A 56,038-nucleotide genomic window follows, 5' to 3' on the forward strand; every position below is an offset into this window, starting at 1 on the left:
CCGCTTCGCGCAGCGTGGTCCACGCGGGCGGCGCCTGCCAGCCGAACTCCGCGACGAACCGGGGTGCCGAGTCGCGGTAGTTGACGTAGTCCTCGCGGTTCCACACCTCCCACGAGTGGAACGTGCCGTGCCCGGTGTCGTTGGGCGGGTGCTCCCACGAGCCCGACCAGGGGCTCCCGGCCTGGTAGGGGCGGGACGGGTCGAGTTCGGCGACGATCCGCGGCAGCGTCTCCAGGTAGTACCGCTCGCCCCAGGTGAGGTCGCCGCCCTCCTCCTCGTCCCAGCGCATCGCGCCGTGCAACCACAGGTTCTCGTTGTTGCCGCTCCAGGTGATCAGGCTGGGGTGCGGGGCGAGGCGGGTCACGTTCTCCCGGGCCTCGGCGACGACCTCCGAGTACAGCGGCTCCTCCTCGGGATAGCAGGCGCAGGCGAACAGGAAGTCCTGCCAGACCATCAGGCCCAGTTCGTCGCAGGTGTCGTAGAAGGCGCGGTCCTCGTACAGACCGCCGCCCCAGACGCGGATCAGGTTGACGCCGGCGTCGGCGGCCTCCCGCAGCCGGTGCTCGTAGCGCTGCCGGGTCATCCGGGACGGGAAGATGTCGTCGGGGATCCAGTTGACACCCTTGATCAGCACCGGCTCGCCGTTGACCTCGATCAGGAAGCGGGAGCCGGCCGTGTCCGGGCCGCTGTCGATGGCCACGCTGCGGAAGCCGGTGCGCCGCTGCCACGAGTCCAGGAGCACGTCTCCGGCGAGCAGTTCGACGGTGAGGTCGTACAGGACGGGCTGTCCGTAATTGATCGGAGCCCACGGTCGTACGCCCGCCATGGTCCTGTCGAGATGCCACCGCGACTCGCCGGGCGGCATCTCACCGCGCGCCACCTCGCGGCCGTCGAGGGAAACCCGCACGGTGAGCGGTGTGTCGTGGAGGCGCTCGGCCTCGATGGTCAGGTCGAGGTGCCCCTCGGTGCCGGTCCAGGTCGCGAGGGGGCGGACCGTGGCGAGGCGGGCGACGCTCCAGGCCTCCAGGCGGACCGGCCGCCAGATGCCGGCGGTGACCAGCGTCGGGCCCCAGTCCCAGCCGAAGCCGCACGCCATCTTGCGGATGAAGTTGAACGGCTCGGGATAGGCGTTGGCGCGCGGACCGAGCAGGTCGCGGACGCGTTCCGCCTCGGTGTAGGCCGAGGTGAAACGCACGGTGAGCGGCTGTGGGGTGCCGTCGAGCAGGGCCGTGACGTCGTAGCGATAGCTGCGGTGCATGTTGCGGGTCGTGCCGAGGGTGGCGCCGCCGAGTTCAACGGCCGCCACCGTGTCGAGGCCGTCGAAGACCAGGTCGACGCGCTCGTGCGCCGGTCCGGTCCAGGCGATCTCCCGGGTGTAGTGCCAGTCGGTGCGACCGACCCAGGCGACCGCCTTCTCGTTGTCGTCCTGGAACGGGTCCGGCAGCCGGCCGTCGTTGATCAGGTCGACGTGGACACAACCCGGGACCACCGCCGGAATGGCGATGTCGTCCGTCTTCTGGCGCAGTTCCCAGGCGCCGCCGAGGTCTTCGAGGTGCAGCATGGTGACGTCCTTCGTCATTTGGTGGCTCCGGCGGTGATGCCGTTGTAGATGAAGCGCTGCAGCAGCAGGAAGATCACGACGGTCGGCAGGAGGACGATCATCGTGCAGGCGGCGATCGTCTCCCACTGCGCTCCGTAGGGGCCCTTGAAGCGGAACAGCGCGGTGGAGATGACGGTGAGATCGGGCGATCGCAGATAGAGGAAGGGGATGTAGAACTCGTTGTAGATCGCGATGCCCTTGATGATCACCACGGTGGCGATGGCCGGTTTCATCAGCGGCAGGATGATCCGGCGGTAGATGGTGAACCGGTTCGCGCCGTCGATCATCGCGGCCTGGTCCAGGCTCTGCGGGATCGACTGCATGAACTGGATGAAGATGTAGATGGACACGATGTCGGTGCCCAGGAACAGGACGATCGCCGACCACTGGGTGTTGACCAGGCCCATCGACTTGACGATCTGATAGGTGGCGACCTGCGTGGTGACGCCGGGGACGAGCGCGGCGACCAGGAACAGGCCGAGGACCAGGCGTTTGAAGGGAAAGGCGAAACGGCTTATCGCGTACGCGGCCAGGGTGCCCACCGCAACCGTGCCGGTCAGGGACACGACCAGGATGATCGTGGTGTTGACGAACCCGCGCAGCATGTTCCCGCCGGTCCAGGCGGTGGCGAAGTTGTCGAGGTTGAACCAGTTCCGCGGCGGGGTGAGCGGGCCGGTGGCGTTGTACTCGGCCGACGTCTTGAGGGCGGCGAAGAGGACGACGACGAGCGGGATGAGGACCACGAGCGAGGCCAGCACGAGGGAGGCGTACTTCGCGGTGCGAGCGACCTGGGTCATGACAGGGTCACCTCTTCGTCGGGCAGGACCCGGCGCTGGATCCAGGTGAGCAGCAGGACGATCAGCAGCAGCACGACCGCCATGGCCGAGGCCAGGCCGATCTGCCGGAATTGAAAGGCTGTCTGGTACGCCTGGATGACGAACGTGCCGGTGCCGTTCGCGCCGCCGGTCATGATGAACGGGATCTCGAAGACCGCGAGGCTGCCGGAGATCGCCAGGATGAAGGACAGGCTGATGATGCGCCGGATGCCGGGGGCGATGATGTGCCGGAACTGGTGCCACCGGTTCGCGCCGTCGATGTCGGCCGCCTCGTAGATCTCGCCGGGTATCGACTGGATCGCGCCGAGGAACAGCACGAAGTTGAGCCCGGTGAACCGCCACACCGATGTGCCGGCGAGGGAGAGGTTCGCGATGTCCGGGTCGCCCAGCCAGTACCGGGTGTGCTCGCCGAGCCCGAACGCCCGCAGCATCGTGTCCAGGGTGCCGTCGGGCTGGAACAGGTAGAGGAAGACGAAGCCGACCGCGACGCCGTTGAGCAGGTACGGGAAGAACAGGATGCCCTTGAACAGGTTCTTGAAGCGGACGTTGAACGAGAGCACGACGGCGAAGTAGAGGGCGATCGCGATCTGCGCGAACGACGCTGCGAAGTAGTAGAGGCTGACCACGAAGACGCGCCAGTACCGTTCGTCGGTGAAGACCCGCACGTAGTTGTCGAGGCCGGCCGGGTCCATGGTGACGTCGAGGCCGTCCCACTTGTGGAAGCTGTAGAACAGCATGTTGGCGACCGGCACATAGGTGAACGTGATCAGCAGGATCAGCGCGGGCGCCAGGTACCACCACGGGCTCTGCCACAGCCGGCGCCGGGTGCGCCGGCCGGTCGCCCGGGCCGCCGTGACGGCGGTCCGGGTGCCGGGGACGACGCGAGTGGTCATTTCATGACCTGCGACTGGGCCGCGCTCCACCGCTTGTTCAGCTCGGCGAAGTAGGTGTCCTTGTCGCCCTCGGCCGCACCGCGGGCGATGTCGACGAGCTTCTGCCGGTAGATCTCGCCCTTCAGGTCGATCTCCGACTCCTTGATGATCTCGTCTTCCTTGCCGGGGTTGGCTGTCGCCGCCGGTACCTCCATCAGCTCGACGCCGGTGGCGGTGAAGGCCTGCAGGCCCGCGGGCAGCGGCTGGCTGATCGCCGGCGGGATGGCCTGCTGGCCGGTGGCGAAGCCGGACTCGTTGACGAACCAGTCGAGGAACGCCTTCGCTGTCGCCTTGTTCGGCGAGTTCTTGCTGACGGCGGCGAGCTTGTCGCCGTCGATGGCGGCGTGGAACTTGCCGCCGGTCTGGTACGGGAACGGCCAGAAGCCGATGTCCTCGGGGTTGGCGCCGGCGGCCTTGGCGGCGTCCTGCATCTGCGGGACGGCCCAGGAGCCGAGCAGCATGGTCGCGACCTTGCCGGTGGCGATCATCGGCTTGGAGCTTTCCCAGTTGGTCGTCAGCGGGTCGTTCTCGCTGAGTTTCCGGTTCACGATGTCGTAGAGCAGGCCGTCGGTGACGTACTGGATCTTGCCGGGCTGCCAGGGGCCGGTGTCTGCCGGGAAGGCGTCGTTGATCGCCGGGTCGGCCAGGACGGCACGGTGGTTGTTCCACTCGCTCAGCGGCCAGGCGTCCTTGTAGTTGGTGTAGTACGGGGTGGCATCGGTCTTGCCGGCGATGGCTTCGAGCCCGGCGAGGAACTCCTCGGGTGTCTTCGGCGGTGCGGTGACACCGGCCTGTGCCCAGATCCGCTTGTTGATGACGAAGCCCTTGGCGATGCCGCCCAGCGACAGCCCGTACACGTTGCCCTCGTAGGTGGCCGGGCCGGTGAACCGGTATTTCGCCGACAGGTCGGCGCCGGTGCCGAGCGGCTCGAAGAACTGGCTGTACTGGTCGAGGGCGACGGTGCCGGGGATCAGCAGCACGTCGCCGTAGTCACCGCCGCTGAGCTGGGTGGTGACGTCGTTGTCGTAGTTCGTCACGCCCTCGAAGGTGACCTCGGTGCCGGGGTGCCCGGCCTCGAAGGCGGCGGCGTACTCCTTGAACGTGGTGTCGACCAGGTCGGTGCGGTTGGTCAGGACGGTGATGGAGCCCTTGACGTCGCCGGAGAGGTCGCCGGTGTCCTCGTTGCCGGCGCCGCCGGTGCAGCCGGACGTCAGGGCGAGCGCGGCGGCAGCGCCGATGCCGATGAGGTGCCTTCTATTGATCATGCCGGGATCCGTCCGCTGAGGGGAATCGGGGCGGGTGCGTCACCGCCCGGTGGAGCGCCCAGCATGAGACGGCCGTTACAGCCGTGTCAAGGTTAGATTACTAATTTATTTTTGACCCGGAGCCTTGCCGTCGAAGCTCACCGTGGCGTCTCCTTGGTTCCGGCCGGGACAGGTAAGTTAGCGGCGGCCCATCGGCACACGAACCGGAGACACCCCGCTATGGCTCGTCGAGAAGCACCCGCAGCCGGACCGGGAAGTCGCGCTCTGATCGTCGACGTCGTCCGGTCCTCAGTGGCCATCAGCCGGGTCGAGCTCGCCGAGCTGACCGGGCTCACCCAGCCGTCGATCTCCAACATCGTCCGCGACCTGATCGCCGACGGCATCATCCACGAGATCGGCTCGACCGACTCCGTGCTGGGCCGGCGCCGCAAGCTCATCGCGATCAGCCCGGCCAACCGGTTCGGCGTCGGCTTCAACCTCGGGCCGGACACGGTCACCTGCGTGGCGATCGACCTGACCGGCGGGGTGGTCGGGCGCGAGGTGGTGCCGCGGCTGCCCGGCGAGGTGTGGGGGGCCGATCGGCTGGCCGAGCGGTTCGAGGACTTCACCGGTGGGCTGGCGCTGCCGCGCGACCGCATCGAGGGTCTGGCGATCGTGACACCCTTCTCGCAGGCCGAAGATCACGCTGCCGGTGAGGTGCGGGCCGAGCTGGAGAAGCGGCTGGGTGCGCCGGTGCTGATGGAGAACGACGCGGCGGCCGCGGCGCTCGGCGAGTTCTGGAGCCGGCGGGTGTCGCGGGAGCAGGCGTTCGGGTGCATCTACCTGTCCACCGGGATCGGTGCCGGGTTCGTGTTCGGCGGTGCGCTGTACCGCGGGGCGAGCTTCGGTGCCGGGGAACTCGGTCACGTGTCGATCGACTACGCGGGGCGGCCCTGCCCGTGCGGCAACCTCGGGTGCGTGGAGCAGTACTCGTCGATGCGTGCGGTGGTGGTGGCCGCCCGCGAGCATGCTGACCTGCGGGGACGGCTGCCGCTGGACGGCAGCGAGTCGAGTGCGTACGACGCCGTTGCCCGGGCCGCGGTCAACGGCGACTCGGAGGCGTACCGGGTGCTGGACCAGGCCGCCGAGCGACTGAGCGTGGCCGCGACGTCCATGGTGAACCTGCTGGATCTCGGCCGGCTCGTGCTCACCGGGCCGGGCGTCGCACGGGCCGGATCGATCTTCGCCCGCCGGTTGCGCGCTCATCTCGGCCGGACCGCGCACTCCCGGCAGCGGCACAGCGTGTCCGTGGAGCTCTCGGCCCAGCCCCGGGACGCGGCCGGCATCGGCGCCGCCGCACTGGTGGTTCAGGCGTCCGTCGCCCCCGGCCACACTCCGGGCCAGACCGTCTGACTCCAGCGGTCGCAACATCGAGGGCCGCTCGATCACCGCTCGAAACTTAAATTATTAATGCACCTATTGACACGTCCGTAATAGGTCCCCGAAGCTGACGTCACGAAAGCCGTACCCCCCGAAGGAGGACCGCCTCCCATGAAGATCCCCATCCGCGTGCTGACCGCCTCCGTCCTGATCGCGGGCGCCGCCGTCGCCGTCGTCACCCCGGCACAGGCGTTCCCCGCGACGCCCAAACAGACCGTGATCAACTACCTGAAGGCGATCACCGGGAAGAACATCGTCAGCGGCCAGCACAACAAGGAACCCGCCTCCGCCCCCGGCCAGTACACCCAGCAGGTCCGCGACATCACCGGCCAGTACCCCGGCCTGTGGGGCGGCGACATGATGTTCAACGCCGCCGACGTCAACAACCGCCAGCGGGTCGTCGACCAGGCCAAGACCGAATGGGCCAACGGCTCGCTCGTCGCCCTGACCTGGCACGCCTGCTCCCCCACCGTCGGCGCCACCTGCAACTTCGACGGCGGCGTGAAGACCAGCATCAGCAACACCCAGTTCCAGCAGATCGTCACCGGCGGCACCAGCCTCAACACCACCTGGCGCAGCCGGATGGCTGCCGTCGTCCCCTACCTCAGGCAGCTGCGGGACGCCGGTGTCCCGGTGCTCTGGCGTCCGTTCCACGAGATGAACGAGACCTGGAACTGGTGGGGCGGACGGCCCGGCGCGAACGGCGGCGCGAAGATCTACCAGCAGATGAGGGACTACTTCGACAGCCAGGGCCTGACCAACCTGATCTGGGTGTGGAACGTCCAGGACAACCCGGCCGGCGGCTGGTCGAACTACTACCCCGGCAGCAACTACGTCGACGTGGTGTCCCTCGACGCCTGGTACAAGAACCACCCGTCGAGCGGCGACTACCAGCAGATCCAGTCGATCGCCGCGGGCAAGCCCATCGCCATCGCCGAGATGGGCAAGGTGCCCACGGCGGCGCTGCTCGACAGCCAGCCCCGGTGGGCGTACTTCATGATCTGGTCCGAACAGCTGCGCGGCAGCAACAGCAACACGGAGATCCAGAACGCGTACTTCCTGCCCCGGGTCCTCAACCAGGGCGAGGTCAGGTTCTAGTCAATCCCGGTCAGTCACGCGCCGCTCGTCACCGCGACGGGCGGCGCGTGCCTGTGTAAACAGAGAAACCGGTGACCTTGGGCGGTGGAGTCAGAACTCGCCGCGACCATCGGCGTCAGCCGGACACCGGTGCGCGAGGCGCTGCGCCGCCTGCACGCCGAGGGCCTGGTCGACTGGGCGGCCAACCGGGGTGCGACCATGCCGGCCTGGAGTGACCAGGACCTCGAGGAGATCTTCGAGCTGCGGGCACTGCTTGAGACGCCGCTGGTCAATCGGACCTTCCGCCGGTACGACGACGCGGCGATGGCGCGCAGTATGTCGCATCATCGGGAGTTGATCGCCGCGTTCGAGGCGGGGGATCGGGCCTGGGCCGGGTCGGTGATGCGGGCGCACATTCTGGCTGCCCGGTCGACGCTGGGTGCCGCCTGAGGTGGACGGGCCTGGCCGGCGTTCCCGGCCAGGCCCGATCGCTGTCTCACGCCGGCTTCAGAGTGGCGAGCTACTTCATGTTGGCGATGACGAACGGGCCGTGGCCGCGCAGGTAGTTGTTCCAGCCGCCGGTGACCGGGGCGCCCGGGGACAGCAGGTTGGTGGTGTCGGTGCCGACGTCGAGTTTCCAGGCGGTCCAGGAGATGCCGTTGGCCTTCATCCAGTCGATCCACGCCTGTGCCTCGGACTGGCAGACGACGCCGTCGAGGCCGCCGTCAGCGTGGCTGGCACCCCACTCGGTGACGAACAGTGCCAGGCCGGCCCGGATCGCGGTGTCGGCCTTGGCGCGCAGCGAGGCGCCGTGCGTGCAGGAGTAGAAGTGCAGCGTGTACATCAGGTTCGTGCCGGACAGCGGGCTGCTCGCGGCCACGTCGACGTCCTGTGACCAGGTGGGTGTGCCCAGCACGATGATGTTGTCCGGGTCGTTCTGGCGGATCGCGGTCACGACGGCCTGGTGGTAGGGCTTGATGACGTTGGCCCAGCTGACCTGCAGCGGCTCGTTGTAGGGCTCCCAGATGACGTTCGGCAGGTGGCCGTACCGGCGGGCCAGGTCGGTGAAGAACGCGACCGACTGCGAGCGGTGGTTCTCCGCCACGTGGTCGTGCCAGTCGACGATCACGTACACCCCGGCGGTGACCGCGTTGTTGATGATCGTCTCGACCTGGCCGCGGGCCTTTGCCGGGTTGCTCAGGTAGGCGCCTTCCGGCTCCACGCCCATGGCGGCCCTGACGACCTGAAGGTTCCAGTTGTCGCGCATCCAGGTCAGGGCCGAGAGGTTCTCCGCGTACGGCTGGGTCTCCCAGTTCAGCCACATGCTGCTGATGCCGCGCAGCTGGATCCGGTTGCCGTTCTTGTCGCACATGGCGACGCCGCACACCCGCAGCTGCCCGTGCTGTGCCACCGGAGTTCCGCCGGGGGCGGACGGCGAGGTGGACGGCGAAGTGGACGGGGAGGACGACGGCGAGGTGGACGGCGACGGCCGGGTGCTGGTCGGTGAGGTGGTCGGGGTGCCGCCACCACCGCAGGAGGCGCCGTCGATCGTGCAGCCGGTGGGGGTGCCGCTGCCGTTGACGATGAATCCGAAGGAGGTCGAGGCGCCGGCGGCGAGGGAGCCGTTCCAGGCGACGTTGGTGAACGTGTACCGGTTTCCGGATGCCGTCGACTGCGCATTCCAGGAATTGCTGACCGTTGAGCCCGACGGCAGGTCGAACTGCACCCGCCACGACGTCATCGCGGCCGAGGTGTTGTTCGTGACGGTGAATTTGCCCTCGTAACCGCCGTTCCAGCTGTTGGCGACGGTGAATTGGGCGGCGGCCGCACTCGCTGGTAAGGCGGTGAGGATCAGCGCGGCGATGAGCGCGCCGGCGACCGAGAGCACCGTGGTGATCTTGAGTCTTTTCATGAGGGTCCGCTTCGCTGTGGGGATGAGGGGAAGGGGATGCAGCGCCTGCATAGACGTGCGTCGAACGATATTCGGGAGCGCTCCCACGGTCAAACCGGGGCGAGAAGGGAACCACAACCTGGAAAGGTTCCACGCCATTTGAAAAGTGCCGGGAAATGGTTACGCCGCTGCGGCCCACTACCACGTCGTCAGGAGCAGGTGGTTCACCACGAGTGCCACCACCGCCTGCGCGACGAGCCATGCGCGGCGATCGGCGGGCGGGATCAGGGCCGCGCCGGCCATCAGCCAGACGGCGAAGGGCAGCCAGATCCGTTCGACCTCGGCTTTGCTGTAGCCGGACAGGTCGGCGGCGACGATCGCGGCCGCGGCGGCGAGGGTCAGCACCCAGGAGACGTTCGCGGCGCGTGGCTGCCGGGGAGAGACGGTGCTGAGGACCGCGCGGCGGAGGTGCACGGCGGCGGCGGGACCGGCGGCGACGGTCATCAGCGCGAGGTTCGCCCAGGCCCAGAAGGCGTACGCGCGGTCGGCGGCGATGCCCTGGTAATAGCGTTCGATGACGAGGTGGTAGCCGGTGAGCCAGGAGAATCCGGCGGTCGTGAACGCGGCCACCACCGGCGCGGCCCCCGCGAACGCCCATCCGGCGGTGCGCCGGTGCCGGCCCAGCAGGACGACAGCCAGCGCGATCGGGGCCATCAGGACGAGCCCGTAGGACAGGTAGCAGCCGAAGGCCAGCAGGGCTCCGCCGGCGAGCGCACCGATGGCACGCCCGCGGGTGACGCCGTACGCCAGCATGGTGATGCCGGTGGCGGTCACCCCGGCGAACAGCCCGTCGGCCGACACCCCCGCCCAGACGGCACCGGGGAACAGCACGGCGAAGGGCAGCACGGTGCGGGCCGTCTCGTCGGTGCCGAGCAGGCGTACGGTGTGCGGCACGGCGACCGCGACGAGCGCCGCCGTCAGGATGCAGAGGACACCGGCCCAGCCGCCGCCGCTGAGCCCGGCCCGGTCCAGCCAGACGAACACGAGCAGCGCGCCCGGCGGGTGACCGGACACATGCGTGGTCCAGGAGTCCGGCTGGAAGTCGAGGATCCGCGTGGTGAAGGTGCCCAGCATGGCGGGGATGTCGGTGACGCCGGGAACCTCGTGCAGGTATTCGTGGTCGGTGGTCAGCCGGCCGGCGACGCCGCGCTGCCAGCCGTCGATCAGGGCGAGCGACAGCGTCCAGGCCACGGCGGTGGCGTAGGAGAGGGCGAGCAGCGGGCGCCAGGACAGCCGGGCCGCCAACGCGGGTCCCCGCTGACAGACCAGCACGGCCACCAGCAGGGCCGATGGGGTGCCGGGACCGATGTGGGGCAGCCAGTGCGCGAACAGGGGTGCCGCGCTGGCGTGCACCGGACGTCCCAGCAGGTGCAGGATCCCGCCGGTGACGGCGGCGACCGCGAGCAAGCAGCAGGCGGCACCGGCGGCGATCAGATCGGCGCGAGCCAGACGGTGCCGGACCCGGACTCTCATCCGCGCAGCGGTGCGGAGGCGAACTCGGTGACCCCGTCGGCGAGGCCCACCGCGGCCTTGAACCCGAGTTCGGTCTCGGCCCGCCGCGGCGAGGCGACCACATGGCGTACGTCGCCGAGCCGGAACTCGCCGGTCACCACCGGGGACGGGCCCCCGGCCGCGCGGGCGAGTTCGGCGGCCATCTCCCCGACGGTGGCGGGACGGCCGGAGGCGATGTTGTACGCCCGCCAGCCGGTACGCGTACCCGTCGCCACCAGCGCGGCGAGGTTGGCCGCCGCCACGTCACGGACGTGCACGAAGTCGCGGCGCTGGCCGCCGTCCTCGAACACCCGCGGTGCCCGCCCGGCCTCCAGCGCCGACCGGAAGATCGCCGCGACCCCGCTGTACGGGGTGTCCCGCGGCATGCCCGGCCCGTACACGTTGTGATAGCGCAACGCCACCACTGTCGCGCCGGTCTGCCGAGCCCAGGCGGCGGTGAGGTGTTCCTGGGCGACCTTGGTGGCGGCGTACACGCTGCGCGGATCCAGTGCGGCGTCCTCACCCACGAGCCCCGGCCGTACGGCGGCACCGCAGATCGGGCAGGCCGGTTCGAAGCGGCCGGCGGCCAGGTCGGCGACGGTTCGCGCGGCGGGGCGTACCGGGCCGTGCTCGGGACAGGCGTAGGCGCCCTCGCCGTAGACGACCATCGAGCCGGCGAGGACCAGCCGGCCGACGCCCGCGCGGGCCATCTCGGCGAGCAGGACCGCGGTGCCGAGGTCGTTGCAGCGCACGTACTCCGGCAGGTCGTCGAGGTCGACACCGAGCCCGACCATGGCGGCCTGATGGATCACCACGTCGACACCGCTCAGCGCGCCGGCGACGGCGGTCCGGTCGGTGAGGTCGGCCCGGTTCAGCGGTGCCCCGGCCAGGTGGTCCGGCAGTGGTGTGCGGTGGGCGCCGGGATGCCCGGAGTCGAGGATGGTCACGTGGTGGCTCGCGCCGAGCAGGGCGGTCACGACATGGGTTCCGATGAAACCGGCTCCGCCGGTCACGAGTACGTGGGTCACGGCGCCGACCGTAGGACCGAACCACGGCTTGCGGCGCCGGTCGCGGTGAGCCGTCAGCGGTTCGTAAGGTTTGCCGGGTCACGTCACCGTTCCGTAAGGGTTCGTCATCGGCGGGTAAGGATTTGCGGGCCGATTCGCGGCTAGCGTCCGGCGCCATGACCGATGTGGTTCTTCCCTGCCGGAACGAGGCTGCGGCCCTGCCGGATCTCCTGGCCCGGATGCCGGCCGGCTACCGGCCCCTCGTGGTGGACAACGGTTCGACCGACGGCTCCGCCGAGGTGGCGCGGGCGTACGGCGCCGAGGTGATCAGCGTGGCCGAACCCGGGTACGGCGCGGCCGTGCACGCCGGTGTGGTCGCGGCGAACCCGGCCGACGGCGTCGTCTGCGTGATGGACGCCGACGGCTCCTTCGACCCGGCGCAGCTGCCCCGGGTGGCCGCTCCGGTCCTGGCCGGTACGGCGCAGCTGGGCACCGGTCGGCGCCGCCCGGCGGTGCGCGGAGCGTGGCCGCTGCACGCCCGGATCGCCAACGCCGTGCTGGCCCGCCGGTTGCGGCGCTCGAGCGGCCTGCCGGTGTACGACATCGGGCCGATCCGGGCCGTCCGCCGCGACGACCTGCTGACCCTGGAACTGCGGGACCGCCGGTTCGGTTACCCGCTGGAACTGCTGATCGCGGCCGGGCGGGCCGGCTGGCGGGTGGTGGAGGTCGACGTCGACTACCACCCGCGGGCGGCGGGCACCCGCTCGAAGGTGACCGGCACCGTGCTCGGCACCGTCCGCGCGGTCCGCGACATGAGCGCGGTGCTGGCCCGGTGAGCGCCCCGCAGATCCTGGTGCTGGCGAAGGCACCGGTCCCCGGCCGGGTCAAGACGCGGCTCTGCCCACCCTGTACTCCGGAGCAGGCGGCACGGGTCGCCGCCGCCGCGCTGGCCGACACCCTGGACACCGTGACCAGGACCGCCGCCGGTTCCCGTGTCCTGGTCGTCGACGGTGATCACCCCGCCCCGCCCGGCTGGGTGTCGCTCCCCCAGCGAGGCGGGCCGCTCAGCGACCGGCTCGCCGACGCCTTCGCGGACACCGGAACAACGGGCGCCGCCACGGTCCTGATCGGCATGGACACTCCGCAGCTCACCGCCGGTCTCCTCGACACGATTCTGGAGCTTTTGCGTACGGCGGACGGGCCGGACGCGGTCCTCGGCCCGGCCGTCGACGGCGGCTGGTGGGCGCTCGGCCTGCGCGACGCCCGCCATGCCACGGTCCTGCGTACGGTCCCGACGTCCCTGACCACTACCGGACAGCAGACCCTGACCGCGCTACGCCGTCGCGGCTTGCGGGTCGGCCTGCTGCCCCGGCTGCGTGACGTGGACACCGCGGCCGACGCCCGTACGGTGGCCGCGGCGTGCCCGCCGGAGAGCCGGTTCGCCGCCGCCGTCGCCGCCGAGGTGCCGTCGATCGCGGCGGTGGCCCGATGAACGCCGTCGCGGTGTTCGACACCGCCATCAGCCGGGCCGCGGCGGGAGTCCCGGCCGCGTTCACGGCCCGTCACCCCAGCGGCGGTGTGCTCCGGTTCGACCCGGCCGCCTGGTGCCGGGACACGATCGCCGGGGACGCCGGGCTGCTCGAACGCTGCACCGGACCGACCCTCGACGTCGGCTGCGGTCCCGGCCGGCTCACCGGTGCGCTGATCGGCGCCGGACGGCCGGCGCTCGGCATCGACGTCAGCGCCGCCGCGGTGCGCCTGGCACACAGCCGTGGCGCGGTCGCGCTGCAACGCGACGTCTTCGGCCCGGTGCCCGGCACCGGCCGCTGGCAGCACCTGCTGCTGGCCGACGGCAACATCGGCATCGGCGGTAACCCGCGCCGGTTGCTGGCCCGCTGCGGCGCGCTGCTGGGAGCCGGCGGCCGGCTGCACGCGGAGCTGGCGCCGCCCGGCACCCCCGCCTGGTCCGGTATCGCCACGGTGCACGCTCCGGGCGGCGCGGGCAGTCCGCTGCGCTGGGCGTGTGTCCCCCTCGACGACCTGCCCGCCCTGGCCGCGGCCACCGCGTTGCGCATCGTCGACACCTGGGCGGAGGCCGGCCGGTGGTTCGCCACCCTGACCGCCCGGTGACCGGCGGCCGGACGCTGCCGCGGCGGCTCGCCCGCTGGTGGTCGGTGCCGCTGCCGGTGCCCCCGGCGGCAGCGCGCCGCGGGCCGTGGCGACCCGGCGCGTTCCCGTCGGCGGTCCGCTCGGCCCGGCTGACCAGCCTGCTCGGTGTCGCGCTCGGTGTCGCGTTCGCCGTCTGCTTCTTCACCGGGCTGCTCAGCCATCTCATCCAGCATCCGCCGGCCTGGTTCGGGTGGCCGTCGCGCCCGGTGGGGCTCTACCGGTTCACCCAGGGTCTGCACGTGGCCACCGGCCTGGCCTCGGTGCCGCTGCTCGGCGCCAAGCTCTGGTCGGTGTACCCGCGTCTGTTCACTTGGCCGCCGGTCCGGTCGCTCGCCCACGCGGCCGAACGTGGGAGCGTCGCGGTGCTGGTCGCGGCCGCACTGTTCCAGGTCGTGGGCGGTGTCCTGAACATCTCCCGCTGGTATGCGCCGATGCCGTTCTTCTTCACCGCGGGGCACTACTGGGTGGCGTGGCTGGCCATCGGTGCGCTGGTGATGCACGTCGGCGTACAGCTGCCTGTTGTTCGTGCCGGTCTCCTGCGCCCGGCGCCGCAGCCGCGTCAGGACACGCTGAGCCGGCGGGGGTTGCTCGGTGGGGTCGCTGCCGCGGCCGGGCTGATCACCCTGACCACTGTGGGTCAGACTGTTCGGCCGCTTTCTGGCCTTGCGGTGCTGGCGCCGCGCCGCCCGGATGTGGGCCCTCAGGGTTTGCCGGTCAACAAGACCGCGAGCAAGGCAGGGGTACGGGCCATGGCGCTGGACTCGTCCTATCGGCTCGTCGTCATCGGGCCTGGCCGGCGCGCTGACCTGGAGCTGGGTGCGCTTCATGCCCTCGCGCAGCACACCGTGGAGCTGCCGATCGCCTGTGTGGAGGGGTGGAGCGCTACCGGGTGGTGGACCGGTGTGCGGCTGAGTGACCTGGTGGCGCTGGTGGGTGTCGACCCCGGCCGGGCGGCGGTGGAGGTGGAGTCGCTGGAGGCGGCCGGCCGGTATCGCACGTCGGCTGTCGCGCCGGCGCACGTGCGTGATCCGCTGACGCTGGTGGCGCTGCGGCTCAACGATGCGCCTCTGCACGTGGACCACGGGTATCCGGCGCGGCTGATCGCGCCGAACCGGCCGGGTGTGTTGCAGACCAAATGGCTGAGCCGAATCACCGTACGGGAGTCCCGGTGAGTATCCGGGCGGTTCTTGTCGTCGTAGGCGTACTCCTGATGGGTTATGCCGCAGCCGGCGCGCTGACCGATCCTGATCTCGCACCGGCGGGTGTGCTGCTGTTCCTGGCCGGCGCCATGGCCGTGCACGACGTCGTCTGGATGGCGGCCGTCCTGGCCGCCGGAGTCGTGATCACCCGGCTGGTCCCCCGCCGGCACCGGCTGGTGGCGCGTGCCGCCGCGATCAGTGCCGCAGCTGTCACGTTCGTGGCGTTCCCGCTCGTTCTCGGCGCCGGCCGGCCCGCGGACAACCCGTCGGTGCTGCCGCTGCCCTACGGCCGCAACCTCGCCGCCGTCCTGCTCGTCCTCGCCGCGGTGGCCGTGCTGACCTCCTGGTCGGCGGCCCGCCGTAAGGGTTCTGAAAGATCCGCCGAGGGTGGAGCCGGACCCTCGGCTCGGTAGCGTGGGCGGATGGGACATCGGGTGCTGGTGGTCGACGACGACCCGACGGTCAGTGACGTCGTGCGGCGTTATCTGGAGCAGGCGGGATGTGAGGTCCGGCTGGCCGCCGACGGTGCCGACGGTCTCGCCGCGGTCGCCGCCCAGCGGCCCGACCTGGTGGTGCTCGACCTGATGATGCCTGGCATCGACGGTCTCGAGGTGTGCCGGCGGCTGCGCAGGCAGCTCCCCGACCTGCCGGTCGTCATGCTCACCGCCCTCGGCGAGGAGGCCGACCGTGTGCTCGGGCTGGAGGTCGGCGCCGACGACTACGTGACCAAGCCGTTCTCCCCGAGGGAGCTCGTGCTGCGGATCCGCTCGGTGCTGCGCCGCACCGCGCCCGCCGCCCACCCCTCCGCGCCCTCCGCCCAGGCGCGGCTGACCGACGCGGAGCTGGCCGTCGACACCGCGCGGCGCATCGCCGAGCTGGGCGGTGCGACGCTGTCGCTGACGGTCCGGGAGTTCGATCTGCTGGTCTTCCTGATGCGCCACCCCGGGCAGGTGTGGTCGCGCGGCGATCTGCTGGACAAGGTGTGGGGATGGCAGTTCGGTGACCAGTCGACGGTGACCGTCCACGTCCGGCGGCTGCGCGAGAAGATCGAGAAAGACCCGGCCGCGCCGCAGCGCATCCGCACCGTCTGGGGCGTGGGATATCGGTACGACCCGCTCGACGAGACGGCCGGACGGTGAAGGACACCCTGCTCATCGGGCTCTACGCGCTTGTCGCCGGCGGTGTTGTCGGCCTGGCCGGTGCGGGCGCGCTACGGCTGCTGCGTGGCCGCTCGATCCTGGTCCACGTCCTGGTGCTGCTCGTTGTCACCGTGCTCGCGGTGGTCGCCGGCGTCGCCACTGTCGCACAGGCCATGTTCCTGTCCGCGCACGATCTGTGGGTCGTCCTGGTCACGGTGAGCGCGTCCGCCGCGATCAGCCTCGCCGTCGGTGCGGTCTTCGGCAGCCGTCTGGCGGCCTCGGCGGTGTGGGCGCAGGCAGCGCGGGAGCGCGAGCGGCGGCTGGAGGCCGGGCGGCGTGAGCTGGTCGCCTGGGTGTCGCACGATCTGCGTACCCCGCTGGCCGGGCTGCGGGCGATGGCCGAGGCGCTGGAGGACCGCATCATCCACGACCCGGCCACCGTCGACGAATACCACCGGCGCATCCGGGTGGAGACCGACCGGATGACCCAGCTCGTCGACGACCTGTTCGAGCTGTCCCGGATCAACGCCGGAGCCCTGCGGCTGGTGCCGACAAGCGTGCCGTTGCGCGAGGTGGTGTCCGACGCGATCGCCGGTGTCGCGCCACTGGCCGCCCGCCGCCGGATCCACCTGGTCGCCACGGACAGCGGCTGGCCCATCGTCCGCGCCGGGGAGCGGGAACTCGCCCGGATCGTCAGCAACCTGTTGATCAACTCGGTGCGGTACACGCCTGAGGACGGGACCGTGCACATCGCCGCGGGTCATGAGCGCGATGATGTGTGGCTGTCGGTTTCGGACACCTGCGGTGGCATCCCGGAGAAGGACCTGGGCCGGGTCTTCGACGTGGCGTTCCGCGGCGAGCGCGCCCGCACCCCGGGAAACGCCGATGCGGGCGGTGGTGGCGGGCTGGGGCTGGCCATCGTGCGTGGCCTCGTCGAGGCGCACGGTGGGCGGGTCGATGTGCGCAATATCGGTCGCGGTTGCCAGTTCGAGGTACGCCTACCCGCCGCCTGACTCTTCCGCGGCCGGGCGTGCGGGTTCTCTCGCACACCCGGCCGTCAGGTCGTCACAGGGTGATTACGAGGGTGGAGATGCTGCGGGCGGGCACGTTCACCGTCGCCTGTCCCCCGTTGACACTGACCGGCTGACTCGCCGCGTTCGCGTTCACCGAGGTGACGTAGTGCTCGGCCCTGGCGACGTTCTGCGGTGCCTGGACCACGGCGTTGGTGACCGCGCTGGTGGAGCGGTTGAGCAGGACCAGGGTGACCTTTCCGCCGCCCTGGTAGGCGGTGACCTCCAGCGGTGCGGCCTTGGAGCTCTTGGTCAGGGCGACACGCTGGTAGCCGGGGCGGACGTACTTGGAGTACTGGGAGAAGGCGTACCCGCGCTTGAGCGGAGCGCCGGCGGTGGTGCCGAAGGCCGACTCGCCGTCACCGATGAAGGAGTAGTAGCGCTTGCCGTACCACCAGATGTAGGCGCTCCAGTTGGACTCCATCGACTTGTGGACCGTACGCATGATGTCGTCGAGGGTTTCGTTCCAGACCGTCTGGTTGGCGGGGTTGCCCCAGATGTTGGAGCCGCTGCCGTCGGCCTCGTGGAAGTTCCATTCGGTCATCCACACCGGCTTGTTGTACTGGTCGGCCAGGCTGTAGGGCTTGAGCCGGCCGGAGTCCTCCGTGCCGTAAAGGTGGCCGCCGATGTAACCGATGTTGTTGCGGGCGGTCGCGTCGTTGAGCGTCGGGTCGGAGAAGTTGTAGTTCAGGTTCACCGCCTCGGCGACCATCAGCCTGGTGTTCTGCACCTTGGCGCCCTGGTCCCGGACGAAGTTGCGCAACTCGGTGCCGTTCCAGTCCATCGAGTCGTAGTCCGGGTGCCAGTCGGGCTCGTTCTGCACCGAGGTGACGTCGATCGGCACACCCTGGCCCCGCATGTACTGCACGTAGCTGTTGAGGTGACCGGCATAGTCGTCGTAGTAGTCGGTCTTCAACTTGCCGCCGTTGGTCCGGCTGTTGTTGGTCTTCCACGCCGCCGGCGCGGTCCACGGCGACGCGAGGATCTTCACGCCCGAGCCGTACGATTTAGCGGTCTTGAGGGCGTTGACCTGCGTCCCCCACTCGCCGGAGACCGGTGAGACGCCGGTGCGCACGATCGACAGGCCAAGCTGGTTGGCGCCGAGGCCGACAAGCGTCTGCGTCTCGGCCGTCGACCAGGCGCCGCCCCAGATCGACACGGCGGCGCCGAACCCGTCGACTGTCTGGTATTTGGTGGCGCTGTTCACGGTGATGTCCGCGGGCCCAGCGGGGCCGGTGCTCGGTGACGTGCTGGGCGAGGCGCTCGGCGACGTGCTCGGCGAGGCGCTCGGTGACGTGCTCGGCGAGGCGCTCGGTGACGTGCTCGGCGTCGTTCCGCCGGTGCAGGTGACACCGTTGACCGCGAAGGTCGCCGGGGCGGGGTTGCTGCCGGGGGACGAGCCGTTGAAGCCGAACGAGACGGTGCTGTTTGTTGCGACCGCGCCGTTGTAGCTGACGTTCTTGGCGGTGACCGCCGCGCCGCTCTGGGTCACTGTCGCGTTCCAGGCCTGGGTGACGTTCTGGCCGGCGCTGTAGGACCAGGTCAGCGTCCAGGCGGTGAGCGGATCGCCGAGGTTGGTGACGGCGACGTCGGCGCCGAAGCCGCCCTGCCACTGCGACGTCACGGTGTACTTGACCGCGCAGCCCGCGGCGGCGGCGGCCGGCAACGCGACGGCTACGGCGGCCGAGCCCAGTAGCGCGGTGCCGGTCAGCACGGCGAGGCCTTTCCATTTACGCATAGGGTTCTCCTGACGGGGGATATCGGCCGGCTCGGTCGGGGGGATCGACAATTCATGAGCGTTAACGGCCGCTTCGGCGCATGTTACGGGAGCGCTCCCACGCATTCAAGATTAGCCATCGAGAACCGCGCCCTCACCCCTTCTGATCTCTGGCCGACTATTTGTAGGACCGTGCGTTACATTTTCCGCGTACCTTTTTCGATAATTGCGGAAGAGGACGGCGTCACCCGCTAGCCTGGATCGATGCATGCCGAAATCGTTGTGGACGGCAGTCCCAGGGATGAGTCCTCACTACGGGAATGGTTGCGCCATGAGCCCGAGATCCGCCATCAGCTGGCGGACGCTCCCCGGCCGGCCGGGGAGGGCACTCTGGGCACCACCGCCGACCTCGTGGTGCAGGTCGCCGCCACCGCCGGCGGTGCGACGGCCGTGTGGGCAGCGCTGGCCCGGTCGTTGTCGGTGTGGCTCACCCAACGGCATTCCGACGTCTCCCTGACTGTCACCGGAACGGATGGTCGCAAGGTGACGATCAACGCGAAGCGAGTCGTGGACGCGGAGAAGTTGGTGCGACAGGTGCTCGACACCGTGCCGGAAACGCCGGAGGACTGACGGAGTGCGATTGCCCGACCCGGCGCGGTCGCGGGCGATCCTGGTCGGCGCAGGCTATTACCACAGCGACCACGTCGCCGACGTTCCCTCGGTGCGCGCCAATCTAGCGGACCTGGCGGCGGCGCTGACCGATCCCGGATTGGGCGGGCTGGCTCCGGAACGCTGCACGGTTCTCGCCGATCCGGGCCTGCGGGACGCGTATCGCGCTCTGCGCAACGCCGCTCTCGACTGCGATGACACCCTGGTCGTCTACTTCGCCGGGCACGGCTTCACCGGTGACCACAACGAGCTGTTCCTGGGCGTGACCGACACTGATCCCGCCGAGCTTGATGTGAGCGCGCTTCGGATCGGAGCACTGCGTGACCTCCTGTTACGCAGTCCGGCCCGGGCCAAGGTGGTGATTCTCGACTGCTGCTTCGCCGGCCGCGCCTTCATCGACCACATGGCCGAGCAGACGGACGTGATCCTGGGCCAGGTGGACGTGGCGGGTACCTACACCTTGGCGTCGGCTCGGGCGAATGAGCTGGCCATCGCCGCGCCGGGAGCAACGCACACAGCCTTCACCGGGGAACTGCTCGGCCTGCTCCAGAAGGGGGTGGCCGGCGGCCCCGAGCTGCTGACGTTCGAGTTGTTGTTCCCGCTGCTGTACCGGGCGCTGTACCGGCAAGGCCTTCCGCTGCCCGACCAGCGCAACACGGGGACGATCAGCGGTCTGGCACTGAGCCGTAATCCCGCCGCCCGGCCTACCACAGCCGGCATACCGCGACCCGCGGAGCCGAACATTGAGCCCTCGCCGGCCGGCGATCCCGAACTCCTGCCGACGGACCGGCATGACCCGTCCGCCGACTCGGGCCTGAACAAAGCAGCGACGGCCGACACACTGCCGCCCACTTCGCTACCGACTCGGGGACGACGGGGCGCTCGCCGACGACTGCTGGCGGCGACCGGAGCGGCTGCCGCAGTTCTTGTGCTGGTGAACCTTGTTCCTTCGCTACTGCGCTCGCAGGATGATCACGACGGAGGAGCCCGCTCCCCCTCATCCTCCGCCTCCGTGGCGACCTCGCCGACCACTCCCGCCGCCAGGCGGGCGAAGCCGACCGTCAATGCGGGCACCGGCACACTGGCCAAGCTGAGGGTGATCACCCTGATTCCCGGTGACGGCCCCAAGGTCAAAAAAGGCCAGACCATCATGGTCAACTACGCCATGGTCGCGTACGCCAGTGGCGATCCGATCGAATCGTCCTGGGACAGCGGTGAGGCGTTCCAGAGTTCGATCGGCACCGGACATCTCATCAAGGGCTGGGATCAGGGAGTTGTCGGCGTTCCGGTCGGCAGCCGTATCCAGCTCGACATCCCAGCCGACTTGGCCTTCGGCGAGGAACAGGGCGATGTGCGGACGGTCATCGATATCATCTCGGCCGTTTGAGCACCGGGCCTCATAGCCGAATGTTTCCGAGCTCATTTCGACAAATACGGTGACCTGCGTTTCCGCAGGTCACCGTATCGTCGCCGGGATGTCAGAAGTGTCTAGGTCCGGGAGCGGGCCTCGTCGCCGGTGGGGACGCGCCACAGCCGGACCTTGTTGTCCGCGCCGGCGGTGATCAGGCGTTTGCTGTTCGGGGTGATTCGCAGCGCCCAGACCGCCCCGTCGTGCCCGGTCAGCGGCGAGCCTTGGGGGCTTCCGGTTTCCGCGTCCCACACCCGTACGGATCCGTCGTCGCTGCCGGTGGCCAGCAGCTTCGCGTCGGCGTCGAAGCGCATGGCACGTACCGGGCCGGTGTGACCGGTGAGTGGCGCGGTGGCCGGCTCGCGGGTCGCGGTGTTCCACAGCTGGACGGTGTTGTCGCCTCCGGAGGAGGTGGCCAGGAGCTTCTTGCGGGGGCTGAACGTGAGGGCGTACACGGGACCGGCACTGCTGGTCAGCGGCTCGCCGGCGGGTTCGCCGGTGGCCGGGTTCCACAGCCGGACCACGTTGCCGCCGCCGGAGGCCGCCAGGAGCTTGCCGTCCGGGCTGAAGCTCAGCGCATGCACCGGGCCGGGGCTGACGGTCAGCGCCTCCCCGATGGGCCGGCCAGTGCTGGTCTTCCACAGCCGCACGGTGTTGTCGTCGCCGGCACCGGCGGTCGCGAGGCGCTTGCCGTCCTGGCTGAACACGACCGAACGCACCGCACCGGGATGGCCGGTCATGGTGCGCACCAATTCCCCGGTGCCCGAGTCCCACAGCCGAACCGTGCCGTCGTCGCCGGCGGTGGCCATCAGCTGGTCGGCGGAGCTGAAGGCCACCGACCGCACCGGCCCGGCGTGGCCGGTCAGCGGCGGCCGGGACAGCTCTCCGGCAGTGGCATCCCACAGCAATACCTGGCCGTCGCCGGCCACAGCCAGCAGCTTGCCGTCAGAGCTGAACGCGATCGAGTTGATGGGCCCGGTGTCGGCGGCGAGCGACGGCCCGCCCCGGCGCCCGGTGGAGGTGTTCCACTGCCGCACTGTCCCGCCGCTCACGGTGGCGAACACCTTGCCGTCCGGGCGCAGGGCGATGAATCCGGCCGCGCCGGGTACAGCGCTCCGGGATCCCGCGCCGAGGGCTTCACCGGTCGTGTCCGCGGTCCGGCTGTCGTGCGCGACGAGCTTCGCGTTCAGGGTCAGCGCGGGTTGCGGGGCCTGCACTGTGGCGATGGCGGTGAGTCCGAGCAGCCCGACCATGGCCACGCCGACGGCCCATCCGGCACGCCGCCGGTGGCCGTCGACCGTACAGTCACTGGAAGTGTCTTTACGATCTCTCTTGGTAGTCACGCCCGCACCGTAGCGAGCCTGCGCGTGCGTGTTCGACCTGTTCGCCCCAGTTCATCCGGCTGGGTTGCCCCTCGGCCGCGGTAGCCATCGCGTGAGGTTGCGTGAGAGCTGGTTGTTGCCCCGGCGGGTGTGGAAGCGCACGGTCGCGTTGCGTGCGCGCCTACTGAGCAGCCGCTCCCCGGATGCCGAGGATGGCATCCGGGGAGCGGCGGTCGGTCAGTTGGACATGAGGCGGAACGCGGGTGCGTTGTCGATATGGCGCGGGGACAGGAAGTTCGCCCCGGCGCGGGTGGTCCCGTTGTTCGGGTACCAGCGCAGCTCACCGGTGTTGTAAACCGCGAGGATGTCAGCCCGGCCGTCAGCGTCGATGTCACCGGTGCTCATCAACCGGAACGCCGGCGCGTCGAAGATCTTGCGCCCGGACAGGAAACTGATCGAAGCGAACGAGCCACCGTTGTTCGGGTACCAGAACGTCTCACCCGACGTCGTCACCCCGACAATGTCCGGCTGACCGTCGGCGTCCATGTCACCCATGCTCAGCAACCGCAGACCCGGGGCGTTGAAGATCGGCCGCGCCGACAGGAACTTGGTCTCACCCCGGGTGGTCCCGTTGTTCGGGTACCAGACCGCCGCACCACTGTCGAGCACCGCAACGATGTCAGCCCCACCGTTGGAATCAACATCCGCGACACTCATCAACCGGAAGCCGGGCGCGTTGAAGATGAACCGCGCCGACAGGAAACTCGCCTGGTCGAAACCGCCACCGTTGCTCGGGTACCACATCGCCCGGCCGTCGTCGTACACCGAAACGATGTCAGCCCGGCCATCAGCGTCGATGTCACCGGTACCCATCAACCGGAACGCCGGCGCATTGAAGATCGGCCGCGCCGACAGGAACTTGTTCTCGCCGCGAGTGGTGCCGTTGTTCGGGTACCACATCGCCCGGCCGTCGTCGTAGACCGCGACGGTGTCCGCCCGCCCGTCGCCGTTGATGTCCGGCGTGGACGAGCCGGTGCCATCGCCGCCACCGTCGACGATGTTGTCGTAGCGGATCGGCGTGTAGGTGTTGGCGTACCCCGATGGCCAGGTGCTTTCGATGGTGTCCCGGTTGGTGTTGTCCACCACCGTCTGCTCGTACACCACGGGCGAGGTCCGTGCCGCGTCCGCCCATCTCACGAACAGCGCCATGTGCTGGTCGTCGAAGTTGGCGGGGTGGCGCCACAGTGCGTCGCCGGGCTTGAGCTCGTTCCTGCTGATCTGGTGTGTCCGGTTGGGTGCGTCACCGGTGGTGAACCAGTTTCCGGCGCCGCCGAGACCCCATGCCATGGCGGCGAATCCCGAGCAGTCGGTGCGGTAGTCGCCGTACTGGTTCTGGTAGCACCGGCCCTGGTTGTACGGGACCTCGACGTTCAGCCAGCTCCGGGCCCGGGTCATCACCTGTCCGCGGTTGAGGGTCAGGTCCGAGCCGTTGTTGGCGCACGGCACCGGTGTGGTGCCCACGGCGGCCAGCGCCACGGAGGCCGTGGGAGCGGCGGCTGCCGGGGTCGCTGTGCCGCCGGCCAGCACCATCAGGGGCAGAAGAAGTCCGGCAGCCAGTTTGAGGCGCCGTGTGAGACGAATGCGCATGAAGTGTTGCCTCCCCGGTTTGTGGTGGCGGTGGTTACCGCCAAGGGAAGGGTGCGGAAGATCGTTTACGGTCGGCTGGAGGCCCGATTCCCGTAGCGCTCCCGTACTACTGTCACCGGCCATGAAGGACGGGGAGCGGGGGCACCTCGGGCATCTGCTGCGAGATCAGCGGGTGCGTCGCGGGCTTACCCAGGGGGAACTGGCGGGCCTGGCGGGCGTCAGCGTCGGCGCGGTACGTGATCTCGAGCAGGGGCGTACGCGCCGGCCCCGGGCCGGATCGGTGCGGGCTCTCGCCGACGTTCTGCATCTCGCGCGGGGTGACCGGGCACGGCTTGAGCAGTTCGCTCACGACGAGCCACCCCAGCCTCCCGTACCGGCCGGCCCGGTGCGCATCTCGATCCTCGGTCCGCTGAGCGTGACCCGGGACGTGACGCCGGTCCGGGTCGGCGCGGGACGCCATCGCGCCGTGCTGGCCAGGCTGGCGCTGACACCGGGACGGCCGGTGGGCCGGGAGGAGCTGATCTCCCTGCTGTGGGGTGACGCCGCGCCGCCGGCCGCCGCCAATGTGGTGCAGACCCACGTGAGCCGCCTGCGCCGTCTGCTGGCACCGAAACCGGGCGCCGAGGCGACCGGCACGGTGACGCTGGAACCGGGCGGATACGTGCTGCACGCCGACGGTGAGCGGCTCGACCTGCTGGCCTACCGCGCTCGGCTGGCCCGGGCAGCGGTGTCCACCGTGCCGCCGCAACGATCGTTCGACCTGCTCGCCGACGCCCTGGACATGTGGCTCGGTGACTGCGCCGCGGACGACGTACCGGAACTGGCGAACGACCCGCTGGTCACCGCGCTCGGCGAGGAACGTGTGGAGGTCGCCATCCGGCTGGCCCGGCTGGGCGAGATCCTGCGCCATGAGCGGCAGGTGCTCCCGCTGCTGCGCCGGCTGGCCCGGAGCAACCCCTGGAACGAGGCACTGCACGCCCGCCTGGTCGTGGCGCTCGCCGCGTCGGGTCAGCAGGCCGCGGCGATCGACGCGTTCGACGGCATCCGGCGCCGGTTGTCGGAGGAACTGGGTGTCGACCCGAGCGCGGAGCTGGCGGAGGCCCGGCAGGCGGTCCTCGCCCGCAGGTGGGAACCGCGTGAACGCATCACGGCCGGTGCGACGTCGTACCGGGCGCCGTCGCCGCCGCCGGACTTCTGCGGCCGGTCCGCCGAACTTCGCGTGCTGGAGCGGGCGCTGCGGTACCCGGCGGACCGGCCTCAGCCGGCCGCGGTGTGCGTGGTGTCGGGGATGGCGGGCGTGGGCAAGACCAGCCTGGCGCTGCGGGCGTCGTGGGCGTTGCGCCGGGACTTCCCGGACGGCCAGATCTACATCGACCTGCGTGGCGCAGACGAGCAGCCGATCGGTGTGGCCCGCGCGCTGGCCCGCCTGTTGCTGGCGCTGGGTGTCGAGGAACGCTCGATTCCCGGTGACTGTGACGAGGCCGCCGCCCTCTACCGCAGAGTGCTCGACGACCGGCGGGTGCTGGTGGTGCTCGACAACGCGCACCATGCGGCCCAGGTGCGGCCGTTGCTGCCGGGACCGGGCGGTAGCGCGGTCCTCATCACCAGCCGCAACCGCTGCTCCGAGCTGGACGGCGCGCTGCACGTGGACCTCGCGGTGCTGAGTACGGCAGAGGCGCTGGAGCTGCTGAGCGCCGTTGCAGGAGCGGAGCGCATCCGCGCCGAGCCCGACCACGCCAAGGCGCTCGTCGGCGTCTGCGGCAGGCTGCCCGTGGCACTGCGCGTCATCGGCCGGCGGTTGGCGGTCCGCCCCGGGTGGACGCTGGCCGGGCTGCTTGACCGGCTCGCCGACGAGCAGTCCCGGCTGGAGCAGTTCAGCAGCGGTGAGCTGGTGGTGATGGCCGGCTTCGAGCTCAGCTGCCGGGAGCTGGCGCCGCTGCCCGCGGCGGTGTTCCGGGCGGGCGCGCTCATCCCCGGTGAGATCGTCTCGGCCGCCGCGGTCGCCGCTGTCCTGAAGGCGGACGAGGACGTGGTCCGCCACGCGCTGGACACGCTCGTCGAGGGGAACCTGCTCCAGATCTGCGGAGACGCCCAGTACAGCTATCACGACCTGCTGCGCCTGTACGCCCTGCGCTCCGGCGAGGCCCGGCACGGCACCGGCGGCCGGTCGGTCGCGCTCGGGCGGCTGTACGGCTGGTACCTGGCCCGGACCGCCGCGGCGATGCGACTGGTGTACCCGGACATGGTGCGCCTCCCGGTCGACGTGGACGTGGACGCCGCCGGATTTCCCGATGTCGACGCGGCGATGACCTGGCTGAACGAGGAGATCGGTGGTCTGCTCGCTGCCGTCGGTGCGGCCGCGGCCGGCGAGCACCGGCGGCGGTCATGGCAGCTGGCGGATCAGCTGCGCGGCTATTTCTTCGTCCGTGGCGACGTCCTGGACTGGCTGGCCACCGGACGGACCGGCCTGGCCGCGGCGGAGGCGGCCGGTGACCTGCGCGCTCAGGCCGCCATGCATCAGACCATCGGACAGGCGCACTGGGCGGCCGGGAAACATCGTCTGGCCGCGGAGGCGTACCAGCGGGGTCTGCGGTCCGCGCGGGACGACGGCTGGGTGATCGGCGAGGCTTACCTGTCGCACAACCTCGGGTTGGTGCGCGCCGAGTCGGGCGACATGGACGAGGCGGACCTGCTGTACCGGCGCGCGCTCGACCTCGGCGACGGCCCGGGCTTCGGCCACATCCGTGCGGTGACGCTCAACGACCTCGGGGTGATGTGCTCCGAGCAGGGAAGACTCACCGAAGCCGCCGGCTATCTGACAGAGGCGGCACGGATGAACGAGGCCGCCGCCCGCCGTGCCTCCGTGATGACCAACCGGAGCAACCTGGGGATGGTGCTGCGCCAGCTCGAGAGGTTCGACGAGGCCCGCCTCCATCTGGACGCGGCTCTGGCCCACCATCGCCGCACCGGCTCGACGGCCGGCGAAGTCTGTGTCCTCGACGAGTTGAGTCAGCTCTACCGGCAGCTCAGCGAGTGGGTGGCGGCTGTCGGCGCTGGGGCGGAGGCGGTGCGGCTGGCCAGGCAGCAGCGTTACCTGCGGGCGGAGGCGGGCACGTTGAACACGCTCGCCTTCGCGCTGCTCGGCAACCGGGCGTTCGACGAGGCGAGGAGCACGTTCGAGGAGGCGTTGCGGCTCAGCCGCGAGCACGGCTATCCGTTCTTCGAGGCACAGGCGTGTGTCGGTATCGCCGAGGTGGCACTGGCGCTCGGCGATCCGGAGCTGGCGTACCGGACAGCCGGTGATGCGCTGGCCATCGCCGCCCACCGTGCCCTGCGCCCGCTGCACGGCGGCGCGCTGCTGGTCCAGGCCGGGGCGGCGCTGGAGATGGGCGACCTCGCCACGGCGTTCGCCCGGTGCGAGGCTGCCATGACGGTGGTGCAATCGGCGGGCGTTCCCGGCGCGGTACGGGAGTGCACCGCACTGCGCGACCGGATACGCGACGCGGGCCGTCCGGTGCCGGTCAGGAGCCGCTGAGCGTGGCGTGCAGTTCCGCTCGTACCCGCTCGGCGTGTGCGGCGCCCAGCGTGGTGTAGATGTCGAGCGCCCGCCGGTAGTGGTCGGCGGCGACCTCGTTGTCCCCGAGCAGGCGATAGCTGGTGCCGAGCCCGGCGTGCGCCCGCGCCGTCTCGACCGCGGTGATCGCGCCGAGCTCCATCACGGTCAGGTGCTGCCGGACGGCGTCCTGGAGGTCGCCTCTGGCCAGCGCGAGTTCGCCCAGCCCGTTGCGTGCCTCGGCCACCCCGTTCGGGTTGCCGGCCGCGTCGGCCATCTCCAGCGAGCGGCGGTGCAGCTCGCCGGCCCGGGTGAAGTCGCCGCCGGCGGTGTGAACCGACCCGAGGTAGGTCAGGGCCTCCGCCTCGCCGCTGCGGTTGCCGGAGTCCCGATGCCAGTGCAGGGCTGTCTCGTACTCCTTGATGGCTTCTTGTCGTCGGCCCTGTTCGGCAAGAACCCGGCCGGTGTTGCTAGCGGTGATCGCCGCGCTCGCGCGGTTGCCGGTGCGTTCGTTGATGCGACGGCTCTCCCGCAGATGGTCCATTCCCTCCTCGTAGTGGCCGAGCGTCGGTTTCAGATAGCCGAGGTTGTTCAGCGCACGGGCCTGCCCGGCCAGGTCGTCCGCGGCCCGCGCCAGGTTCAGCGAGCGTTGCCAGTGGTCCAGAGCCGTCCGGTAGTCGCCGAGGAGGTGATGGGTGATGGCGAGGGCGTTCCAGGCCTGCGCCTCGCCCGCGGCGTCGCCGAGCGTGTGGAAGGTGTGCGCGGCCCGGCGCAGATAGTCGGCTGCTTCCAGGCGGCCGTCCAGCTGAGCCGCGGCGACGCCGAGCCCGAGCAGGGCGTGTGCCTGCCCGGCGAGGTTCCCGGCCGACTCGGCGGCGGACCGGGCGTGCTCGTTGATGGCGAGGGCCTCGACCGGATAGCTGGGCAGAAGGTAGCGGAACAGCAGCTGGGCCAGGTCGATCGTCAGGTCGGGCCGGCTCTGGGAGGCGGCGTGCCCGGACAGCGCCACCAGGTTCGGGCGCTCGGTGTCGAGCCAGGCTCGGGCCGTGGCGATGCCGTCGATGCCGGGTGCCGGGGTGGGCGAGGTGGCCCGCAGGGGGTGGAGATGGCTGAGTGCGGCGGCTGCGGCGGTGAAGTAGTAGGCGTACAGCCGGTCCATCGCCGCGGTGCCGCCGGTCGCGCCGGCGATCGCGTACGCCCGCAGCAGATCGTGCATGTGGAAGCGGTCCGGTCCGACGGCGGTGATCAGGTGGGAGCGCGCCAGCCGGTCGAGCAGTTGCCTGGCCGTGGCCCGGTCCAGGCCGGCCAGGGCCGCGGCGCCGTCGGCTCCGATGTCCGGCCCGGGATGCAGTCCGAGCAGCCGGAACATGCGTGCCGCGGAATCCGGGAGCCGCTGCAGCGACCAGGAGAAGACCGCCGCCACACCGGCCCGCGAGTCGCCTCCGGCGTCGAGCCGGCTCAGCCGTTCCTGCCGGTCCCGCAGGTTGGTCACCAGCCCGGCGAGGGTGGCGCCGGGGCGGGAGAGCAGCAACTCGGCGGCGATCCGCAGGGCCAGCGGGAGCCAGGCGCAGAGTTCCGCGAGGGCGTGCGCCGCCGCGGCCTCGCTGTCGACACCGGCGCCGGCGAGACGGCGCAGCAACGAGTACGCGTCGTCCGGTGGCAGCAGGTCCAGGACCAGGCGTTGCGCCCCGTCAACGGCGACCAGCCCGGCCAGCGCGTCGCGGCTGGTCACCACGACCGCGCAGGATGGTGAGCCCGGCAGCAGCGGCCGGACCTGATCGACCGAGGCGGCGTTGTCGAGAAGCAGGAGCACCCGCCGCCGGGCGAGTTCGGAGCGGAGCCGGGTGGTTCGCTCGTCGACGTCGAGGGGGATGTCCCGCAGCGGTACGCCGAGGGCGGTGAGGAACCGGGCCAAAGCGTCGGCCGGGGCCACGGGCCGGTCGGGGTCGTACCCGCGCAGGTCGATGTAGAGCTGACCGTCCGGGAACTGGTGCCGGACACGGTGCGCCCAGTGCACAGCCAGCGCGGTCTTGCCGACCCCCGCGGTGCCCGACACCACCGCGAGCATCACACTCGACGGGTCGTCGCGGTGCTCGGCCAGGACCGCGTCGAGCTGCACCAGCTCGCGGACCCGGCCGGTGAAGCCCCGAACCGCCGACGGCAACTGGGCCGGCACCACGGCCGGTGCCCGATCGACGGTGTTCTCCTCCCGCAGCAGGCTCTGATGCACCGCCCGCAGCTCAGCGCCGGGTTCGGCGCCGAGTTCGGCGACCAGCCGCTGCCGGGTGCGGGCATAGACGGCGAGGGCCTGCGCGGGACGGCCGGTGGCTGCCAGAGCCCGCATCAGCGTGGCGCTCAGACCCTCGTGCAGCGGATGCTCGGCGAGCAGGTCGGTCAGCGGGCCGACGAGTCGCGCGGAGCCCGTACCCGGAAGCTCGGCGGTCGCCCAGGCCAGCACGGCGTCCAGGTGACGTTGCGCCCAGACCGCACGGAACCGGTCCGCCCAGTCTCCCGCCAGGCCGGTCAGCGGCTCGCCGCGCCATCGGCGCAGAGCCGCCCGCAGGCTGCTCACGGTGCCCTGGGACACCAGCTCCTGGTAGTCGTACAGGTCGACCGTCACGGCGCCCAGGACGTAACCGAGCGGGCCGAGCCGGAGCCGCTCGCCGTCGTCGCCGGCCTGCTCGAGGAGGCGCCGGATCCGCGTGACGTGCGCGTGGACCGAGCGGCGTGCCTGGGCCGGAGCCTGGTGTCCCCAGACCCGGTCGATGATGACCTCGGCGGGTACCGGGCGGCCGAGGTCGACCGCGAGAGCGGCGAGGACATGGCGGCGCTGGCGGGGGCCGAGGTCGAGGATGCGGTCGCCGGAGCGCAGTTCCACGGGACCGGACAGGCGTACCTCGAAGCGCGGGTCCTCGGCCGACACGATCATTTCGCGGTCCATTGTGCAGTCCGCCCACAACGGCCGGCGGACTGGGCCGGAACAACATCCGGACAACTTCGGTACGGGACTGTCCGATCATGCACAGCATCCAGGCGCCGCTCGGCTCGTCCCATCCAGCGTTCACCGGCTCCGGGTGACCGCACGCCGGTCGCCTCCTCGCGCGCCACCGGGAAGGAAGCTGGTCGTCCATCTCGCCCGCCGGCGCCGTTGACACTGATCACGTACGGCCGGAAGGTTTTTCCATCGGCGTTGCACACGATGCCGGTGTCTCGTACCTAACGCACGACAACGGGGGCGGGAGAACAACCGCCGCACCACAGGGGGCTCTCCCGGCCCCTCTGCGGAGGCCGGACGCCGCAGGCGCCGGCCGTCCAGATGAGGAGAAGAACGTGCCAACTGTCCAGAGAATGCTCTTTGCTCCTTACCGAGGGAGAAAAACAGCGCAATGGCTACCGTGGCGAGCGCAGACACTGTGCACGAGTTCACCACCTTCTACGAGTCCGACTACAACCGGCTGACCTGGTTTCTCGCCCGGGCCGGCGCGTCGCCGGCCGAGGCCGAGGACGTGGCCCAGGAGGCCATGCTGGTCGTCCTGAACACCTGGCTGACCGTCCGGGCCCCGCAGGCCTTCGTCCGTACCGTGGCACTGCGCACGCTGTACCGCGGCTGGGACGAACGCAAGCGAAGCCTCGACGCCGAACAGCGCATCGCCTCGCGCAAGGGATGGCTCGAGGCCTTCGACGCCAACGAGGACGTCGACGCCGCCCTGGAGCTGCTGGAGGCGCTGCCATCGGCTCAGCGTGAGGTGTTCGCCCTGTACACCGACGGCTTCTCCGAGAAGGAGATCGCCGAGATCACCGGCAAGAAGGAAACGACGGTGCGCTCCACCCTGCGGCACGCCCGCAACAGGATGAGGGGCGTGCTTCACCCCGACCACGACCGGGAAGGAGGAAACCATGGACCGTGACACCGAGATCGACCGTCTGATGGACCGCGCGTCCACGGCAGCCCTCGAGTCCCTGGACGCCAAGGTCGACGTCCAGCAGCGGCTCCGCCGGCTGCTGGAACGCGCGGGCGCGGACCCCGAAGAGACCGGCGCAACCAGCGCGGACCACGCTCGCAGCCGGTAGCGCCCCACGTAGCGAGGCCCTCGCCAGGAGAAACTGGTGAGGGCCTGCTGCTCAACTGTTCGGTGATCGGAAGGGTTCAGTCCTGTCTGAGGCCGACTCGCCCTTTCTCGGTGACGATTTTCGTGCCGACCGGCAGCACGGGATAGCTGACGTTGTCACCGGAATTGATCTGATGGCTCAGGCCGTGAGCGCTGAGCTTCGCTGTCGCGTAGCTGTCGGCCGTGGCCACGAAGATGCGGAACTTGGCCGTGTCGTGCTCGTCGTGGCCGACATAGAGGGGCCCGCAGTCCAGCCGGTTCTCGGCCTCCATGCACTGGGCTGCCTGGACGATGAAGGGACCGGATTTCTCGTTCTGGTATCCGAGCCAGAAGGTGAGGCTCCGCGGTGCGGGACCGTTCAGGCGGATGTCGACCTGCTGCGGCCGGGTGATCCGATCACCGGCCGCCGGGTCCCTGATCTCGGCCAGGGACGGACCGGGCAGGGCCTTCGGGATGACCACGTAGGCCGTCCAGCTCAGAGCGGCGAAGACGATCGCCGCCCCCATCAGCCAGCCGGCACGCTTGAGGGTGTGGCCAGGCACGTTCTTCCGCTCTCCGGCGGCTTGAACGATGCTGGCGACAAGGGCCACGAGCGCGGCGAGCAACCCGAGAACAGCGATGGCGATTTCCATGGAATCCCCCTGTCCGCCATGCCTCGATCAGGCAGCCGTCATGACAGTGGTCAGATCGAAGGAGAGGTCCTGGCCGGCGCACTTCTGGTCCGCCCACTCCTCCATACCGATTCTGATCGTGATCTTCTTGGTCGACCGCGCCGGAACGGTGAAACCCTCGATCGGCTTGACCCGGACGGCCCATTCCGGACAACCGCTGCCGGTGGCGGCATTCCCACCGGAAAGCTTCGTCACCCGTACCGGATAGTCATTGTTGTTCTTGATCGTCACGCGCAGCGGCGCGGTCTTGCCGGGAAGCAGCCCGGTGACGTCGCCCGCGACCGTGACCGTCGGCTCGGCCGCGCCGGCCGCCACCACCTTGACCTTGTCCTGCTGCGTCCAGGAGTAGGCGGCCCAGGCTGCGGCGCCTCCGCTCAGGACAGTTGCTGTCACCGTGGCCACCACTGTGGCCTTTCCCAGCTTCACCATGGCGTTTCCTCCTTCAGGGTCAGCGTCAAGGCTGGCCGTGGGAGGGATTTCGCAGCAGTACAGGGGCGTACCCGTACCTTTGCTTCACGACGTCGCGGCTCGCCCGCCGGACGTCGTCGTCACTGCCCGGTGTCGTCCTGAGGGAGGTCGGTGTCGTCCTGAGGGAGGTCGGTGTCGTCCTGAGGGAGGTCGGCGGCGCTGACCCAGCCGCTCCAGAGTGCCCAGCGGGCGAGGGGCAGGCGGAAGTCGTCGTTGGCGGTGTTACCGTCCTCCGGGGTGAGGCCGGGGATGCCGTAACCGGTCAGGATCTCCCGGATCTCCCGGATCACCCTGCGGACGTACTGCGGTTTCAGGTTGAGGGCGGCGCCGATCTCGGTGTAGGTGGCCGGGCGGGCAGCGCGACCGGAAGCGATCAGCAGCGGCCGGCACAGCGCGACGGCCATCCGATGCTGTGCCGCGGTGAGGCTCGCCGGGCTGGTGAAGGTATCGGCGGAGCGGGTGCCGGTGCCGGCGTCGGCCGGGGCCGGGGTGATCGCGGAGGCGTCGACGTGGATCTCGATGTCGGCGAGGCCGCCGGCCAGGACGACGGCGAAGACGCGGTGCGGCAGTGAGGTGATCGCGGCGCCCGGGCCGACGACGTGGTCCTCGCCGCGGCGCGGACGCAGGACGAACGGCTTCGACGTGGACACGTTGCGGATCAGCACGCAGTCGTTCAGCGTGCTGAGCACGGCAGCGCGCCGGGAGAGCCGTTCGTCGTCCGGCAGCCGTACGTCGCATCTGCTGCTGCGGCCGACGGTCAGTTGCCTGCCGACCGGGAGGATCCAGGTCCGGCGCTGGTAACTGACAGTCGCGGCTGAACTGTCCACTGTTCTCCCCACTGGTGAGTTTGTCTGTCTATCGCACAGTGGACCGAGATCACCAGCTGCGAGTCCGATCCGGTTCGAGCCGTTGCTGCGATGGACCGGCGGGGATTTCATCGACATCCTTGACTGATGGCCGTCCCGCGGATCGCCCGGACACCAGTGACCGGTGCACCGCCGAGCCTCGCCCTGCTCGTGCTCGGGCCACTGGCGGTGGGCGCCTCCGGCGAATTGCGGGCCGTCCGCGGGCAGCAGGGCCAGATCCTCAGCACGCTCGCGGCGCACTGGCCGCATCCGGTCCCCGTCGACACGCTTGTCGACGAGCTGTGGCCGGAGCACCCGCCGGCCTCGGCCCGGACCGGATTCCGGGTGGTGCTCACCCGCCTGCGCGGGCGCCTGCCGCCGGCGGTCCCCGCCATCGTCCACGAGGGTGGCTCCTACCGCCTCGACGTCCCCGCCGAGCAGTTCGACCTGGCCCGCTTCGAACAGCTGGTCGCCCGCGCGGCCCGGGACATGGCCGCGGCGCCGGGAGCGGCGGCGGAACAGTTGATCACCGCCCTGGGTCTGTGGCGAGGTGACGCCTTCGCACCGTTCGCCGGCTCGCCCCGGCTCGGCGCGGCCGCCATCCGGGCCGAGGAACGGCGCCGCGCCGCCGAGGAGCTGCTGGTGTCCGCCCTGCTCGACGCGGGCCGGGCGGACAGCGCCGCCACCTGGGCCAGCGGTCTGGTCGAGGCCGAACCGTACCGGGAGCGCCGCTGGGAACAGCTCATGCTCGCCCTCTACCGGACCGGGCGCCAGGCCGAGGCGTTGCAGGCCGGGCGGCGGGCGACGGTGATACTGCGCGAGGAGCTGGGTCTGGATCCGGGGCCCGCGCTGCGGACGCTGGAAGCGGACATCCTGGCGCAGGCCGGCCACCTCGACGACGTCCAGCCGGCGGCCGGGGCGCTGACCACCGGTACGGCTGGTGAAGACGTGGCCGTCGACCAGGTGCGGGCCGAGCGGATGGCGGCGAGCCGGTTCCACCGCGCACGGCTGCCCGTGTGGACCACCAGCCTGATCGGGCGCGACGAGGACCTGTCCCGGCTGGCAACGGTGATCGATCAGACCCGGTGGGTCACCGTGGTCGGGCCGCCGGGCGTGGGCAAGACCCGGCTGGCGGCCGAGTTCGCCGCGAGCACCGTACGCGGAACGACCTTGTGGCTCGACCTGGTCGACGTGGAACCCATCGGCCTGACCCGAGCGCTGGCCGACCTGACCGGAGCCCGGCTGACCGGCGACGATCCCGTGGCCGAGCTGGCCGCGGCACTGCCCGGCGAGGCGATGCTGCTGGTCCTCGACAACTGCGAGCACCTGGTCGACCCGATCGCCCAGTTGACCGGGGCGCTGCTCGCCGCCTGCCCCCGGCTGACGGTGCTGTCCACCAGCCGCAGGCCGGTGGGGTCACCGGCGGAGGCGCAGTACCGGCTCGAACCGCTTCCCCACGACGACGCCCTGCGGCTGCTGCTGGAACGGGCACCGGCCGGGCTCTCGGCGGAACCGGCCCGGGGCGCCCTCGAACGGCTGGTGACCCGGCTCGACGGGCTGCCGCTGTCCATCGAGCTGATCGCGCCGACCCTGGGCCAGTCCACGGTCGGCCACGTGCTCGAACAACTCGACCACGCGATCCCGCCGGACACCGGGCGGGGCCAGCGCGACCGGCGGCACCGCTCGCTCGACATGGCGCTCGACTGGTCGCTGCGGCTGCTCGGCGAGCAGGACCGGCAGCTGTTCGCCGTACTCGGTGCGGTCGCCGGGCCGTTCACCACCGCCGACGTCGCCGACCTCGTGCGGCGCGATCCGGGTGAGGTGGGTACCTGCCTGGGCCGGCTCGCCGCACACGGCCTGCTGCGGGTGTCGGCCACCGGGCACCAGCCACGCTGGGCGCAGCCGCACCTGCTCCGGCTGCACGCCCGCTCCGTGCTGGCGGCGGACGGCACCCTCGAGGGGTTCGACGAGCGGCAGGCGATGCGGCACGTGACGCTGGCCCGGTGCCTGGCCACCGACCTGGCCGGGCCCGACGAGGACCGGGCGGTGGCCCGGCTCGACCGGATAGCGCCGCAACTGGACGCCACCCACCGGTGGCTGGTCCAGCGGGGCCGTGTGGACGAGGCCGTGACGTACAACCTCGCGCTGTGGGAGTACACGTTCTTCCGCCAGGACTACGGCAGATATCAGTGGCTGGAGGACTGCCTGGCCATGGCCGGTGCCGGCGAGTCGGCGCGGGTCGCGGAACTGGCGGCCGAAGGGGCGCTGGCGGCGTGGGCCCGGGACAGGTTCCTGCCCGCCCTGGCGCTGGCCGACCGGGCGGAGGCGGCGGCGCTCGCGGCGGGCCGGCCGTTGCCGCTGGCCGCGCTGAAGGCCCGGTTCAACGTGGCCGCCTACGAGGGCCGTACGGAGGACGCCGTTGGTCTGCTCGGGCGGCTTCTCCAGGAGTCGGAAGGCCTGGCCGACGACCGGCACCACGCCGACAACCTGGTGGTACTGGCACTCGGGATGGCGCAGTGGGGCCGCCGGGAGGAGGCTGCCGCCGCGGCCTCGCAGGGTATGGCGGTGGCCCGGGCCACCGGCAACCCGTCCTCCGTCGCGTGGGCGGGTGTGGCGCTCGGTTCGGTGGAGCTGCCCACCGAGCCTGACCGGGCGGCGCGGGCGTTCACGGCGGCGAGCCGGCTGGCCCGTACGGTGCGCAACCGCTGGGTGGACGGGATGGCGTTGTCCGGCCTGGTGACGGCGCTGCGCCGGCAAGGACGGACCGACCAGGCGCGACGGCTGCTCGCCGAGGTCGTCCGGATGTGGGGTCGCAACCGGTCGCACGGTCAGTTGGTCCGGGCCGCCCGGGAGGCGGCTTTGCTGGCCGTCGACGACGGAGCGGCCGGCACCGCCGCGCGTCTTCTTGCCCTGTCCGGGGACGTCGGGATCGGTCACCCGATGCTTCCCGACGACCTGGCCAGGCTGGCCGACGTGGCTGCCGCTCATCCGGACGGATCGGTGGAGGCCCCCGCAACGGCCCGCCTCGACCAGCTCATTCTGGCCGAGCTGGCTGAGCCGGCCGGCGGGAACAGCCGGCCGGCCAGTGGTCGGGAACCTGCTCCTCGGCGGCCAGCCGGGTGACATCGTCGGCCTGCCGCGGCCGCCGGTAGGGGCGGGTCCGGCCCTGCGCCAGGAACGGCCGGACCCAGAACCGCCCGATGGTGCTGATCAGCAGCCGGGCCAGTGGCCGGGCGGGCCGCAAGCGCAGCAACGCGCTGAACACCGCGGTCACCAGAGCCGCCGGCCGATGCTCCGGGCCGCTGCCCACGAGCAGCAGCGCCGTGACTCCCGGATCGCCCAGCGAGCGCGTCAGCCCGGGTGCGAGCCAGCCGAACCACCGGGGGAAGCCGTCGGCGACGCCGTCCTGGAGGGCCTCGGACAGCCGTACGCCGTCGAGCGATCGGGCGTGCTGCCGGCGCCGGATCGCCAGCGCCAGCGCCCGGGCCTCGGCGTAGTCGAGCGGGCGGCGACGCCCGCCGGGACCCGGCAGCGTGAGGGCGTCGTGTGGCGCTCCGAGCAGATGCCCGATACCCAGCCAGAAGCCGGCGACGGCGTCCTTGACCTGCGGCGGCGGTTCGATGCCCAGCGATTCGAGCATCTCGATCGGTGACACGCCGAACGACAGGGCCGCGCCGATGACGTCCTCCTGGTTGAACGGCACCCCGAACGCGCCGCTGTTCCAGCCGCGCTTCAGCAGTTGGTGCGCCATCAGGCCGTGCATCACCCGGACACCACGGACCGACCGGAACGCCGCTCCGTCGGCTGTCATCACGCCGCCGGTCCATCCGGCGGACGAGTGGAGCAGGTCGATGACGAAGTACGCGGTCTCACCGGCCCGGCGGAACGGATGCGTGGCGAGGTCCGACACCCGGCCGATGACGTGGGCACCACGGGCGGCCGCGTAACTGTCCGGGAGGCTGCGGAACACCAGGCCCAGAAACCACAGGGTGGTCCACCGGGTGAAGGAGTTCCGGGCGATCCGGCACGTCTCCGGGTCGAGCAGGCCGCCGTCGACAGCGACAGCGGCCAGCCGGGCGGCCACGTCCTGGCTCAGCTGCCGCACCGGGCGGGCGTTGCGGTCGTCGGCCACCGTCTCCAGGCTGAGGTCGTCGACGTCGTCGATGCTCAGGTGGGTGGGCCGAGTTCGCAGCTCGTCGAGTTGTGCGTCGGTCAGGTGGCAGGTCACCTCCCCCGGCTCCGGGGCGCCCGGCACCGGCCGGTTGATCAGGTTCACCTGCTCGGCGAGGGCGCCGTCCAGCTCCGGCCAGGCCGGCGGCCGGACCAGCCGGCCGGCGTCGTACCACCACGCCGCGCGCTGGTGCTCGGCGAACAGGGCCATGATGAAGGGCATCCGGTCGTCCAGGTCGGCCCAGCAGCGCGACGGCCGGCCGTCCACATCGAATCGGCTGAACAGTTTGCCCAGGAGAACCTCGTCGGGAAGGTCGGCGGGTTTACGCCGGGGCGAGCCCGGGTCCCGGACGGGGACGCGGACCACCGGCACCGGGCGGTCTCCCCCGGGCACCGGGCATCCGGTCCGCACCGTACCGGTCGGCAGTTCCACAGCGGCGAACCAGCGGGTGATCAGGTTGATGCACCGGTCCTCCAGCCACAACCGGGTGGCGCCGGGATCGCGGTGCCGCCAGCCGTACCTGGTCTGCAGGGTGAGCCACGGTGTGGTGAGGGTGCGCACCCAGGACCGGAAGCCCATCGCGATGGCCAGCGACAACAGGCGCTGTTCGTGCAGGGCCAGCAGGCAGTTGCCGAGGAGGATCTGCCCGGACCGGCGTTCACCGTCGGCCTCCTCGACGGCGTGCCGGTAGGCGCGGAAGCCGAGGACGAGCAGCTCGTTGTGGCGGGGCCCGCCCGGCCGGAGCCGGGGATCACTGAGGGAGACCCAGAACTCGTCCTCGCTGCCACCGCCCGGAGCGCCCGGCGGGGCGAACAGCCGCCGGCGCAGGTCGCGTTCACACTCCTGCCAGGCCGCCTCGACGTCGCCGCCGCTGCGGGCGGCGGCGCCGACGGTGTCCAGGAAGACGGCGTGTGCGCGCCCGATGTCGGCGAACACGTCCCGGTTGCCGTCGGCGAAAGCCCGGCCGATGATCGACCCCAGGACCGGTATGCGGACGGTCAGATAGCCGCCGATGGTGTGGCTGGCCCACTGCCCGAACGTGGCCCACGTCGCATCGCCGGTGCCGAGCAGATCCGCCATCGCCGCGGCGAAATCGCCGTAGGCCCGGCTGATCAGTTCGTTGCGCAGCCGCACCGGCATCGGGGTGAAGGCCACGTCCTCGACGCGCTGCCGGTCGGCTTCCCGGCTGCCCAGATCAGGGGTCCAGCGCAGTTCGTTCGCCGGGCTCATGGGTCGTTGCTAGCACACCGGCCGGCTGCCGCGCACCCCCGGCAGCTTTGTTAGCCGGTCGTTAGCGGCCGGCGCCGACGATCGGAGGCATCACACCACCACCATTCCAGGGGGACGAAATGGCAAAGGTCACCGTCACGAAAATCGTCTGCGAACGCAAGCAGGACGTCACCGGAAAGGACGAGCCCGTGCTGAAAATTGCCGGGCAGGAGCGCTGGTCGGGCAAGATGGGCAACGACGACATCGAGTACCCCAACGAGTCCGAGCCGTTCACCACCACCATTTCGGTGCAGTTGCTGGAGCGCAACGAGAACAACCCGAACAAGGACAAGGTACTGAACTCGTGGGTGCTCAACGCCACGCCGACGGGTGCGAAGACCCTGACCGCGACCTCGTCCGGGTTCCACTACACGGTCTACGCCACGGTGAGCTGACCTGACGCGCCCGTGAGCATTGCCCGGTCCGCACAGGACCGGGCAATGCGCATTCATTCCAAGAATAAAACCTATTTTGTACGCGGGACGAGCGCTTTCTCAGCCGATACTCCACGTCATCCCCGCGCGTCATCCCCGCGCGTCATCCCCGCGCGTCATCCCCGCGCGTCATCCCTGCGCGCGTCATCTCTGCGCGCGTCATCTCTGCGCGTCATCTCTGCGCGTCATCTCTGCGCGGCCACGAGGAACATCGGTATCGCGACGAAAATGCGGTTCCTTCGTAGACGTTCGTCCTGCTCGGCGAGCCAGCTCCGGTCCTCGGCGATCCGGTGCAGCAGCGCGAGCCCTGCCTCGTCGGTGAACACGGCGGTGTGCACCTCCACGACCGGATCGGTGAACCCGGCGTCGAGCAGCAGATTGCGGTAACCGCGGGCAACACGTGGCGACGGGAGCGAGTCAGCCTTGGCGTGCACCAGCCGGCGGGTGAGTTCCGGCTCGTCCGAGTCCACGGCGATCATGTCCCAGTCCTGGCCGATGAGGACGACCCGGCCACCCGGCGCGAGCACCCGGCGGGCCTCGGCCACGGCGAGCGCCGGGTCGTCGAGGGTGTGCAACACCTTGTCCGCGCGGTAGCCGGTGACCGACCCGGTCGCGAGCGGCAGTTCGCAGGCGTCGCCGATGTGGAACTCGCCGGCCGGCCAGCGCCGGGTGGCCACGGCGATCATGTCGGGGTCGAGGTCGACGCCGACGGCATGAGCTCCGCGCTCGGCCATCTCGGCGACCGCGCGGCCACCGCCGCAGCCGGCGTCGACAACGGTGCGCCCGGTCAGGTCACCGAGCAATTGGTAGGAACGGGTGCGCAGGCCGACGGCCATGGGCTGGGCGTCGACGGCGTCAAGGACAGCAAGAAGGCTGGACATGTCTGCCATGGTCGGACTTAATGTCGACATGAAGTCAAGCCTGATGACGATCGGCGAGGTGGCCGACCGTTTCCACATGCCGGCCCACGTGCTGCGGCACTGGGAGTCGGTGGGCCTGCTGTCCCCCGCACGCGTCACGGGTGGCCGCCGCTGCTACACCCGCGACGACCTGTTCCGGGTGGCGTCGATCCTGCGCGCGAAGCAGGCCGGCATGCCGCTGCCGGACATCCGGGCCTTCCTGCTCGCCCGCGACCCGGCCGCGCGCAAGGACTTGCTGCGCCGCAACCACGATGCGGTGCAGGCGAGGATGGCGGCGCTGCGGGCGGCCTCCGCCCTGCTGGAGGCGGGGCTGAACTGTTCACACGAGGACATCACCACGTGCCCGAACTACCGGCTCCACCTCACCGAACTGGTGGACCACCACGGCCAGGCCCCGGTTACCCAAGAACCGGAAGCTTCCGAACGTCCGGCAGATCTTGGGTGATTGACCACCTTCGCGGGTGCTGTATCACCCAAGATCACCCACTCGCACTCTGAATCATCCGCGCTGGGTGATGTATGTGCGGCGCCCCGGCGCAAGGTAGGAGTTCGTGCTCGTCGTGGACACGTCCCTGATGAACGTCTCGACACGCCGGAGCCCGAACCGTCGGGCTCCGCCGACCGGATGGTCCTGGGTTGACGAGCCCGCCGACCGGTCATCCCGCATGTTCAGCAGCCGGAAGGTATCGGCGCGATATCTAGTGGTAACAGTCCCCGATTAGCGTGCGGACGAGCACGGCACCCCAGGCGCCGGCTTCGGGCGGCGTGGCAAGGCGGCGTCCCCGGACGGTGTTCGTACTGCCCCGATTGCCACGAAAGGGTGTCATGAATCTCCTCCTGCTGACCGACAGCCATCTCGATGTGCTGCCTGTACTGGACCTGCTGCCGTACGCCGTGAAGGTCTCGCCGCGGGACAACTGGGCCGAGGCGATCAAGGACCCGCACGTGGCCGTGGTGCTGGTCGACGCCTGCGGGCAGCTGAGCCAGGCTCGCGCGACCTGTCGGGCGCTCCGCGCGAACGGTCTGAGCGCACCGTTGATCGCGTTGGTTCGCGAGGGCGGCCTGGCAGCTGTCGGCGTCGACTGGGATATCGACGACTTCGTTCTGACAACCGCAGGCCCGGCGGAGACGGCGGCCCGCCTGAGGATGGTCGTGGAGCGGCGCGGGCTGGCGAGTGCCACAGCGGACGAGTTGATCCGCGTCGGCGACCTGACCATCGACCCACACAGCTACACCACCAGACTGCGTGGCGAGACGCTGGCACTGACCTACAAGGAGTTCGAGCTTCTGAAGTTCCTCGCTCAGCAGCCCGGCCGGGTGTTCAGCCGTGATCAGCTGCTGCGTGAGGTCTGGGGCTATGACTACTTCGGCGGCACTCGCACGGTGGACGTCCACGTCCGCCGCCTGCGGGCCAAGCTCGGACCACGCTGCGAGACGATGATCGGCACTGTCCGCCAGGTCGGTTACAAGTTCGTCGCCCCGGCCACGGGCAGCCTCCGGGGCGCCGGCTCCAGCGGTCATTCGATCCACCACGACGGGTTGTCCTCCTCCGAGAACTCATGGGACCAGTCCTTGGTCGCGTCGTTGACCGCACACCAGTAGAACCTCGCCACCGTGCGGGCGCTCCGCAGGGCGCTGTGGGATCTGGCCTTGAGCGCCGACCCGCACCTACAACCGCCCGAAGGCTCGCCGCGAGAAGAACGTTAGGCCAAGATCTGCCGCGCGGTCGAAAGGTTCCAGATCTTGGGTAGCCGGCCACACCCCGCGGTGCAGAAACGCCCAAGATCGTGCGCGCGGCGTGCAGGCAGCGCCCGAGGCCACGACGCAGCTCTGATCGCTAGGTGACTTCGAACAACTGCTGTACCAGAGCGGCGTCGATGCGCTCAAGGTCCGGCAGACGTCCGGTCTCCTGCAAGTACGCGACAACGTCAGCACGGTCACCTCTCGGCGCCATCGCCCGCAGCGCCGAGACCAGAACCCGGCTGCCGACGCCGGGATGGTCTCGGATCAGCTGCGAGACCAGCGAGTCGCCGTAGAAATGGTCTCCGTCGCGGGGCGTCCCCACAGCTCCCGAGGCCACGAGACACTCGACGGCGAATCCCGCGGCGCGGACAGAAACAACGGCCTCGTCGATCAGCATGTGCACGATGCCGCACACCTCGTGAGCCGGTAACCGGTGGGCTTCGGCGCGCACGGTGCTCAGCACCAGTTCGGTCGTACCCTCGCTCGCTGTCCTGATTTCTCTGTTCTGCCAGGCGTCGTAGGTCGCGGAGTTGGCCGCGTCCTCGAAGGCGGCGAGCAGATCTTCCGGTGCGGCGTTCCGCGCGACGGCGAGCCACAGGCGAAGGAGGCTGCGGGCGGCCGACTCGTGCCTGCCGTTGTCGTCCGGCGTGAAGTGGGTCAGGGCCTCGGGCAGGTGATGGATCAGCGGTTCGACGGCGTGCAGCAACACGTTGTCGCTGAGGTTGTTGCTCAGGTACATCGACCTGATCGCGGAGGGGAAGGAGAATCCGGCCACGACCTCCTGGTCGCGCTGATCGGCTTCGATCGGGATGATCCAGTCGGCGTCGCTCGGGCCGGGCAGGGCGCCGGTCCAGTCGCTGTACTCGACGACGATGTCGCGGCGGCCGTTGTGCCGATCGCGGGTGACGGTCAGGATTTCCATCGCGTCCATGTACATCTCGGAGGGCACGGCCGCGCGCCATTGGAGGGCGGCCCCGCGCATCCAGTACGCGGGGTCGTCGGTCTGGGTGAACAGGTCCGAGGCTCGCAGCGGGCCTCGGCAGGCCAGGGTCACCAGCATCAGGTTGAACGAGTAGGTCGCCATCCAGTGGTCGACGCGTTTCTCGATCGGGCGGTACCGCGTCTCGGCGTATGCCGGCCGGGTCACCGCCTGACTGGTGCGGCTGGTCAGCCACGCGCGCAGACGGTCGCGGTCGGGGTCGTCGAGCAGGTCGGCGATGAACGGCAGGACGGTGCCCCGTGCGGTCAGCGGTGTGAAGCCGAGCAGGGAGCGCATCAGGTCGTCGTCGTTCACCGGGCCGGGGCGCAGCGACAGCCGGCCGGCCGCGTCGCGCGCTTCGGTGTCGCGGACGGCCTGCACGACGAGGCGGGCCACGAGGTACTCGCCGAAGGTGGCGTGCAGGAATTCGTACGTGCGCAGGGTCTTGTCGTCGCGCAGTGCCTGCGCCCTCTGGATGAAGAAGAACCGGCCGACCATCTCCTGCCCGGCGGTGATGAGGGGGTCGAAGCTCTCGGTGTGCGCGGACCGCGACGCGGCGAGGCCCAACCCGGCGAGGTCGCCGTCGAGTTCGCGTTCGGTGGTCCACAGGCGCAGGCGGTGGAACATGGCGAACGCGACGACCGACAGGCGTTGCAGTTCCTGCTCGACCAGGGCAGGAATCGCCGATTCGGGTTGTCCGGCGTGGAGACGGCGCACCTCTCGTTCGGCGAAGGACGCCAGCAGGTTCTCGTAGAGGCGGCCGCCGTCGAGGTCTGCGGACTGCAGGGCGTGGCCGGTAGCGTCGTAGAGGGCCAGCATGAGCAGGAGCAACGGCTGCTCGGCGAGGTGACGCAGCCGGCGGAGCGCGTCCAGGGGCAGCGGCTCCAACCGCGGGTTCGTGTCGTTCCAGACCTTCACCCAGCTCTCGATCTGGGCGTCGTCGAAGGGCTCCAGCCGCACGGCGAGGGACCCGGCGGGCAGCCGTGCGCGGTCGGCGACGGCCACCCGGCTGGTCACCATGACCGCGACCGGGCGGCCCAGCGTGGCCTCACGCTGCTGGAAGTGCGCGACGCGTTGCAGGTAGTCCGACTGATGCAGGCCGGTGGCTTGGAGCAACTCGTCGAACCCGTCGAGCAGCACGACCGGCAGGGCGCCACCGGCGTCGCGGGCGAGTTCCGCCCAGGAGACCGCCTCGCCGATCTCGGCGCGGACGGCCCGCTCGATCTGGTCCTGGATGTCTGCCTCGGCCGGTACCTCCCGCAGGGCGACCCGGCACACGAAGAAGTCATCGGCCGGGAGCCGCCCGGCCAGGATCTGGGTCAGCGACGACTTGCCGGCACCGGGCTGGCCGAGCAGCAGCATGGGCGCTTCGGTGGCCTGCGTGGTGGTCAGGTGGGAGGCGAGGCAGCCGGCCAGGTCGCTGCGCGTGGGGATGTCGCTCCACCAGGAGTCGTCGGCGGGCCGGGCGTCGGGTCCGGCGGCCTTCAGCCGGAAGATCGGATCGAGGTAGGCGGCACCGAGCGCGGGCAGCAGCACGTTGCCGGCGTCGCCGCTGAGCACCGGGCGGGTCAGCCGCGCGCGGTAGGCGCGGGCCATGGCTGCGCGGTGCTGGCTCGGATCGCGGCCGGAGGAGGCGCGCAGCAGCATGCTCTCCAAGCGGTCCAGGCCGTGGCTGACGGCACGGGCCTCCAGGTGGCCGGCCCAGATGGCGAACTCGGGGATCTCCTCGGCGAGCCGCCGGTGGTGCTCGTCGTAGCGGGCGACGGCCTCGCCCGGCAGCCGGCCGTCGAGAAGGGTCGTCACCGTTTGGCGGGCGCGCTCGTCGGCGCGATCCCACACGGCGAAGCCGGTGAGGTGTGTCCCCATGCGGCCGGTCGCTTCATGAAAGAAATCCCTGAGAACGGCAAGCATTTCAGCGTACGAGAGATCGGGCGCCGGAAGTGGGATGTGTGAGGTCAGGATGCTGGTGATGAGCGTGTTGCCGCTGGGCTCGGCGGCGAACCGGAGTTGCTCGTCGCGGTCGAAGCCCGGGTTGCCGACGCCCGCTTCGGTGAGACAGTCGTCGAACGCCTCGAAGAAGGACACCACCACGAGTACGGCGTGCGCGGCCTGAAGCCGTTCACTGCGTTCGTGGCGTCCCAGTCCCCGTACGGCGTCATTGATCTGAGCGGTGACCAGCTCTCCCAGCCGGATCACCTCGGTCTTGGCGTCGAAGAGGCTGATCGCAAGCTCGCTGCCGCCTGCGGTGGCCACGCTCAGCGCGCCGCCCAGCAGGTTGTCGATCGCCTTGGCGAGCGGCCCCTTCCCGCCGAGGATCTTGACGGCGTCGGTATAGGACAGTCGCTGCGGCATCGCCTCATCATGGCCTATCGGTCATCGAGGCCGCTGCCGAGCTGACCCGTGTGCGCAGTTCGGGGAGAGGGCCGGCGCGACCGCTGCGACCCGGCGGAGTGAGTTCTCGTTGCCGCGGCCGGCCCTGCGCGGACCGGCCGCGGCGCGGTTCAGAGCTTGCGGCCGCGTTGGGCGATGCCCTGCGGGCCGTACGGGTATTCGCCGATCGCCGGGGTGCTGGCCTCGGTGAGCAGCTCGGTCTCCTTCTCCGACAGGTGCAGATCGGCGGCGCCCAGGTTGTCGTCGAGCTGCTCGAGTGTGCGCGCGCCGAGGATCACCGAGGTGACGGCCGGCCGGGCGGCGAGCCAGGCGAGAGACACCTGCGACATCGACACGCCGCGCTCGTCGGCGACGCTGCGCACGGTGTCGAGGATGTGCCAGGTGCGGGTGTCGGAGTTGCGGGGGCCGTACGCCTCCATGCCGCGGGCCGGGTCCTCGCCGAGCCGGGTGGCGCCGGTGGGTTCGTCGTCGCGCCGGTATTTGCCGGTGAGCCAGCCGCCGCCCAGCGGGGACCAGGGCAGGATGCCGATGTTCTCGTTGCGGCACACGTCGACGAGTTCGAACTCGATCTCCCGTACCAGAAGGTTGTATTGCGGTTGAAGGGTGACGATGGGCGCAAGCCCGCGGAATTGGGTGATCAGCGCCGCCTTCTGCAGCTGCCAGCCGAGGAAGTTGCTGACGCCCACGTAGCGGATCTTGCCGGCGCGGACCGCGTCGTCGAAGAACGCGAGCGTCTCCTCGATCGGGGTCAGCGGGTCCCAGGCGTGCGCCTGGTAGAGGTCGATGGTGTCGACGCCGAGGCGGCGCAGGCTCGCGTCGAGCGCGCGGGACAGGTTCACCCGGCTCAGCCCGGCCGAGTTCGGGTCGTCGCCCATCGGGAAACGGCCCTTGGTGGCGATGACGAGCCGGTCACGCGCGCCGGATCTGGCCGCGAGCCAACGGCCGACGACCTCCTCGGAGACGCCCCGCGAGTAGACGTTGGCGGTGTCGATGAAGTTGCCGCCGGCCTCGACGAACCGGTCGAGCTGGGCGTGCGACACCTCCTCGCTGCTCTCGTTGCCGAACGTCATCGTGCCCAGGCACAGGTTCGACACGATCGTGCCGGTGCCGCCCAGGGTGCGGTATTCCATCAGCCAGCTCCTTACGCCGAGATGACCTCATCATTCCCCGCGGCGCCCGAATAACGCGTCGCCGGCCGACTGCGGTCGGACCAGCAGCACGCCGGGTTGCCGTGCGGGTATCGCGGCCCGAGCCGCGATGCCGGTCGGGCGGCGCACTGATTGAAGCCCTTCGCGCCGCACGGCCGGAGGTGCCGGGCACGTCGTGGCGTGCCCGGCACCTCGTCAGGATCCCCGCTGGCCGCCGTCGGCAGCTTCCCGTCCGACGCCATCGCGGGCATGCTCGCCGCACCGATCAGCAGCGCCGGCAGGCGATCAGCGCCTTGAGCACCTCGCGGTCATCCATCGCGCGGTAAGCCACAGGCACCTCGTCGAGGGTGACCGTGCGGCCGAAGACCTTGCCGGGGTCGACGGTGCCGTCGAGGACGCCGGGCAGCAGTTCCTCGATGTAGGCGCGCACCGGGGCGGGACCGCCGTTGAGGGTGATGTTGCGGCCGAACAGGCTGGCGAAACCGACCGGCGCCTCGTCGTACTGCGGTACGCCGACGCGGCTGATGACGCCACCGGCGCGGACGATGCCGACGGCCTGGTCGTAGGCGGGGCGGTGCCCGACGGCTTCCAGGACCTTGAGCACGCCGCCGCCGGTGAGGTCGCGGACCTTGGCGATGCCTTCGTCGCCGCGCTCGGCGACGACGTCGGTGGCGCCGTACTCGATGCCAAGGTCGGTGCGGACCTTGTGGCGGCCCATCAGGACGATCTGCTCGGCACCGAGTTGCCGGGCCGACAGGACGGCGAGCAGGCCGACCGCGCCGTCGCCGATGATCGCGACCGTCTCGCGGCTCTGCCGGGAGGTCAGGTCGCTCACTGCTGGTTCGCCTTGTCGTAGAGATATTGGGCGACGGGCTCGAGCCAGGTGGTGGGGTCGCTGCCGTCGGGCTTGGCCTCGAGCAGCGCGAGATGGCTCATGAAGGTGCCGGTGGCGGCGCCGTGCCAGTGTTCCTCGCCGGGCGGGCAGATCACGGTCTCACCAGCGTGGATGCGCACGACGGAGCCGTCGCGGATGCCGACCAGGCCGACGCCCTCGGTGACGTGCAGGGTCTGGCCGACGGCGTGCGAGTGCCAGTTGGTACGCGCGCCGGGCGTGAAACGCACCAGCGCCACGGTCATCCTCGACGGCCCGGTGCCGTTGTAGATCGGCGTCATGTAGACGTCGCCGGTGAATGCCTGGGCGGGCGTCTTCACGGTCGGGCGGACGGGCAGCAGTTCCATGCCGGGCTCCTCTAGACCTTCGCCGGCTCGACATATCAGGCTCACATCGAACATTCGGATCTGCCGCGGACAATTGCGCTCTGACCCTACTCCGTCGCGCGTAGACATGTAGCCGGGGCGCCGGGGCTGGCTGGAGCCAACGGAGCCGTCGGCGGCCCTCTGCAGCGTAGTGCTGACTTGGATAAAGAATGAGGCGTGGGCACGGCGCCGCCTGGTAGGAAGGTGACCATGATCGAGTTGGCTACCAGCGAGGTGATGGGCCGCCGGGAGAATCTGGCCGGGCACGTTCGAGACGCCCTTGCTGCTGCCGGGCTCCCCATCGCGCCGCCCGACATGAGCCATCAGCTAATCAGCGGAGGCGCGTCGGTCAGGGTCGACAAGCTCGCGGACTGCCACGCGCCAGTTCGCATCGATTGGCGCACCAATCATGTGCTGATGGACGCCGCCATGGAGGCCGGCGTAGGCACGCCGACATTCGTCCACTACATGGTGGTTCTTGAGGGGATGCTCCACGTCATGAAGGAGATCCTCTCCTCGGAGGGCTTCGAGACTCGTGACAGCACCAACGATTTCGCGCCGTTCACCATCGAGGTGCTCCGTCGTCCAGACGGCACTTCCGCCTGGACGACGGCCGGTCATATAAGCAGTATCGGCTTCCCGGGCGCAAGGCACTGATCTAGCCGCTGAGCGCGCGCCGACCGGGTTCCCCGTCACTTCGCCGTAGGACAATCCCGCCGCTGACAGAGGTACAGCCGTGATCACATACGCTCTGCGGCTGTTCGAGGCTTCGCGGATCTGCCGCTGCGTCATCTGTCACGACTACGGCGACCGCGATGACTACGACGCGGCCGACCACGGCGTGATCGGCAATGTGAAGGAGTTCGGGTGGAGCGTCACGGGCGTTCCCGCGGATGACCATGGGCCGGGCTGGTCGTACACGGTCGGCCGCTGGCACAGCCGGGGCGGGCCGGAACTGGCCATGTTCGGACTCGACCTGCGTGTCATGCAGTCTTTGCCTGAACATCCTTGGGCAACGGGACGGCCTGGAAGAGGGCCAGACCATGACGATGTCGTCAACGGCTACGCGGTGCACCTGAGGACCGTCGAGCCAACCTGGTATCGGGCCTTTTTCGGCCAGGCCATCTGGTATTACCGGCGCCCGCCCATTCCGTTTCTCGAGGTCGTCTGGCCGGACCGAGACGGCGCGTTCCCCTGGGACACGGGCGACCTCGCCCAGCCACACCTCTGGCTCGCACCCGCCGATCATGTGCAAGGCGTCTGGACCCAAGACGTCTGAATCAGGTTGGCATACGGGCGGGAGTCGGGGCGATGCCATCGGGCTTTCTGTGCCGGTCGAGGCTGCACGTTCAGGCGGTAGTTGATGCCCCGCTCCACCGCCGCAGCAGTCGCGATCAAGCCGCCGGTGAAGAATGCTCGCATGTTGCGAAAGATCGATTGCGTAATGGTGCGCGTTCCCGATCTGCCGTCGGCGGTGGAGTTCTACACGCAGGTTTTCGGGCTCCGGCCGCTGTGGCGTGACGCGTCAGCGGTTGGCATGGGTATGCCGGAGACGGACGCGGAGGTCGTGCTGCACACGATGGACCTGCCCCGGGACCGGAGTGTGCACTACCTGGTGGACGACGTGCTCGACGCCGTGGCGACAGGCCAGTCGGCTGGTTGCCTTGTTCGCGAGCATCCCTTCGAGACAGCGATCGGCCTGTGCGCAGTCCTGGAAGATCCGTTCGAGAACACACTGTGCCTTCTTGACATGAGTAAGGGACCGAGAGTGGTCTGACGCGCCGCTTCCACTTCTAGCCGCCGACCGTGCGCGGGCCCGCCCCGATAGCGGTTATGCGGCGTGATCGTGGACCGGCTCGGCCTCGGCGCACGCTCGTGCCGATGTGGGTGCGACACGAGGTCGCACGTAGTGAGTGAGTACGTTGATTGGAGGGCGGGTTTTATGCCCGAGACGTAGCTCCCGGTCAGAATCTCCAGACCGGTCCCGCCCTGACATGCGTGGCGAGTAATTGTCAGGTGCGAAGCTCAGGGAAAAGCCCAAGGGCACCCATTCCGACTGGGTGTCACAGGTGAGGGAAAGGCCGAAAGGGTGAATATGGTGAATGCCAACTCGCCGGAACGTGATGCCGCCGCAGCCCTGGAAACCGACCTGCGCACCGCCGGTCATTTGGACGTCGACTCCGGCTTATTGCGGGCCATGACCGCCGGCCGCGTCCGACCTCACTGATTTCCGAAGAGAGTGTGTCACAGTACGTCGCTGCCCCAAGAAAAATGCACGGACGAAGGCGCGGGCCATCGCGTCACTGGCGGCATTCACCCGAGCCCGGCTGCGCGCTACTCGACGGCGGGCTTCTGCTGCCGCAGTCCGGGCACAGATCGCGCGGAGCACGTCACGCACCGGCGGCGACACTCCCGCCCCTGGTCTGGCGATCGACAAGGAATCTGGCACCGGTATAGCGCCGGATCGCTGCCGGCCTGAGCCGGCAGCGCGACGCGGCGATGGCTCGCGTCAGAAGAACCAGCGCCAGGCGACGATGTTCGGGACGTTGCCGTTGACGTCCAACGGGTTGGCGCTGTGGTTGTTCGGGTCGCACCAGTCCACGATCAGGGGGTAGGTCGAACGCAGCTCCTCCCACGTGCGTCAGGCCGGAGGCACTTGGCGGGGGAGGTGTTGCTGACGAACTTCACCCAGCCGTTCTTGCCGACCGCGGTCCAGATGACTCCTGCCTCGTTGCAGGAACCCAGGGTCACCTTTCCTGTCGTCAACAGGACCTGGAGGCAATTGCCGGACACCTTGTGCTTGACCAGCATTGCGCCCGCGTCCTGGACGGTCCACTGCTGGTAGTCGATGTTTCCATGGCCACACGCGTGGAGGTAGGCGGAGTTCCCGTCGCCATCCAGGCACCAGCCCGCATTCCCCACGTTCTCGTAGTGCACCTCCTGGATCGGATCTCAGTGCGCCGGCGACGCGTGGGCCGAGACTGGCAGACGTTCCAGGCGGGAATACCGGACGTCGACGGATCGTGGTGTGTGTTGAACTGGGTGGCATGCAGATGCGTCCAGCGGAACTCGCGGCGATCCGCGCCGGAGATGTCGACGTGGCGTTCCGCCGATGGGAGCGGCCTCGGGTCAGGGTTGGTACCCGGATGCGTACCGGGATCGGACTGGTCGAGGTCACGTCCGTCGACCGAGTGCCGGTGAAATCGCTGACTGCCGCGGACGCCCGCCGGGCCGGCGCGGCTTCGCTGGCGGCGCTGCGGCAGGGGTTGGACCGCCTGCACCCCGACCGGCCCATATATCGGGTCGGGTTACGGTACGCCGGCATCGACCCGCGGCAGGAGTTGCGGGAGGCGGTACCCGACGCTGCGGAGATCGACGCGATCGGTGCCTGGCTCGACCGGCTCGACCGCGCCTCGCCGACCGGGCCGTGGACCAGGGCGACGCTGCTGCTGATCGACGAGCTGCCGGCCACTCGAGCACCCGACCTCGCCCAGCGGATGGGCCGCGACACCCCTTCGTTCAAACAGAACGTGCGCAAGCTGAAGGAGCGCGGCCTGACCGAATCGCTGGACATCGGGTACCGGCTCGCGCCGCGCGGCGCCGCCGTGCTGGACCACGAGGGTCATCCCCGGACAGTCCGGGATCGGTTGGCACCGGAGCCGGGCATCCCGCTGCCACACCTCGGCGCTGCCGCGACACGTGCGCTCACCGCGCGCGGCGTGGTCCGGCTCGATCAGGTGGCCAGACTCAGTGCCGGCGAGGTCCAGGCACTACACGGCGTCGGACCCTACGCCCTTCGCCATCTGCGCGCGGCGATGGACGCGGCCGGGCTGGCGTTCCGCGACGATCCTGGCGTATCACTGCCCGCCATGCCAGGAACGGCCTGAATGCCCGTTCGCAAGGCGTGTGCAGTCCAGAGTGCGCATCGCCCGATATGCGTTCCGCGAGCGTCTAGATCAACGAGTATGATTGCCGCGTTGTTGATCAACGGGGGATCTCATGCGTGCAATCCTGGTGTCCGGCATCCTGGCCACCGTCGCCATCTCCACCGTCGCCTCCCCCGTTCAGGCTGCTCAAGTGCCGTGGTGGGACGCCATCAGTGCGCCAGGCGAATACAGCACGGTGCACGGCGTCACACCGGTCACGTTCGCAGCGGATCCTGACCTGGCGGCGGTGCAGCTTGACGACGGACCGGTGACGGCCGTCGACGGCGATGGGCCATGGACCACGACCGTCGATCTGTCACGGCGACTGTCCGGGCCGCAAAGCTTCGATGCCAGGTTGAGCTATCGCGACGGCCGCCACGCCGTGGTGTCGCGCCAGGTTTTCGTCGACAACGACCGCCCGGTCATCCAGGACGACACGAAGCAGCTGCTTTTCAACAGCGACGCCTTCTTCGAGCCGACAGTCACGGACACCAGCGATCGGGTCCGCGTCGACCTGCTGATCGACGGAAAGGTCGAGGCTTCGAATCCCTACGCTCCGTACTACCTGCCTTTCGGCGTCTACGGGCGGCGCAACGGCAGCCACCGGCTCACGCTGCGTGCCACCGACCCGTTCGGCCAGAGCAGCGAGATCAACCGTACGGTCGTGGTCGACACGATTGCGCCCACCGTGACCGGGCTGACGCCGGCCCACAAGGCATTCGTACGTGGCACCTTCACCGTCAAGGCCGCAACAGTCCGCGACGGCCACGGAGTAGCGCACGTCGAGCTGTACGTCGACGGCAAGTTCAAGGGCCGTGATGCCGTCGCGCCGTACAGCTTCAAAGTCACCACCAAGCAGGCGTCCTGGTATCAGTGGAACGTGGTGGACAAGGCCGGGAACCTGACCAGCATCGAACGCCACATCTTCGTCGACACCCAGGCCCCCAAGATCAGGAAGCTCAAGGCGCCGAAGAACAAGGCCCGCGTCCACGGCAAGGTGACGGTCACCTTGCAGCCCGACGACGACTTCGGCGTCGTACCCCGCGCCGAGTTGCTGGTCAACGGCAAGGTTGTGGCCACAGCCAAGAAGTTCCCCTACCGGCTGACCGTCGACACACGCCGGCAGAAGAAGACGATGAAGGTACAGATTCGCGTCTACGACAAGGCCGGCAACACCACGACAACCAGGACCCGCATCTGGAAACGCCGCTGAGCCCTCGGCCACCGGCGACTCTGACCTAGGTGCCCTTTCATCCCGGCTGCATACCCGGAAGCTGAACACCCACACCTGGCAGCTCGGCCCGGCTGTCATCCGCGTGCGCAGACCCCGCGCGGGCCGTAAAGCAACGCATACAACTCTGCTTGCATTTATCCGGGCAGCAGACCCGTCGGCAGCGTTCGATGTCCCGTCCCGAAAATCTGTGGTGCCTTGAGGCTCGAATCGAACCCGAATTCCACACGGCGAGCCGCTCTCCCGTTGGCGTGTTGAATCCGCGCGGGCCGGCCGGCCACGGCACCCGCGCATTTGTCAGGAAGCGCCACCTCTGCAGGCATACTCCTGCCGCCGGCAACGCCAACCACCCCGGATCTTGTGACGTCGCACCGTCACGGGGTTCAACAGGTCCACAAGATCGCGCCCGGCCCCTACGCCATTGCTGATGGCCGCCTCTTCGGCAAGATGACGACAGCGACGACCTTGGAACCTCTGGATTGCCCTAGTCGAGCAGCCACTGGTGCAGCATCTCGCCGAAGGGCGAGAAGGCCAGCACCGTCAGCGCCACCCAGACCACGGCCCACGCCACCGCCCGCGTGGACCGGCCACCGGCCATGACCAGGGCGATCCCGGCCAGCGCCAAGCCCACCAACGGCAATTGCGGAAAGTACACGACGATCGCGTGAGGAAGCGCGACCAGCCAGAACAGCGGGTTCCACACCGAGTCCGGGCCGATGACCGGGATCGAGTCCTTCGGGTCGCCGAGCCGTTCCAGGCCGGGGGCGAGCAAGGCCAGGCGCGCCGTGCGTGCGCCGCTACGGCCGGCCGGCCAGAACGCAGCTGTTGTTGGGGGGCGATTGTGCGCGCCCCGCATCATCGCCCCCGGTGGTGGATCAGCCGACCCTGGTGAGGTTGTGCTTGATGGTCGGCGCGCTCACCTTCACGTCGGCGCCACCGGTGGCGGCGAGGCAGGTCTTGCCGTCCGGAGTGGCGAGGGTCTTGAGAGCGACGTTCTCCAGCGTCACGGTCACGGTCGTGCCGTTGAACGCGAACGGGATTTGCGGGATCTTCGTGACCGCCTGCGGCGGCAGCTTGGCGATCTCGCCCTGCACCGCCTGCACGATCAGCGGCGCGAGGCCGTTGACGATGGTCTCGAGCAGGTTGTCCAGAATTCCCGGGACGCCGTGGAAGTCGAGGTCGAAGGAGATCGCGTCGATGCTGTCCAGGTCGACGGTGACCTCGTTGGCGGCGTTGACGGCGGCGGTCACGTGCACTGTCGGCCGGGCCACGCCGGTGGCCGTGAAGGACGCCAGGTTCTTGGCCCAGAAGTGCACGTCGACGTCGACGCGGGCGGTCCCGCGCAGCTGCCCGCTCTGCCCGGGGACGGGCTCGATCGCGACCTCCGAGACGCGGGCCTTGAACTCCGCCTTCAGGGTGATCGTGAAGAAGAAGAAATCGAATCGCTTCTCCCAGTATCCCGTGATCGGGTCGGCGGCCGCGAGCGCGTCGTTGAAGAGTGCGTTGAGCACGCCCGGCACGACCGCGACGAAGACGGTCTGGTCGGGCCAGGCGCCGGCCAGGGGCGCCGCCTCGGACTGGGCGGGCAGCACCGACGTCGTGACGAGTAGACGGCCCTGTCCCGTGGCGACGATCGGCGGGGACATCTGCAGGCTGCCCAGACCGATCGGCGGGATCTGCACGGGCGCGAGGAAGTTGTCCTCGATGAGTTTCATGAGTTTCGGCGCGAGGCCCCGGTTGACGATCTCGGCCAGGTCGGGGTTGTCCGGAATCTCCACGCTGAGCGTGACGATGTCGGGCGTGAGCATCCCGCCCGCCACCACGATCAGCTGAAGGCCGGCACGCACCGACGCCTCGATCTGGGTCGAGGGCTGATTGCCGGCGTAGTGCACGGTGAGGGCCACCCGCTGCACGAACATCTCGAACGAAGCGCTCGATTCGGCTGCGGCGGCCGCCGTGACCTCGTCGTCGCCGCGCCCGCGGACCTGGCGCAGCAACTCCTCGCGCCATCGCTCAACGAGCGCTGACGGCTGCAGCGAGACCACCGGAGCGGTCGCGATGTCGTAGTCGATGGCGGTCACGGTGAGCGGCGGCAGTGATACCGGCACGCTGCCGACCAGCAGCGCGCCGTGGGCGGCGTCGTACACCGTGCGGACGAACTCGTTGAGGGCGAATTCGTCGGTGCCGATGACAGCGTCGTAGTTGGCCATTGTTCCTCCTCGGTCGCTCGTCCCGTGGGAAGCGGGAACTCGTTCCACGGTTCGCTCGTGGGTCCCGTACCGCTTCGGGGAAACTCCCGGGGTTCAGCGACCGGCCACGACGAGGCCCACGAGCGCGAGCGTCACGGCGAGGGACACGCGCTGCGACGCCGGCGCTGTGACGGCGCTGCCCGCCGGCATCCTCGTGGCCGGCAATCAGGAGCAACGCGCCCACGCGATGGCAACACAGGGCGCCGCCAAGGTCAGCACCGCGATCACCGCCAGCAGCCTCCTGCAGACCTTCCGAGCCGACGGCGAACGTACCCTGGTCACCGCCGAGCTCCGCGCCACCGCCCGCGAGCTGTCCGCCCTGGACACTCCCGGCACCGGCGAAGCCGCCCGCCAGACCACGCTGGCCCGCGCCGACCAGTCCGCGCTGCCGCGGCTGCGCCCCACGGTCGAGACGATGACGAACGCACCCGCCACCGCGTCCGGCGTGGACGCCCGCACCGTGCAGGCCGTCACCGCCACGCCGGCCCAGTGGGAGGCCCTCCGGCTCGCCCAGAACCAGGCAGTGGACCGTGCCGAAACCACCGGGCAGCGCGGCGACATCCTTCAGGCCGCCGTCCTGTTCGCCTCACTCGGCTCCACCTTGGCGCTGCTGTCCCTGGCCGGTCCCGCCCCGGTCCTCGTCCGCCGCGGCGCCGCCGCCCTGCTCGCCTCGGCCGCGATCACCGCGGCCGGCGCGTACCTGTTCTGAGTCACCCGAGCGGCGTCCCGGCCGTGAGGAGACGTCGCTCGTCAAGG

At 70.0% G+C, this 56,038-nt stretch carries 48 protein-coding genes and 1 pseudogene (1 of these 49 cut by a window edge); 26 read left to right on the forward strand and 23 right to left on the reverse strand.

What is annotated here, in order from left to right; translation table 11 throughout:
* The 4 genes in view from ACFQV6_RS11015 to ACFQV6_RS11030 are tightly spaced (each overlapping or abutting the next) and all read right to left on the reverse strand, a layout consistent with a single transcriptional unit that may run on beyond the window.
* On the reverse strand, nt 1–1,579 hold the 5' portion of the coding sequence (locus tag ACFQV6_RS11015; protein ID WP_378027298.1) for a glycoside hydrolase family 2 TIM barrel-domain containing protein. The gene continues 863 nt to the left of window position 1, outside the view; only the first 1,579 of its 2,442 coding nucleotides appear in the window; its start codon is at nt 1,577–1,579; the stop codon falls past the left edge of the window.
* On the reverse strand, nt 1,576–2,397 hold the full coding sequence (locus ACFQV6_RS11020; protein WP_378027299.1) for a carbohydrate ABC transporter permease: 822 nt from the start codon (nt 2,395–2,397) through the stop codon (nt 1,576–1,578). The genes ACFQV6_RS11015 and ACFQV6_RS11020 overlap by 4 nt, the downstream gene beginning before the upstream one ends.
* Entirely contained in the window at nt 2,394–3,329 is a 936-nt protein-coding gene (locus ACFQV6_RS11025; RefSeq protein ID WP_378027300.1) for a carbohydrate ABC transporter permease, read from the reverse strand. The genes ACFQV6_RS11020 and ACFQV6_RS11025 overlap by 4 nt, the downstream gene beginning before the upstream one ends.
* Entirely contained in the window at nt 3,326–4,633 is a 1,308-nt protein-coding gene (locus tag ACFQV6_RS11030; protein WP_378027301.1) for an extracellular solute-binding protein, read from the reverse strand. The genes ACFQV6_RS11025 and ACFQV6_RS11030 overlap by 4 nt, the downstream gene beginning before the upstream one ends.
* 219 nt (nt 4,634–4,852) lie before the next feature.
* Here ACFQV6_RS11030 and ACFQV6_RS11035 point away from each other — a divergent pair, with 219 nt between their 5' ends.
* From ACFQV6_RS11035 to ACFQV6_RS11045, 3 genes are all read left to right on the forward strand, one after another.
* The gene (locus ACFQV6_RS11035) at nt 4,853–6,025 is read left to right on the forward strand and encodes an ROK family protein (RefSeq protein ID WP_378027302.1); all 1,173 of its coding nucleotides are present in this window, start codon (nt 4,853–4,855) and stop codon (nt 6,023–6,025) included.
* Between the two features lie 138 nt (nt 6,026–6,163).
* Entirely contained in the window at nt 6,164–7,150 is a 987-nt protein-coding gene (locus tag ACFQV6_RS11040; RefSeq protein ID WP_378027303.1) for a glycosyl hydrolase, read from the forward strand.
* Nucleotides 7,151–7,234: 84 nt separating this feature from the next.
* Nucleotides 7,235–7,579 carry a GntR family transcriptional regulator gene (locus ACFQV6_RS11045; protein ID WP_378027304.1) on the forward strand — a complete coding sequence of 115 codons (345 nt, stop codon included), beginning with the start codon at nt 7,235–7,237 and terminating at the stop codon, nt 7,577–7,579.
* A gap of 70 nt (nt 7,580–7,649) precedes the next feature.
* On the opposite strand, the gene ACFQV6_RS11050 is transcribed toward ACFQV6_RS11045, so the two are convergent.
* The 3 genes from ACFQV6_RS11050 to ACFQV6_RS11060 all read right to left on the reverse strand — a co-directional run bounded on the left by ACFQV6_RS11050 (nt 7,650) and on the right by ACFQV6_RS11060 (nt 11,599).
* On the reverse strand, nt 7,650–9,041 hold the full coding sequence (locus tag ACFQV6_RS11050; RefSeq protein WP_378027305.1) for a cellulase family glycosylhydrolase: 1,392 nt from the start codon (nt 9,039–9,041) through the stop codon (nt 7,650–7,652).
* A gap of 177 nt (nt 9,042–9,218) precedes the next feature.
* On the reverse strand, nt 9,219–10,553 hold the full coding sequence (locus ACFQV6_RS11055; protein WP_378027306.1) for a hypothetical protein: 1,335 nt from the start codon (nt 10,551–10,553) through the stop codon (nt 9,219–9,221).
* A complete protein-coding gene (locus tag ACFQV6_RS11060) occupies nt 10,550–11,599 on the reverse strand; it encodes an NAD-dependent epimerase/dehydratase family protein (protein WP_378027307.1) in 1,050 nt (349 codons plus the stop codon). Before ACFQV6_RS11060 ends, ACFQV6_RS11055 begins: the two co-directional genes overlap by 4 nt.
* Before the next feature lie 155 nt (nt 11,600–11,754).
* Here ACFQV6_RS11060 and ACFQV6_RS11065 point away from each other — a divergent pair, with 155 nt between their 5' ends.
* The 7 genes from ACFQV6_RS11065 to ACFQV6_RS11095 are packed head-to-tail and all read left to right on the forward strand — an operon-like array spanning nt 11,755 to nt 17,098.
* Nucleotides 11,755–12,414, forward strand: a complete 660-nt coding sequence (locus tag ACFQV6_RS11065) for a glycosyltransferase family 2 protein (RefSeq protein WP_378027308.1) — start codon at nt 11,755–11,757, stop codon at nt 12,412–12,414.
* Nucleotides 12,411–13,070, forward strand: coding sequence for a DUF2064 domain-containing protein (locus tag ACFQV6_RS11070; protein ID WP_378027309.1), 660 nt, complete (start codon nt 12,411–12,413; stop codon nt 13,068–13,070). Before ACFQV6_RS11065 ends, ACFQV6_RS11070 begins: the two co-directional genes overlap by 4 nt.
* Nucleotides 13,067–13,708: an SAM-dependent methyltransferase gene (locus tag ACFQV6_RS11075; protein ID WP_378027310.1), complete on the forward strand. Its 642-nt coding sequence runs from the start codon at nt 13,067–13,069 to the stop codon at nt 13,706–13,708. The genes ACFQV6_RS11070 and ACFQV6_RS11075 overlap by 4 nt, the downstream gene beginning before the upstream one ends.
* On the forward strand, nt 13,681–14,919 hold the full coding sequence (locus tag ACFQV6_RS11080; protein ID WP_378027311.1) for a molybdopterin-dependent oxidoreductase: 1,239 nt from the start codon (nt 13,681–13,683) through the stop codon (nt 14,917–14,919). The genes ACFQV6_RS11075 and ACFQV6_RS11080 overlap by 28 nt, the downstream gene beginning before the upstream one ends.
* Nucleotides 14,916–15,359, forward strand: a complete 444-nt coding sequence (locus tag ACFQV6_RS11085; protein WP_378027312.1) for a hypothetical protein — start codon at nt 14,916–14,918, stop codon at nt 15,357–15,359. The genes ACFQV6_RS11080 and ACFQV6_RS11085 overlap by 4 nt, the downstream gene beginning before the upstream one ends.
* Before the next feature lie 9 nt (nt 15,360–15,368).
* Nucleotides 15,369–16,085, forward strand: a complete 717-nt coding sequence (locus ACFQV6_RS11090) for a response regulator transcription factor (protein ID WP_378027313.1) — start codon at nt 15,369–15,371, stop codon at nt 16,083–16,085.
* Nucleotides 16,082–17,098, forward strand: a complete 1,017-nt coding sequence (locus ACFQV6_RS11095; RefSeq protein ID WP_378027314.1) for a sensor histidine kinase — start codon at nt 16,082–16,084, stop codon at nt 17,096–17,098. The genes ACFQV6_RS11090 and ACFQV6_RS11095 overlap by 4 nt, the downstream gene beginning before the upstream one ends.
* Nucleotides 17,099–17,150: 52 nt before the next feature.
* On the opposite strand, the gene ACFQV6_RS11100 is transcribed toward ACFQV6_RS11095, so the two are convergent.
* A complete protein-coding gene (locus ACFQV6_RS11100; RefSeq protein ID WP_378027315.1) occupies nt 17,151–18,893 on the reverse strand; it encodes a cellulose binding domain-containing protein in 1,743 nt (580 codons plus the stop codon).
* 243 nt (nt 18,894–19,136) lie between these two features.
* Here ACFQV6_RS11100 and ACFQV6_RS11105 point away from each other — a divergent pair, with 243 nt between their 5' ends.
* Both ACFQV6_RS11105 and ACFQV6_RS11110 read left to right on the forward strand, forming a co-directional pair.
* Nucleotides 19,137–19,502: a hypothetical protein gene (locus tag ACFQV6_RS11105; RefSeq protein ID WP_378027316.1), complete on the forward strand. Its 366-nt coding sequence runs from the start codon at nt 19,137–19,139 to the stop codon at nt 19,500–19,502.
* Between the two features lie 4 nt (nt 19,503–19,506).
* Nucleotides 19,507–20,928, forward strand: a complete 1,422-nt coding sequence (locus tag ACFQV6_RS11110) for an FKBP-type peptidyl-prolyl cis-trans isomerase (protein ID WP_378027317.1) — start codon at nt 19,507–19,509, stop codon at nt 20,926–20,928.
* Nucleotides 20,929–21,029: 101 nt separating this feature from the next.
* On the opposite strand, the gene ACFQV6_RS11115 is transcribed toward ACFQV6_RS11110, so the two are convergent.
* Together ACFQV6_RS11115 and ACFQV6_RS11120 are read right to left on the reverse strand one after the other, a co-directional pair.
* Nucleotides 21,030–22,292: a WD40 repeat domain-containing protein gene (locus ACFQV6_RS11115; RefSeq protein ID WP_378027318.1), complete on the reverse strand. Its 1,263-nt coding sequence runs from the start codon at nt 22,290–22,292 to the stop codon at nt 21,030–21,032.
* A 216-nt stretch (nt 22,293–22,508) separates the two neighbouring features.
* Nucleotides 22,509–23,918, reverse strand: coding sequence for an FG-GAP repeat domain-containing protein (locus ACFQV6_RS11120; RefSeq protein ID WP_378027319.1), 1,410 nt, complete (start codon nt 23,916–23,918; stop codon nt 22,509–22,511).
* A 121-nt stretch (nt 23,919–24,039) separates the two neighbouring features.
* Between ACFQV6_RS11120 and ACFQV6_RS11125 the strand changes: the two are divergent.
* Both ACFQV6_RS11125 and ACFQV6_RS11130 read left to right on the forward strand, forming a co-directional pair.
* Nucleotides 24,040–24,192 (forward strand): annotated as a pseudogene (locus ACFQV6_RS11125) (helix-turn-helix domain-containing protein); the annotation flags it as partial.
* A 111-nt stretch (nt 24,193–24,303) separates the two neighbouring features.
* Nucleotides 24,304–27,453, forward strand: coding sequence for a BTAD domain-containing putative transcriptional regulator (locus tag ACFQV6_RS11130; protein ID WP_378027458.1), 3,150 nt, complete (start codon nt 24,304–24,306; stop codon nt 27,451–27,453).
* On the opposite strand, the gene ACFQV6_RS11135 is transcribed toward ACFQV6_RS11130, so the two are convergent.
* Nucleotides 27,440–30,412: a tetratricopeptide repeat protein gene (locus ACFQV6_RS11135; RefSeq protein WP_378027320.1), complete on the reverse strand. Its 2,973-nt coding sequence runs from the start codon at nt 30,410–30,412 to the stop codon at nt 27,440–27,442. The genes ACFQV6_RS11130 and ACFQV6_RS11135 overlap by 14 nt on opposite strands.
* A 454-nt stretch (nt 30,413–30,866) precedes the next feature.
* On the opposite strand from ACFQV6_RS11135, the gene ACFQV6_RS11140 reads away from it, so the two are divergent.
* Together ACFQV6_RS11140 and ACFQV6_RS11145 are read left to right on the forward strand one after the other, a co-directional pair.
* Complete coding sequence (locus ACFQV6_RS11140; RefSeq protein ID WP_378027321.1) at nt 30,867–31,379, forward strand: RNA polymerase sigma factor; 513 nt, start codon at nt 30,867–30,869, stop codon at nt 31,377–31,379.
* The gene (locus tag ACFQV6_RS11145; protein WP_378027322.1) at nt 31,369–31,542 is read left to right on the forward strand and encodes a hypothetical protein; all 174 of its coding nucleotides are present in this window, start codon (nt 31,369–31,371) and stop codon (nt 31,540–31,542) included. The genes ACFQV6_RS11140 and ACFQV6_RS11145 overlap by 11 nt, the downstream gene beginning before the upstream one ends.
* Before the next feature lie 76 nt (nt 31,543–31,618).
* Here ACFQV6_RS11145 and ACFQV6_RS11150 read toward each other — a convergent pair whose 3' ends face one another.
* The 3 genes from ACFQV6_RS11150 to ACFQV6_RS11160 all read right to left on the reverse strand — a co-directional run bounded on the left by ACFQV6_RS11150 (nt 31,619) and on the right by ACFQV6_RS11160 (nt 33,546).
* Nucleotides 31,619–32,212, reverse strand: coding sequence for a hypothetical protein (locus tag ACFQV6_RS11150; RefSeq protein ID WP_378027323.1), 594 nt, complete (start codon nt 32,210–32,212; stop codon nt 31,619–31,621).
* Nucleotides 32,213–32,239: 27 nt separating this feature from the next.
* On the reverse strand, nt 32,240–32,680 hold the full coding sequence (locus tag ACFQV6_RS11155; protein WP_378027324.1) for a hypothetical protein: 441 nt from the start codon (nt 32,678–32,680) through the stop codon (nt 32,240–32,242).
* Between the two features lie 119 nt (nt 32,681–32,799).
* Nucleotides 32,800–33,546, reverse strand: coding sequence for a hypothetical protein (locus tag ACFQV6_RS11160; protein ID WP_378027325.1), 747 nt, complete (start codon nt 33,544–33,546; stop codon nt 32,800–32,802).
* Nucleotides 33,547–33,672: 126 nt separating this feature from the next.
* Here ACFQV6_RS11160 and ACFQV6_RS11165 point away from each other — a divergent pair, with 126 nt between their 5' ends.
* Complete coding sequence (locus tag ACFQV6_RS11165) at nt 33,673–36,687, forward strand: BTAD domain-containing putative transcriptional regulator (RefSeq protein WP_378027326.1); 3,015 nt, start codon at nt 33,673–33,675, stop codon at nt 36,685–36,687.
* Here the strand turns inward: ACFQV6_RS11165 and ACFQV6_RS11170 are convergent.
* A complete protein-coding gene (locus ACFQV6_RS11170) occupies nt 36,599–38,965 on the reverse strand; it encodes a hypothetical protein (RefSeq protein ID WP_378027327.1) in 2,367 nt (788 codons plus the stop codon). The two genes, ACFQV6_RS11165 and ACFQV6_RS11170, sit on opposite strands and share 89 nt — an antisense overlap.
* A gap of 119 nt (nt 38,966–39,084) precedes the next feature.
* On the opposite strand from ACFQV6_RS11170, the gene ACFQV6_RS11175 reads away from it, so the two are divergent.
* A complete protein-coding gene (locus ACFQV6_RS11175; RefSeq protein WP_378027328.1) occupies nt 39,085–39,399 on the forward strand; it encodes a hypothetical protein in 315 nt (104 codons plus the stop codon).
* Between the two features lie 224 nt (nt 39,400–39,623).
* On the opposite strand, the gene ACFQV6_RS11180 is transcribed toward ACFQV6_RS11175, so the two are convergent.
* Complete coding sequence (locus tag ACFQV6_RS11180) at nt 39,624–40,319, reverse strand: methyltransferase domain-containing protein (RefSeq protein ID WP_378027329.1); 696 nt, start codon at nt 40,317–40,319, stop codon at nt 39,624–39,626.
* A gap of 28 nt (nt 40,320–40,347) precedes the next feature.
* Here ACFQV6_RS11180 and ACFQV6_RS11185 point away from each other — a divergent pair, with 28 nt between their 5' ends.
* Entirely contained in the window at nt 40,348–40,803 is a 456-nt protein-coding gene (locus tag ACFQV6_RS11185; RefSeq protein WP_378027330.1) for a MerR family transcriptional regulator, read from the forward strand.
* A gap of 380 nt (nt 40,804–41,183) precedes the next feature.
* Nucleotides 41,184–41,960 carry a winged helix-turn-helix domain-containing protein gene (locus ACFQV6_RS11190; RefSeq protein WP_378027331.1) on the forward strand — a complete coding sequence of 259 codons (777 nt, stop codon included), beginning with the start codon at nt 41,184–41,186 and terminating at the stop codon, nt 41,958–41,960.
* 235 nt (nt 41,961–42,195) lie between these two features.
* Here the strand turns inward: ACFQV6_RS11190 and ACFQV6_RS11195 are convergent, their stop codons facing one another.
* The 4 genes from ACFQV6_RS11195 to ACFQV6_RS11210 all read right to left on the reverse strand — a co-directional run bounded on the left by ACFQV6_RS11195 (nt 42,196) and on the right by ACFQV6_RS11210 (nt 47,858).
* Entirely contained in the window at nt 42,196–45,432 is a 3,237-nt protein-coding gene (locus ACFQV6_RS11195; RefSeq protein WP_378027332.1) for an NACHT domain-containing protein, read from the reverse strand.
* Nucleotides 45,433–45,581: 149 nt separating this feature from the next.
* Nucleotides 45,582–46,601 carry an aldo/keto reductase gene (locus ACFQV6_RS11200; RefSeq protein ID WP_378027333.1) on the reverse strand — a complete coding sequence of 340 codons (1,020 nt, stop codon included), beginning with the start codon at nt 46,599–46,601 and terminating at the stop codon, nt 45,582–45,584.
* Between the two features lie 283 nt (nt 46,602–46,884).
* Nucleotides 46,885–47,454 (reverse strand): zinc-binding dehydrogenase, encoded by a 570-nt coding sequence (locus tag ACFQV6_RS11205; RefSeq protein ID WP_378027334.1) that lies wholly within the window; start codon nt 47,452–47,454, stop codon nt 46,885–46,887.
* On the reverse strand, nt 47,451–47,858 hold the full coding sequence (locus ACFQV6_RS11210; RefSeq protein ID WP_378027335.1) for a cupin domain-containing protein: 408 nt from the start codon (nt 47,856–47,858) through the stop codon (nt 47,451–47,453). The genes ACFQV6_RS11205 and ACFQV6_RS11210 overlap by 4 nt, the downstream gene beginning before the upstream one ends.
* A 228-nt stretch (nt 47,859–48,086) precedes the next feature.
* Between ACFQV6_RS11210 and ACFQV6_RS11215 the strand changes: the two genes are divergently transcribed.
* The 3 genes from ACFQV6_RS11215 (at nt 48,087) to ACFQV6_RS11225 (ending at nt 49,653) form a co-directional block, all read left to right on the forward strand.
* Complete coding sequence (locus tag ACFQV6_RS11215; protein ID WP_378027336.1) at nt 48,087–48,533, forward strand: hypothetical protein; 447 nt, start codon at nt 48,087–48,089, stop codon at nt 48,531–48,533.
* Between the two features lie 79 nt (nt 48,534–48,612).
* Nucleotides 48,613–49,155 (forward strand): DUF4262 domain-containing protein, encoded by a 543-nt coding sequence (locus ACFQV6_RS11220; RefSeq protein WP_378027337.1) that lies wholly within the window; start codon nt 48,613–48,615, stop codon nt 49,153–49,155.
* An 84-nt stretch (nt 49,156–49,239) separates the two neighbouring features.
* Complete coding sequence (locus tag ACFQV6_RS11225) at nt 49,240–49,653, forward strand: VOC family protein (protein WP_378027338.1); 414 nt, start codon at nt 49,240–49,242, stop codon at nt 49,651–49,653.
* 827 nt (nt 49,654–50,480) lie between these two features.
* Here the strand turns inward: ACFQV6_RS11225 and ACFQV6_RS11230 are convergent.
* The gene (locus ACFQV6_RS11230; RefSeq protein WP_378027339.1) at nt 50,481–50,813 is read right to left on the reverse strand and encodes a ricin-type beta-trefoil lectin domain protein; all 333 of its coding nucleotides are present in this window, start codon (nt 50,811–50,813) and stop codon (nt 50,481–50,483) included.
* Nucleotides 50,814–50,923: 110 nt separating this feature from the next.
* Between ACFQV6_RS11230 and ACFQV6_RS11235 the strand changes: the two genes are divergently transcribed.
* Nucleotides 50,924–51,763: a hypothetical protein gene (locus ACFQV6_RS11235; protein WP_378027340.1), complete on the forward strand. Its 840-nt coding sequence runs from the start codon at nt 50,924–50,926 to the stop codon at nt 51,761–51,763.
* A gap of 112 nt (nt 51,764–51,875) precedes the next feature.
* Entirely contained in the window at nt 51,876–53,015 is a 1,140-nt protein-coding gene (locus tag ACFQV6_RS11240; RefSeq protein WP_378027341.1) for an Ig-like domain-containing protein, read from the forward strand.
* Between the two features lie 502 nt (nt 53,016–53,517).
* Here the strand turns inward: ACFQV6_RS11240 and ACFQV6_RS11245 are convergent.
* On the reverse strand, nt 53,518–53,805 hold the full coding sequence (locus tag ACFQV6_RS11245; RefSeq protein WP_378027342.1) for a hypothetical protein: 288 nt from the start codon (nt 53,803–53,805) through the stop codon (nt 53,518–53,520).
* A 103-nt stretch (nt 53,806–53,908) separates the two neighbouring features.
* Nucleotides 53,909–55,243 carry a hypothetical protein gene (locus ACFQV6_RS11250; RefSeq protein WP_378027343.1) on the reverse strand — a complete coding sequence of 445 codons (1,335 nt, stop codon included), beginning with the start codon at nt 55,241–55,243 and terminating at the stop codon, nt 53,909–53,911.
* 166 nt (nt 55,244–55,409) lie between these two features.
* Between ACFQV6_RS11250 and ACFQV6_RS11255 the strand changes: the two genes are divergently transcribed.
* A complete protein-coding gene (locus ACFQV6_RS11255; RefSeq protein WP_378027344.1) occupies nt 55,410–55,991 on the forward strand; it encodes a hypothetical protein in 582 nt (193 codons plus the stop codon).
* Nucleotides 55,992–56,038: the final 47 nt, after the last annotated feature.

This window comes from Actinoplanes sp. GCM10030250 (assembly GCF_042666575.1).
Taxonomy (GTDB): domain Bacteria; phylum Actinomycetota; class Actinomycetes; order Mycobacteriales; family Micromonosporaceae; genus Actinoplanes.

Excerpts from the sequence above, each read along its gene's own strand:
- ACFQV6_RS11020 (WP_378027299.1), bottom strand. The coding sequence starts at position 2,397 with ATGACCCAGGTCGCTCGCACCGCGAAGTACGCCTCCCTCGTGCTGGCC.
- ACFQV6_RS11025 (WP_378027300.1), bottom strand. The coding sequence starts at position 3,329 with ATGACCACTCGCGTCGTCCCCGGCACCCGGACCGCCGTCACGGCGGCC.
- ACFQV6_RS11030 (WP_378027301.1), bottom strand. The coding sequence starts at position 4,633 with ATGATCAATAGAAGGCACCTCATCGGCATCGGCGCTGCCGCCGCGCTC.
- ACFQV6_RS11035 (WP_378027302.1), top strand. The coding sequence starts at position 4,853 with ATGGCTCGTCGAGAAGCACCCGCAGCCGGACCGGGAAGTCGCGCTCTG.
- ACFQV6_RS11040 (WP_378027303.1), top strand. The coding sequence starts at position 6,164 with ATGAAGATCCCCATCCGCGTGCTGACCGCCTCCGTCCTGATCGCGGGC.
- ACFQV6_RS11050 (WP_378027305.1), bottom strand. The coding sequence starts at position 9,041 with ATGAAAAGACTCAAGATCACCACGGTGCTCTCGGTCGCCGGCGCGCTC.
- ACFQV6_RS11055 (WP_378027306.1), bottom strand. The coding sequence starts at position 10,553 with ATGAGAGTCCGGGTCCGGCACCGTCTGGCTCGCGCCGATCTGATCGCC.
- ACFQV6_RS11065 (WP_378027308.1), top strand. The coding sequence starts at position 11,755 with ATGACCGATGTGGTTCTTCCCTGCCGGAACGAGGCTGCGGCCCTGCCG.
- ACFQV6_RS11075 (WP_378027310.1), top strand. The coding sequence starts at position 13,067 with ATGAACGCCGTCGCGGTGTTCGACACCGCCATCAGCCGGGCCGCGGCG.
- ACFQV6_RS11090 (WP_378027313.1), top strand. The coding sequence starts at position 15,369 with ATGGGACATCGGGTGCTGGTGGTCGACGACGACCCGACGGTCAGTGAC.
- ACFQV6_RS11100 (WP_378027315.1), bottom strand. The coding sequence starts at position 18,893 with ATGCGTAAATGGAAAGGCCTCGCCGTGCTGACCGGCACCGCGCTACTG.
- ACFQV6_RS11105 (WP_378027316.1), top strand. The coding sequence starts at position 19,137 with ATGCATGCCGAAATCGTTGTGGACGGCAGTCCCAGGGATGAGTCCTCA.
- ACFQV6_RS11120 (WP_378027319.1), bottom strand. The coding sequence starts at position 23,918 with ATGCGCATTCGTCTCACACGGCGCCTCAAACTGGCTGCCGGACTTCTT.
- ACFQV6_RS11135 (WP_378027320.1), bottom strand. The coding sequence starts at position 30,412 with ATGGACCGCGAAATGATCGTGTCGGCCGAGGACCCGCGCTTCGAGGTA.
- ACFQV6_RS11145 (WP_378027322.1), top strand. The coding sequence starts at position 31,369 with ATGGACCGTGACACCGAGATCGACCGTCTGATGGACCGCGCGTCCACG.
- ACFQV6_RS11150 (WP_378027323.1), bottom strand. The coding sequence starts at position 32,212 with ATGGAAATCGCCATCGCTGTTCTCGGGTTGCTCGCCGCGCTCGTGGCC.
- ACFQV6_RS11155 (WP_378027324.1), bottom strand. The coding sequence starts at position 32,680 with ATGGTGAAGCTGGGAAAGGCCACAGTGGTGGCCACGGTGACAGCAACT.
- ACFQV6_RS11165 (WP_378027326.1), top strand. The coding sequence starts at position 33,673 with ATGGCCGTCCCGCGGATCGCCCGGACACCAGTGACCGGTGCACCGCCG.
- ACFQV6_RS11170 (WP_378027327.1), bottom strand. The coding sequence starts at position 38,965 with ATGAGCCCGGCGAACGAACTGCGCTGGACCCCTGATCTGGGCAGCCGG.
- ACFQV6_RS11175 (WP_378027328.1), top strand. The coding sequence starts at position 39,085 with ATGGCAAAGGTCACCGTCACGAAAATCGTCTGCGAACGCAAGCAGGAC.
- ACFQV6_RS11180 (WP_378027329.1), bottom strand. The coding sequence starts at position 40,319 with ATGTCCAGCCTTCTTGCTGTCCTTGACGCCGTCGACGCCCAGCCCATG.
- ACFQV6_RS11185 (WP_378027330.1), top strand. The coding sequence starts at position 40,348 with ATGAAGTCAAGCCTGATGACGATCGGCGAGGTGGCCGACCGTTTCCAC.
- ACFQV6_RS11190 (WP_378027331.1), top strand. The coding sequence starts at position 41,184 with ATGAATCTCCTCCTGCTGACCGACAGCCATCTCGATGTGCTGCCTGTA.
- ACFQV6_RS11195 (WP_378027332.1), bottom strand. The coding sequence starts at position 45,432 with ATGCCGCAGCGACTGTCCTATACCGACGCCGTCAAGATCCTCGGCGGG.
- ACFQV6_RS11200 (WP_378027333.1), bottom strand. The coding sequence starts at position 46,601 with ATGGAATACCGCACCCTGGGCGGCACCGGCACGATCGTGTCGAACCTG.
- ACFQV6_RS11210 (WP_378027335.1), bottom strand. The coding sequence starts at position 47,858 with ATGGAACTGCTGCCCGTCCGCCCGACCGTGAAGACGCCCGCCCAGGCA.
- ACFQV6_RS11215 (WP_378027336.1), top strand. The coding sequence starts at position 48,087 with ATGATCGAGTTGGCTACCAGCGAGGTGATGGGCCGCCGGGAGAATCTG.
- ACFQV6_RS11225 (WP_378027338.1), top strand. The coding sequence starts at position 49,240 with ATGCCCCGCTCCACCGCCGCAGCAGTCGCGATCAAGCCGCCGGTGAAG.
- ACFQV6_RS11235 (WP_378027340.1), top strand. The coding sequence starts at position 50,924 with ATGCAGATGCGTCCAGCGGAACTCGCGGCGATCCGCGCCGGAGATGTC.
- ACFQV6_RS11240 (WP_378027341.1), top strand. The coding sequence starts at position 51,876 with ATGCGTGCAATCCTGGTGTCCGGCATCCTGGCCACCGTCGCCATCTCC.
- ACFQV6_RS11250 (WP_378027343.1), bottom strand. The coding sequence starts at position 55,243 with ATGGCCAACTACGACGCTGTCATCGGCACCGACGAATTCGCCCTCAAC.